Origin of the sequence: Pseudomonas sp. ITEM 17296 (assembly GCF_028895205.1) — a bacterium.
Classification (GTDB): Bacteria; Pseudomonadota; Gammaproteobacteria; order Pseudomonadales; family Pseudomonadaceae; genus Aquipseudomonas; species Aquipseudomonas kermanshahensis.
Genome location: NZ_WJRS01000022.1, coordinates 56,815 through 101,445 on the forward strand (window position 1 = coordinate 56,815; position 44,631 = coordinate 101,445).

The following is a 44,631-nucleotide window of genomic DNA, read 5'->3' on the forward strand; positions in this document are numbered from 1 at the left end:
GCCCACGCACCTGGCAAGCACCCGCCCTACCCGAATTGCTAGAAACGCTGACCACCCTTGCCAAGCCACTGATCGCCGCCATCGATGGCGTGGCGCTGGGCGGCGGGCTGGAACTGGCCCTGGCCTGCAGCCATCGCGTTGCCAGCGCCACTGCCCGCCTGGGCCTGCCGGAGGTACGCCTGGGCCTGCTGCCCGGTGCCGGCGGTACCCAGCGCCTGCCACGGCTGATCGGCGTGGCGCCCGCGCTGGAGCTGATGCTCGGCGGCGAACCGATCGATGCCCGCCAAGGCCTGGCACTGGGGCTGGTAGACCGCCTGGTCGAGCCCGGCCAGGACCTGCTCGACCAAGCGTGCGCCTTTGCCCGCGAGCAGCTCGCCCACCCCGCCCCGCCAAGGGTTACACCCGCGCTCCCAGCCGAGGGCCTGTTCGCCACGCACGAGGCCCAGCTGGCTGCCCGCAAACCTGGCCAACGGGCGCCACTGCGGGTACTGGCGGCCGTGCGCGCGGCCTGCGAACTGCCGTTGGCCGAAGGCCTGGCCCGCGAGCACGCGCTGTTCCGCGAAGCGCTGCAAGACCCCCAGGCCACTGCACTGCGTCATCTGTTTTTTGCTGAGCGCGAGGCGCTGCGCATTCCCGGTATCGACGCGGCCACCGCGCTGCGCCACATCGCCCAGGTTGCCGTGATCGGCGCCGGCACCATGGGCGCCGGCATCGCCATGAATTTCATCAACGCCGGCCTCCCCGTGCGCTTGCTGGAGCTCAAGCCCGAGGCCCTGGACCGCGGCTTGGCGCAGATCCGCAAACACTACGAAAGCGCCATAAAGCGCGACAAGCTCACCGCCGAGCAACTCGAACAGCGCATGAGCCTGCTGCAAGGCACCCTCGATTACGCCGACCTGGCTGACGCTGACCTGGTGATCGAAGCGGTGTTCGAAGACCTGTCGATCAAACAGTCGGTGTTCCGCACCCTCGACCGGGTGTGCAAGCCCGGCGCGATCCTGGCCAGCAACACCTCGACCCTGGATGTCGACCGCATCGCCGCCTGCACCCGCCGCCCGCAGGACGTGGTCGGCCTGCACTTCTTCAGCCCGGCCCATGTCATGCGCCTGCTCGAAGTGGTGCGCGGCCGCGCCACGGCGCCAGACGTACTGGCCACCACGCTGAAAATCGCCAAGCGCATCGGCAAACTGCCGGTGGTGTCTGGCGTGTGCTTCGGCTTCATCGGCAACCGCATGCTCGAGCCTTATGCCCGCGAGGCCCACCGCCTGGTGCTCGAAGGCGCCTCGCCGGCCCAGGTGGACAAGGTGCTGACCGACCTCGGCCTGGCCATGGGCGTCTTTGCCATGTACGACCTGGCCGGCATCGACGTCGGTTACCTGGTGCGCCAGGCGCGGCGCAGCGAGATCGCCCACGACCCGAGCTACTTCCGCCTGGCCGACGAACTCTACACGCTGGGCCGCCACGGGCAGAAGAGCGGGCGCGGCTTCTACCGCTACGAGGGCCGCGAACGCATCGAAGACCCCGAGGTGGTGCAGCTCGCGGCGCAACTGGCCGCCAAGCTGGGCATCACCCGGCGCACCATCAGCGACGCGGAAATCCACGACCGCTGCCTGTTCATGCTGATCAACGAAGGCCTGCAATTGCTCGACGAAGGCATCGCCCTGCGCAGTGGTGACATCGACCTGGTGTGGGTCAACGGCTACGGCTTCCCGGGCTGGCGTGGTGGGCCGCTGCATTACGCTCGCGACCTCGGCCTGGATACCGTGCTGGCTGGCATCGAGCAATTGCGCGAGCGCCTGGGTGCCTACGGCCACCTGTGGTTGCAGCCAGCCCCCTTGCTGCGGCGCCTGGCGAGCAGCACCGGCAAGCTGCGCGCGCAACACCGTTGAGCTGCCCTCTTCTGGCCATCAAGGAACCCCGTTCATGAAAGACGCCGTCATTCTCTCCACCGCCCGCACCCCGATCGGCAAGGCCTTTCGCGGTGCCCTCAACAACCTGCGCTCGCCCAGCCTGGCCGCCCATGCCATCCAGGCGGCCGTTGCACGGGCCGGCATCGCTGCCGACGAAATCGAAGACCTGGTGATGGGCACCGCCATGCCCGCTGGCACCGCCGGCTGGAACCTGGGCCGCATGAGCGCGCTGGCGGCCGGGCTGCCCGTGTCGGTCAGCGGCCAGACCCTCGACCGCCAGTGCGCCTCAGGGCTGATGGCGATCGCCACCGCCGCCAAGCAGATCATCGTCGATGGCATGCACGTCACCGTTGGCGCCGGCCACGAAAACATCAGCGCGGTACAAGTGCGCAACCTCGAATGGGCGCTGGGCGAGCAGGACGACGCGGTTATCCAGCAGGTGCCGCACGCCTACATGCCGATGCTGCACACCGCCGAGCACGTCGCCCGGCGCTACGGCATCAGCCGTGACGCGCAAGATGCCTATGCGCTGCAATCGCAGCTGCGCACTGCCGCCGCCCAGCAGGCTGGGTTGTTCGAGGCCGAGATCGTGCCGGTGACTGCGCAGCAAAGGGTCAAGGACAAGCACACCGGCGAGATCAGCTACCGCCAGGTAACCCTGGCGCAGGACGAGGGCAACCGCCCGCAGACCCGCCTGGACGACCTGGCGCGCTTGCAGCCGGTGCTCGACGGTGGCTGCATCACCGCCGGCAACGCCAGCCAGCTGTCCGATGGCGCCAGCGCCTGCGTGCTGATGGACGCGCGCCTGGCCGAGCAGCGCAACCTCAGGCCGCTGGGCCTGTACCGGGGCATCGCCGTGGCCGGCCTGGCGCCGGAAGAGATGGGCATCGGCCCGGTGTACGCGGTGCCGCGCCTGCTCAGGCAGCATGGGCTGAACGTCGACGATATCGGCCTGTGGGAGCTGAACGAAGCCTTCGCCTGCCAGGTGTTGTATTGCCGCGACACCTTGGGCATCGACCCTGAGCGCCTGAACGTCAACGGTGGCGCCATCGCCATTGGCCACCCCTATGGCATGAGCGGCGCGCGGATGGTCGGGCATGCGCTGCTCGAAGGTAAACGGCGCCGGGTGCGCTATGTGGTGGTGACCATGTGCGTGGGCGGTGGCATGGGGGCGGCGGGCCTGTTTGAAGTGCTGTGAACACAACCGGACCGCAAGGGCTCCCACACCGCCCCTGCCCACTCACTGAATGATGAGGAACGCTCCATGCTAGCAACCCCTTTTTCCCTGGCCGGCAAGACCGTTTTGGTAACCGGCGCCTCCAGCGGCCTGGGTGCCCACTTCGCACGCTTGGCCCAGGCCGCTGGCGCCCGTGTGGTGCTGGCGGCGCGGCGGGTCGAGCGCTTGCAGGCGCTGGTCGAGCAACTTGAAACCCAAGGCGGCGAAGCGTTGGCCGTGGCGCTCGACGTCACTCAACGCGACAGTGTCGAACAGGCCTTCGACCAGGCCGAGACCCGCTTCGGTGTGGTCGATGTGGTCATCAACAACGCCGGCATCGGCGACCCTGGGCGCTTTCTCGAACTGAGCGGGCAGGACTGGCAGCGCATGCTCTCGACCAACCTCGATGGCGTGTTCCATGTCGCCCAATGTGCTGGCCAGCGCCTGGTCAAGGCCGGCCGCGCGGGGAGCATCGTCAACATCGCCTCGATCCTGGGCCTGCGCGTAGGGGCCGGGCTGAGCCACTACTGCACGGCCAAGGCCGGTGTGGTGCAGTTGACCAAGGCCATGGCACTGGAGCTGGCCCGCTACCGGATCCGCATCAATGCCATCGCCCCCGGTTACTTCAAGACCGAGATGAACGAGGCCTACTTCGACAGCGAGGCCGGCCAGGGTTACATCAAAGACCACGTGCCGATGCGCCGCCTGGGCCAATTGAGCGAGCTCGACGGCCCCTTGCTGTTGCTGGCCAGTGACGCCGGTGCGTTCATGACCGGCAGCGTCCTCGCCGTGGATGGCGGGCACTTGGTCAACCCGTTGTAACAAGGAGCCTGCATGCCCACCGCCGCTTACCGGCCCCGCGTGGTCGCGCTGGTCACCCACTTGCGCTGCCCTGGAGCACCCAGCCCCATGGCCCGGCTGATCGAGCAGGTCAGCGCCGACTACCGGCAGCAGGCCCATGTCGAGGTGATTGAAACCACCCTCGGCAAGCTGCTGCCGCTGGCGCGCGAGCTGGAGAGGCGCCAGCAGGCCGACGTCATCCTGTGTTCCGGGGCCGCCGCCGACTACTTGCGCCAGCACTTGTCGACCTCGGTGCAGGCCCTGCACCTGGGCGAGCACGACCTGATCCGCGCCCTCGCCCTGGCCCACACGCGCACCCGGCGCGTCGGCGTGCTCAGCTTTGGCCAGCCCCACCCCGGGCTGGCGGCGATGCAAGCGTTGCTCAACCTCAAGGTGCACGAGCACACCTACACCCGCCTGGAACAGGCCCGGGCGCAGGTCGCGCAGCTGGTCGCAGACGGTGTCCAGGTCATCATCGGGTCGCCGACGGTGTGCCAGCTGGCCGACGCGGCCGGTGCCCAGGGCGTGCTGGCCCTGGACAGCGACAGCCTGCGCCATGCGTTCGACAACCTGCGCGTACAGCCCCGGCGCAGCCGCAAGCCGCCTGCCGCGCAGCCGTTCATGACGCGCTATCGTTTCGATCAGTTGCTGGGCGATGCCCCGGCGTTCCGCGCGACCGTGCAACTGGCGCAGCGCTACGCCGCGACCGACGCGACGGTACTGATCACCGGTGAAAGCGGCACGGGCAAGGAGTTGCTCGCACAAAGCCTGCACCACGCCAGCGCCCGCCAGCAGGGGCCGTTCGTGGCGATCAACTGCGCGGCCCTGCCGGAGTCGCTGCTCGAGAGCGAGCTGTTTGGCTTTGAAGACGGCGCGTTCACCGGCTCGCGCAAGGGGGGCAAACCCGGCCTGATCGAGCTGGCGCACGGTGGCACATTGTTCCTCGACGAAGTCGGCGACATGCCCGCGCCGCTGCAAACCCGTTTACTGCGTGTGTTGCAGGAGCGCGAGGTGCTGCGCCTGGGTGGCTGCGCGCCGACACCGGTGGACATACGCGTGATTGCCGCCACCCATTGCGACTTGCCAGCGCGCATCGCCAACGGGCAGTTTCGCGCCGACCTGTTCTACCGCCTGAACATCCTGCGCCTTGCCGTGCCGCCCCTGCGCGATCGGCTCCAAGACATCCTGCCCCTGTTCGAGGCGCTGCTCGCACGGCACGGCGCAACACCGCTCGCCACACCGCAGCTGCAACCGCTGCTGCCCCTGCTGCTGCGCCACCGCTGGCCGGGGAACATTCGCGAGCTCGACAACATCGCCGAGCGCGCCGCGCTGTGCGCCCAAGCCTTGGTGGGCGCCGATGGCATCGACCTGGCCACGCTCTTCCCGGAATTTTTCGAGCATGTGCAGCCCCCCGCACAGCCGCTGCCCGCTAGCGACAACCTGCGCAGCCTGGGCAAGGCCGCCGAGGCGGCGCACGCCCGGCGCATGCTCGACACCTGCGACGGCAACATGGACCAGGCTGCGCGTTGCCTGGGTGTCAGCCGCAGCACCCTGTGGCGGCGTTTGCGCGCATCCTGCGGATGACTTATCGCGAGGCGCCCGATACCCTTGGCCTCTGGTGGCCTGACGGTTTCGGGCCCAATCCTTTTTGCGCAGACGAGCATGTCATGAAAACCGCCGCAGGTTTGCTGCTGTCGGCCATCGAGCTGGACCGTGCCAGTGCCATCCCCCTGTACCGCCAGCTGTACCTGCAGATTCGCAAGCAGATACTCAATGGCAGGATCCAAGGTGGCGTGCGCCTGCCCTCGACCCGCACCTTGAGCAACGAGTTGGGGTTGTCGCGGATCACCATTCTCAATGCGTTCGATCAGCTGATTGCCGAGGGCTTCCTGGCCTCGCGCACCGGCGCCGGCACCTATGTCGGCACGGAATGGGAAAGCCGCGGCAGCGAGCCCGAGCAGCCCCAGCCGCCGCCGCGCCTGTCCGACCTGAGCCAGTCGATGCTGTCGCTGCGCAGCGATCATTTTCGCGGCGTCTCGTACACCGACTGGGACCCGGCCACCCCGACCTCGTTCCTGCCCAGCCACAGCACCTACGAAGCCTTCCCCCAGGCGATATGGCGGCGGCTGATGAACCAGCACCTGCTGAAGCCCACCAAGGCGATGCTGGGCTACGGTGAGCTGCAAGGTTTGCAGGCCTTGCGCAGCGCCATTGCCGAGTATGTGTTCGATGCCCGTGGCATCGACTGCGATGCCGGGCAGGTGGTGATCGTGTCTGGCGCGCAGCAAGCGTTCAACTTGCTGGGCATGTTGCTGCTCAACCCCCAAGACAGTGTATGGATGGAAGACCCGGGGCACATCGCCGCGCGCATTGCCTTGCAGGCGCAAGGGGCGCGGGTGACCGCGTTGCGTGTCGATGAACACGGGATCGACGTGGAGCAAGGCCTGCGCGAATGCCCTGAGGCCCGGTTGGTGTTCTGCACCCCCTCGCGCCAGCACCCATTAGGCGTCACCTTGAGTTACGCGCGGCGCCAGGCCTTGATCGACTGGGCCGCGCAACAACAAAGCTGGATCATCGAAGACGATTGCGACAGCGAGTTCCGCTACAGTGGCCGCCTGCTGCCCGCCCTGTATGCCCTGGACCAGATGGCCCGGGTGATCTATGTCGGCACCTTCAGCAAAGTGCTGTTTCCGTCACTCCGGCTGGGCTACGTGATCCTGCCACCGGCGCTGGTCGAACCCTTCTGCACCCTGCGTGCGGTCATGGACCGCAGCCCGCCCACGCTGCTGCAGGCCACCACCGCTGATTTCATGGCGCAAGGCCATTTCATTGGCCACATCCGCCGCATGCGCGCGTTGTACAAGGCACGCCAGCAGGCCTTGATCGCACAGCTCGAACAGCACATGGGCGGCTTCTTCACCCTCACCCCGGCCGATGCGGGCATGCACCTGATCGCCTGGCTGCCCCCTGAGCTCAACGATGCCGACATCGCCCGGCAACTGGCTGAGCACGGCATCCACACCTACCCCTTGAGCGACTACAGCATCCAGCATGCGCAACCGCCTGCGCTGCTGATCGGCTTTGCCGGCACGCCGGAAAACCAGGCCGCAGCACGCGTCCAGGCACTGGCCCAGGCCTTGCGCACACTGGAGTACCTGCCCGCAAACACCTGAGGCCAGGCAAGTGGTCCTATCGATTGGCGGATAATGGATCTATCGAACGTTCCTCACTGGCGCGATAAAGGTTGCGCCGGTAGACCCCGGCGTCTGAACCAGGAACGACGCTAATGAACAATAAGATCCAGGAACGTTTCAACGCCTTGCTGAGCCACAACGTGGTGGAACAGGCGCCAGCCCCCGTGCTGACGCAGGCACTGGCCCAGCGCTTGCTCGAACGCCTCGGGCAACTGCGCCTTTTTGCCCACGCCTACCCGCTGCTGACCAACCTCACCCACGGCCGGGTCACCCCCGCCGACCTGCTCGACTTCGCCTATCGCCATGAGTTGCAAGGCCTGAGCCTGCACGTGCTCGACGGCGAGCAGAACAGCCTGAGCCAGATGACACCCGCCCAGCTTCAGGCATTTGCCGACAAGGCCAAGGCGCTGGGGCTGGACGTGCATGTGGAAATCAGCAGCACGCTGAAGAAAGACGTCGACCAGGTGATCGCCATCGCCAAGGCCCTGGGGGTGCGCAACATCCGCGTCTACTCGCGTTACGAGGGCCCACTGTCGCGGGTCATGGACATCATCGAGAGCGACCTGCACTACCTGGCGCAGCAGGCCGACGCCCACGACCTGTACTTTGACTTCGAGCAACACGAAGAGCTCAAGAGCGACGAGATCGCCCAGTTGCTCAAGCGCCTCGACCACCCTCGCCTGCATGCCCTGTTCGACTTTGGCAACATGATCAATGCCTGCGAACAACCCCTGCAGGCCCTGCGCAACCTGGCGCCGCACATCCGCCAAAGCCACCTCAAGGGTGTGCGCATCGTGGCCGAACACAACGGCTTCGGCCATTACGGCGTGCTGCAAGGCAGCGCCGATGACGACCTGCCCAGTGCCCGCATGCTGTTCGAGCTACTGATGCTGGGCGACACCGCCCCGCAGGTGATCGCCTTCATCCTCGAGCAGGAAAACCACTACGTGGCCCCGGCCTTCCGCCAACAGCAAGAAGCGGCCGACCCCTTCATCGCGTATCGGGAAATGAGCGACACCCCCCTGCCGGCCGGCTTCACCCTGGAGCGCATGCTGGCTGACGAACACCGTTGGGCGAACAACCAGGTGGCCTACGTGCGCGGCCTGTTGAACGAGTTTCGCACCCTGGCCGAGCTGACCTTGGCCAACGCTTGAACCTGGCGACCCGACTACCTGCGGAGAACAACGATGACAGCCCAGAACAAAGCCAAATGGCTCCGATTCCTGATCCTCGTCCTTGGCGGCGGTACCGTCTACAAGCTGGCGAACCTCAAGGATGCCTTCTACGTCCCCATGCAGGAATTCATGGGCCTGAGCCACACTGAAATCGGCCTGCTACTTAGCGCCAACGCAATCATCGCCACCGCACTGTTCGTGGTCGGCGGCATGCTCGCCGACCGCTTCGAGACGCGCAGGCTGATCCCCCTGGGCCTGATCGGCACCGGCTGCCTGGGTGTGTACCTGGCCACCTTCCCGCCGTTCAGCAGCTTGCTGATCGTGTTCAGCCTGCTGGCCGTGTGTGCCGACTGCCTGTTCTGGCCATCGCTGCTCAAGGCCATCCGCAACCTGGGTAACGACCAGGAACAAGGGCGCCTGTTCGGCCTGCTCGAAGGCGGGCGCGGCGTGGTCGATACGCTGGTCGCGTTTGCCGCACTGGGGGTGTTCGTGGCCATGGGCTCGGGCGAAAGCGGCTTGAAGTCAGCGATCCTGTTCTACTCGGTCATCGACCTGCTGGCCGGCACCCTCACCTGGTTCCTGCTCAAGGGCGACAGCGCGCCGTCGCTGGCCAAGCCGAAAAATGGCCTGGCCAACCTGACGGAGGCGATCAAGGTGCCGGGTATCTGGCTGGTCAGCCTGAATGTGTTCATGGTCTACATCGTTTATTGCGGCCTGACCTACTTCATTCCCTACCTCAAGGAGATGTACGGCTTGCCCGTGGCGCTGGTGGGTGCCTATGGGATCATCAACCAGTACTTCCTGAAGATTCTGGGCGGGCCTGCCGGTGGGTTCATTGCCGACAAGCAGTTCAAAAGCACCAGCCGCTACCTGAAGTGGGCCTTTCTGGCACTGTTGCCGCTGATGGCGGTGATCATGCTGATTCCGAAAAGCCCGACCTTCATCTATGCCGGCATGGCCGCCACCCTGTCCTTTGCGTTGATCGTGTTCTCCATGCGCGGCGTGTTCTGGGCGCCGATGGGCGAAGTCGGTATTCCCCAGCACATCACCGGTTCCGCCTTCGGTATCGGCTGCCTGATCGGTTACGCGCCGGGCATGTTTGCCTACGTCATCTACGGTGCAATCCTCGACCACTTCCCCGGCCAGCAGGGGTACAACTGGGTCTTCACTTTGATGAGTATCCTGGCCGTTGCAGGGTTCATGGTGTCCAGCCTGCTGTACCGGGCCGTTAAAAAGAATGCCCTGGCTGCAGGCGGGATGAGTGCGGCGCAAGCGTGAAGCATGAACACCCTCGGCCAGCTTCGACGGTGGAGGCTGGCCTAGGTTTCCCCAGGGGTAAGGTTTGCATGTCGGTCTGGCGCCTGACGCCAGCACGGGGTACAACTGGACCTTTTAGGAGGCCACCATGCTCCGTGTGTTTGAACGACGGCTAGACCCCTTCCCACCCGACGAGGCCCCGCCGCCACCGGTGGGCCTGCTGCGTTTTCTGTGGGCCTGCACGCGCGGCGCGCGTGGCTATGTACTGGCGCTGGCGCTGCTCAGCGCCGGTGTGTCGATCTACGAAGCCTGGCTGTTTTCCTTTCTCGGCCAGGTCGTCGACCTGCTCTCGACCTGGCAAACGGGCGGCGCTGAAGCGGCTCAGGAAAGCCGCGTGCTTTGGGGCATTGGCATCGTACTGCTGACCAGCATCGGGCTGGTGGCGCTGCGCACGATGGTGCAGCACCAGGTACTGGCGATTAATTTGCCGCTGCGGTTGCGCTGGGACTTCCATCGACTGATGCTGCGGCAAAGCCTTTCTTTCTTTTCTGACGAGTTTTCCGGTCGCGTCACCACCAAGGTGATGCAGACCGCACTGGCCGTGCGCGAAGTGCTGTTCACCCTGATCGAAATCGCCCCCGGCATTGGCGTGTATTTCATCGCCATCATTGCGCTGGCGGGCGGTTTTGCCTTGAAGCTGATGCTGCCGTTCATTGCCTGGGTCGCGCTGTTTGGGCTGGCCTTGCTGTACTTCGTGCCGCGCCTGGGCAAAGTCGGCCAGGAACAGGCCCATGCGCGCTCATCAATGACCGGGCGCATCTCGGACGCCTACACCAACATCACCACCGTGAAGCTGTTTTCGCATTCCAAACGCGAAGCGCACTTTGCGCGGGCGGCGATGGAGGACTTCAAACAGACCGGTTTTCGCCAGATGCGCCTGGTCAGCCAGTTCGAAATCGTCAATCAGGCCTTGGTGGTCGGGTTGATCATCGGCGCTGGCGGCTATGCCCTGTGGTTGTGGCACCAAGGCGAAGTCGGCACCGGTGCGGTGGCAGCGATTACCGCCATGGCCTTGCGCATCAACGGCATGTCGCACTGGATCATGTGGCAGATGACCTCACTGTTCGAGAACATCGGCACCGTGCAGGACGGCATGGCCACCTTGACCCGTGGCCCCAAGGTGCAAGATGCGCCGAATGCCGGAGTGTTGGTGACGTCGGGCGGCGCGGTGAGCTTCGACAATGTCAGCTTCAACTACAACAGTGAGCGGCAGGTGCTCGATGGCCTGAGCCTGAACATTCGCGCCGGTGAGAAAGTCGGCCTGGTGGGGCGGTCCGGTGCGGGCAAGTCGACGCTGATCAACCTGCTGCTGCGCTTTTACGACGTGGACCACGGCGCCATTCGCATCGATGGGCAAAACATTGCCCAGGTGACCCAGGACAGCCTGCGCAGCGCCATCGGCATGGTCACGCAAGACACCTCCCTGCTGCACCGCTCGATTCGCGACAACATCGCCTACGGCCGCCCCGACGCGAGCGACGCGCAAATCCGCGAGGCCGCCGCCAATGCCCAGGCTGACGGGTTCATCAACCAGCTGAGCGACCGCCAAGGCCACAGCGGCTACGACACGCTGGTGGGTGAGCGCGGCATCAAGCTGTCCGGTGGCCAACGTCAGCGCATTGCCATCGCCCGGGTGATGCTCAAGAACGCCCCGATCCTGCTGCTCGACGAGGCGACCAGCGCACTGGACTCCGAGGTCGAAGTCGCTATCCAGGAAAGCCTCAATGAGATGATGCACGGCAAGACCGTCATCGCCATCGCCCATCGGCTGTCCACAATTGCTGCCATGGACCGGCTGATCGTGATGGATGAAGGGCGGATCATCGAACAAGGCACCCACGCCGAACTGCTGGCCCGCAACGGCACCTATGCACGGCTTTGGCAGCACCAGAGTGGCGGCTTCTTGGGTGAAGACCAAGGCGTAGCGGAGGCCATGGAGTGAGCCTGCGGGGTGGCAGCCGGTTGCGGCTGCCACCTGCCCTGCGCTGTTTGCATCGGGTCAGCATCGGTTATACTTCTTAATCATTTTTTACCCTTACCGTCGCTGACACACGAGATCGCATGAACACATCCCCTGCACTGCAACCGGGCGCCGACAGCAGCGAGGCCACTGCGCCGACCGACCTGAATGATCTGGTTGGCTACGCCTTGCGCCGCGTGCAGATGAAGGTGTTTCAGCACCTTGTCGAGTGCCTGACGCCCTACGACCTGCGGCCTGCACAGTTTTCTGCGTTGGCCATCATCGCGCAAAACCCAGGCCCTACGCAGGCCGAGCTGGCCAAGGCGTTGAACATCGAGCCGCCCCAAGTGGTGCCGCTGCTCAACAAGCTTGAAGAAGCGGGCCTGGCCCTGCGCGTGCGCAGCAAGGCAGACAAGCGCTCTTATGGCCTGTACCTGAGCAAAGCGGGTGAGAAGCTGCTGAAAACGCTGTATGGGGTAGCTGAAGAGAGTGACCGTGCCGCTACGGCCAATCTGGATGATGACGAGCGGCGGCAGTTGCTTGCCCTGCTGCGCAAGGTCTACTAGGCCCTGTACGCCTGCGCCTTAACGCATCCCCAATTCGGCATCATCCATCAGCGCCTTGGCCAAGGCGCTTAAATAATGTGAGGCCCAGATCAGCTGCGGGTTGTCGTCCATTACGCCGGCGATGGTCAGGTCTCGCACAACGCCCATCAGTTCTGAGGCTTGCTCACGGGCGTCTTGGCAAGGGATACCGGGCTCGATGCAGAACAGCGGCTGGGTCTTTTTTTCGCCTTGATAGAACTTGGTCTTGCCGACCGTGGTTGGGGCTTTTGCAATGTCCGTGGTCATTGTTCACTCTCTTCGAAGTTTTACAGCCGGGCCTCTTCGCAGTGCAAGCCCACTCCCCCGCCGGTCCAGCGCGTTTCAGTGTAGGAGCAGCCTTGTGCTGCGAAGAGGCCGGTGGCAGCGCTGAAGATTCCCGGTTTGGTCACCGGCCTCTTCGCAGCACAAGGCTGCTCCTACACTGGAATGCGTAAGCCGCGAGGATCAAACAACGCGTTAGCTGTGGCTTAGTGCTGGGTCCGTGGCTGATGCGCCGGCATCTGCACCTGGATCAACGCCGATTCAAGCAGCACACGCAGTGCCTCCAGCTCATGCATCGTCGCCATCATCAAGATCGACACGGGTGATTTGGGCTGTAGGAGAATGGCCTGATTTGCCACGGACTGTGCGCACAAGGCGTAGTCCGCTGCCTGGATGAGGGTGTCTTCTAGGGAATGGTGGTTGTGGGGTGGATCGGGGACAAGTTTTAACATGATGATTCTTCCATTAACGATGCTGCCACCTGCCTGCTGTCAAACAGTAGGGTGGCAGCTGTACGTGGGTTGACAGACCGGCGGAAAAATCGCAAAAGTTCCGGCGCACGCAAGCGTGCCCGCACGTACAGCCGCCATAGAGGCTGACCGCATGCAATTTTTAACCGTCACAGCCTGTCAAAGCTGTGTCGTTGATGTGCAACGACAGGCCGAGACTAGAGCGCTGCCTGAACAGCCGCAACGGAAAAAAGGCGGCAGGAGTATGTTTGGGAAATGCCCTACAAGGAAGGGGTTAAATCTGATTTCCTCTCTCCGAAGTTTCACAGCTGGGCCTCTTCGCAGCGGTCATGCGCGGTCTGGGTAGGAGCAGCCTTGTGCTGCGAAGAGGCCGGTAGCAGCCCTGAAGATTCCCGGTTTGGTCACGGGCCTCTTCGCAGCACAAGGCTGCTCCTACACCGAAATGCGTATGCCTCTTACAGGTCATCCACAAATGGCAACGGCAGTTCGGCTGCTTGCAGGCACTGCAACCGGTACTCAAAACGCAACCACAGGTGGTCAAAGAAGTACGCCGCCGTTTGGCGTTTGCGCCGGTGGAACGGTTGCTCCACTTGCATCAACGCCAAGCGTGCCGCCCGGGCCCAGGCATGGCCGAGCAACACCATCGCTAACGCTTGCAGGAAGTCACCCGCTGCCCGGTAGGCATACTCCCTGTCATCATGCCGCACAAGCCCACGCACCCAAGCGCGTAATCCTTCACTGGCGACGTGCAACTGCTGCGCCCAACGCCTGCCTTCGGCGTCACTTGCCAAGCCCGCATCTTCCAGCACGTGGTCGAGCAGCGCTTCCAGCGCCTCGCCACGGTCGCCCAACACCTTGCGCACGAGCAGGTCGTTGGCCTGAATCTCGTTGGTGCCCTCGTAAATCATGGCCACGCGGCTGTCGCGCACGGTCTGCTCGATGCCCGATTCGGTGACGTAGCCGTAGCCGCCAAACACCTGCAACGCGTCACTGGCCAGCTGAAACCCTTGTTCGGTGAAAAAGGCTTTGACCACGGGCGTGAGCAAGCCGATGCGGGCCTCCAGGGTGTGACGGGCCGCCCCTTGCGACTGCTCGGCAAGGTCGAGCAGATGGGCACTCCAATAGCCGATGGCGCGCATGCCTTCGGTCAGCGCCCGAGACTGCCACAACACCTGACGCACGGCCGGGTGGAAGGCCACCGGGTCCGCTGCGGCAGCTTGAGCACCTTCAGGGCGCACCACCGCACGCATTTGCACACGCGCCTGTGCATAGGCCATGGCACGCTGCCCGGCGCTTTCGGCGTGGGCCAAGCCCTGCAGCCCGACGTAGGTACGGGCACTGTTCATCATCACGAACAACGCAGCCAAGCCGCAATGGGGCTCGCCGATGAGCCAGCCTTGAGCCTGGTCGAAGCTGAGGCTGCAAGTGGCGCTGGCGTGAATGCCCATCTTGTGTTCGATGCCGGTGCAATGAACGCCGTTGGGCTGGCCGTGCTCAGTCAACTTGGGGACCAGGAACAACGACAGCCCGCGGCTGCCCGCAGGCGCATCGGGCAGCCGGGCCAGCACCAGGTGCACGATATTGTCAGTGAGGTCGTGCTCGCCCCCCGAAATGAACACTTTGTTGCCCGTCAGCCGATAAGCCCCCGCTTCAGCCACCCGCGCCTGCGTGCGTAGCAGCCCCACATCGCTGCCTGCCTGGGGTTCGGTCAGGCACATGGTGGGTAGGCATTCACCGTTGACGATCTTGCCCAGCCAGGCCTGGCGCAGCTCGGCAGAGCCAAACGTGCGCAGGCACTCGTAGGCGCCATGGGCGATGCCGCTGTACATGGCCCAGCCATGGTTACAGGCGTAGATCACTTCGTGCAGCGCAGCCCCGAGCAGCAGCGGCAGGCCCTGGCCGCCGTCCTCCACTGCGCAGGTCAACCCTGGCCAGCCGCCCTCCACGTAACGCTGGTAGGCCTGGCGGAAACCTTTCGGGGTGGTCACTTTGCCGGCGTGAAAGCTACAGCCTTCGCGGTCTCCACTCATGTTCAACGGCAGCAACTGGTGTTCTGCAAAGCGCGCGCCCTCCTCCAACAGTTGGTGAGCCAGCGCGCTGTCGACGCCGGCGAATCGCTCGGATTCAGCCCAGGCCGCAGGCGCTTGCAGCCAGTGATCGATCACGAAACGGATGTCTTGCAGCGGAGCACGATAGGTAGACACGTGAACCTCCTTTTCAGGTCTTGGCCAGTGGGTTTTCCAACAGCAAGGCCATGCCCTGGCCACCGCCGACGCAGGCCGATACCACGCCATAGCGCTGGCCACTGGCGCGCAATTGCCGCGCAACGCTGATCACCAGGCGCAGGCCGGTTGCGGCCAGCGGGTGGCCAATGGCGATAGCGCCGCCACAGGCATTCAGCCGCTCCGGCGCGATGCCCAGCGATTGCTGCACCGCTACAATCTGCGCGCCCTGGGCTTCGTTGATTTCAAAGCAGGCGATGGCGTCCAGCGCCAGGCCTGCACGCTCCAGCAGCAAACGGATGGCCGGCACCGGGCCCAGCCCCATCACCTCAGGCGCCACGCCCACCACACTGCTGGCCCGCAACCAGGCCATCGGCATGCGCCCAGCCAGCTGGTCTGCCGAACACATCAGCACCGCCGCTGCGCCATCCACCACCGCACAGCTATTGCCCGCGGTTTGCACCCCCTGCGGGTAAATTGTGGGGAGTTGCTGCAAACGCTCGAACGCGGTCGCGCGCGGGTGGCTGTCTTCGGAGACGGCTTCAACGCCACGCGGCAGGCGAATGCCGCGTGGCTGCAAGCCGGGCGCTTCGAACACTTCATTGCCAACACTGAGGCACTCGTCGGCAAACCACCCTCGCGCCCGCGCAGCCATGGCCCGCGCGAAGCTCTGGGCCGCCCAGGCGTCTACGGCAGCCCGGGGGATGTGACAGTGCCGGGCGATGTTCTCAGCGGTCTGGATCATGCTGATGCCAACAGCGGGGTCGAACAGGGCTTCCCAGAGAAAGTCTTTGAAGCCGACTTCGCCGCCCAAGCGAAAACCGCCACGGTGGGTGTAGGCCACGATCGGATTGCGCGACATCGACTCGGCCGCCACACACAACACCGTGCCCGCCTCCCCCGCCTGGATTTGCTCACCCGCCTGGCGCAGCAGTTCAAAACCGGTCGCACAGATGCGTTGCACCATCAGCGCCGGCACCGCCTGGTCGACGCCACAGTACAGCCCGATATGCCGGGGCAGCATGTAGGCGTCGAAGTCAGCCTGGGCCATGGAGCCAGCCAGTACGCTGTCGACGTCGCGCCCCTCCAGCCCAGCGCGCTGCAACACTGCGCGGCCGGCCTTGATGCCCAGGTCGGTCGGCGAGACCAACCCGAATGCGCCATTGAGATCGACCCACGGCGTGCGGATACCATCGAGCAACGCGGTCGCCGCAAACGCGCGGAATTGCCCCCGCGCCGTCATGGCGCGTCTACACGTAACGGCCCCTGCCCGGCGTACAGGCTGTCGATCAGGCCCTGGCGCAGTTGCAGAACTGCACGCTGGTTGATCGAGCCTTTGTCGGTGATCTCGCCGCGGTCGATGGACGGCGCTTCGTCGGCCAGGCCCGCGAACTGGATAAAGCTGGCGTTGCCCGTGGCGCCTCGGTTGAGGCTGGCCAACAGGCTCGACAGCCAGTCCCGCACGGCAGGCGATGCCAGCACCTGGGCATCACTGGCCTGGTCGCCAAGCCCGGCCAACTGCCGGCACTCTGGCAACCGCGGGAAGATCAGCAAGCCCAGGCACTCGCGGTCCGGGCCCAGTACCACGACGTCCAGCACATACGGGGCACCCTGCAGGATCACCTGGGTGCGCATGGGCCCGACGCTGACGAACACCCCGGAGGACAACTTGAAGTCCTCGGCAATACGCCCGTCGAACATCAGCCCAAGCTGCGGGTTGTCGGGGTCGCACAGGCGCACGGCATCACCGCTGCGGTAGAACCCTTCGTCGTCGAACGCCGCTTCGGTTTGCTGGGATGAGCGCCAGTACCCCGGCATCACATGCGGCCCGCGAAACCTCGCTTCGAGTTTGCCGTCCACCGGCACCAGCTTGACCTCGCAGCCCGGGGCCGGCAGGCCAATGTAGCCGGCGACCGACAGCGGCCCCGTGGTGAACGTGCACGACGGCGAGGTCTCGGTCATGCCCAGCCCCGCCATCATGCGGATGCGTTCGCCGCAGTGGGCCACGGCCACCGCGTCAAGCCGGTCCCAGATGGCCTGTGACAACCCGGCGCCGGCAAAAAAGAACAGCTTCATGCGTTGGAAAAAGCGTTCGCACAGGCTGCTGTCCTGCTCCAGGGCCTTGACCAGTTCTTCCCAGCCCTTGGGCACGGTCAGGTACGCCGTGGGGGAAATGTCCTTGAGGTTGTGCAGCGTCTGGGCAAAGCCTTGCGGCGTCGGCTTGCCATCGTCGATATACAGCGTGCCGCCGTTGTACAGCACGATGCCGACATTGTGGCTGCCGCCAAAGGTGTGGTTCCACGGCAGCCAGTCGACCAGCACCGGTGGCACTTCGGCGAATTCCGGAAAGGTCTGCAACAGCATCTGCTGGTTGGCGCAGAGCATGCCCTGGGTGGTGACTACAGCCTTGGGCAGCTTGGTGGAGCCGGACGTGAACAGGAACTTGGCCAGGCTTTGTGGGCGCAACGCGGCAAACGCTTGGTCGGCGCAAGGGTGTGCGGCGGTGGCCAGCACCTCGGCGAACGGCGTGCTCGCCCGGCCTGGCAGTTCGCCCTGGCCCAGCACCAGTGTCACCGAGGGCTCGAACACCGCATCGATGGCTCTGCCATAGGCAGCGTCGGCCGCGAACACCAGGCCCGGTTGCAGGGTCTGGACGATATGGCGCAGCTTGCCAAAATCCTGGGACAGCAGTGAATAGGCCGGCGATACCGGGCAATACGGGATGCCGGCATACAGTGCGGCCGAGGCCAGTTGCACATGCTCAAGGTCGTTGCCAGAGAGGATCACCAGCGGGCGTTCGGCGCTCAGGCCTTGATCCAGCAACCAGGTGGCGATGCATCGAACACGCTGCAACATGGCAGCGTAAGTAATGTGCTGCCACTCGCCATCGGCACCACGGCGGGCGACGAACGTTTGCTCGCCACGCTGTTCGGCCCAATGCAGCAAGCGCTCCATCAGCCGTGCCGGGTAAGCAGCAAGGGGTTCCACAGGGTCCAGGTAGAGGATGTCGCCTTGCTGGCGCACCTGTACCTGAGGCTGCCCGATCTTGACGGCGCGCATGGGCGCACGCTGGGCAACGGAGAGGGTTTCGCAAACCATGAAGGCTACCTCTGCCTTAGTGCGCCCGAGGGCCGAGAGGCCCCCTGGTGCATTCGCTATTGTTGTTGTGAGTGCGTGGGTTAGATCGGGTAGTGCCGGGCGCCTTGCTGCACGGTGACCCAGCGCAGCTGGGTAAAGGCGTCGATCGCCGCCGTGCTGCCGAAGCTGCCGTAACCACTGGCCTTGACCCCGCCAAAAGGCATCTGCGCCTCGTCATGCACGGTCGGGCCATTGATATGGCAAATGCCCGACTCCAGGCGCTGGGCAAGGGCCAGGGCGCGCTGGGTGTCACGGCTGAAAATCGCCGCGCTCAGGCCAAACTCAGAGTCGTTGGCCAGGGCCAGCAGCGCTTCGTCACCGCTGGCGCGTAGCACCACCGCGACGGGGCCGAACGACTCTTCGCGGTACAGCTTCATGTCGGCGTTGACCTGATCGAGCAGCACCGGCTGCATAACGCTGCCCGTGCGCTCACCGCCCGCCACCAGGGTCGCGCCCTTGCTGACGGCGTCATCAACCAGCGCCTGTATGCGCTCACCGGCCCCGGCATCGATCAATGAACCCAGCGGCGCATCGGTTTGTGCAGGGTCCGCTGCGCGCAAGCTGCGGACTTTTTCACCGAGCTTGGCGACAAACGCATCGGCCACGGCCTGGTCGACGATCAGCCGCTCGGTGGACATGCAGATCTGGCCCTGGTTGAAGTAGGCGCCAAACGCTGCGGCATCGACCGCGGCATCCAGGTCGGCATCGGCCAGCACCAGGAACGGCGCCTTGCCGCCCAGTTCGAGCACCGCGGGTTTCAAGTGACGCGCCGCCAATTGCCCAACGATGCGCCCTACATGGGTAGACCCGGTGAAGTTCACCCGGCGCACCGCCGGGTGCGCGATCAGCCGCTTGACCACCGCCGGCGCATCGTGCGGGGCGTTGCTGATCACGTTGACCACGCCATCCCCCAAACCGGCCGCCTGCAACACCTGGCCGATCAGGCCATGTACCGCTGGGCTGGCTTCGGAGGCCTTGAGGACTACGGTGTTACCGCACGCCAAGGGCATGGCGATGGCGCGTGTGGCCAGAATCACCGGTGCATTCCACGGTGCGATGCCCAGCACCACGCCGCAAGGTTGACGCAGGGCCATGGCAAAGCTGCCGGGCACGTCGGAGGGGATGACGCTGCCCTGGATCTGGGTAGTCATCGACGCCGCTTCGCGCAGGATGTTGGCCGCCAGCATCACGTTGAAGCCGTACCAATTGGCCTTCGCCCCCGTTTCCCCTGCCATGGCCAGGAATTCGTCACGCCGGGCGTCCAGCGCATCGGCCGCCTTCAGCAAGCGCGCGCGGCGCTCGCCTGGCCCCAGCGCAGCCCACGCGGGGAACGCCGCCTGGGCCGCTTCGACCGCCGCATCGGCGTCGGCCAGGGTGGCCGCAGCCACCACCGACACCACCTCGCCGCTGACCGGATGGCGACGCTCGAACGTGCCGCCGTCGCTGGCCGCACGGGCCTTACCGCCAATTAACAATGGCACCTCGAACATCGGGCATTCCTCTTTTCTGATTATTCGGGAATGAACGCCAAGATCACTCAGCGCTTGTAGGCTTGCAGGCCAGGCTTGATGCTCTTGTCGTCAAGGAACTGCTTCAAGCCTTGCGCACGCCCGTGCTCCGGGTCACGCAGTTGCGCCTGGTCGAGCTTGGCGTACAGGTAGTCTTCGTTCTGCTCCCAGGTCAACTCGCGGCAGCGCTTGAAGCCGTTTTTGGCGGCGCGCAGCACCACCGGGTTTTTGTCCAGCAGGTCCTGGGCCAGCAGTACCACTTCATCGCGCAGTTGCGCCAACGGCACGCTTTTGTTGACCAGGCCCATTTGCGCGGCTTTCTGCCCGTCGAAGGTCTTGCCGGTCATGATGTAGTACAGCGATTCACGGTGGCCCACGGTGTCGGCCATGGCTTTGCTGACCAGGTTGCCCGGTGGGATGCCCCAGTTGATTTCAGACAGGCCGAAGGTGGCCTCATCGGCGCAGATGGCCAAGTCGCAAGCGACCAGCGGGCTGAAACCGCCGCCGAAGCACCAGCCGTTGACCATGGCGATGGTTGGCTTGCTGTAGAAGCGCAGCAGCTTCCACTGCCATTCCGAGGCATCGCGGCGGATGCGCTCTTGAAGAATCTCCGGGCCGGCGTCCACCTCACGGAAGTACTCCTTGAGGTCCATGCCCGCGGTCCAGGCGCTGCCTTCGCCGGTCAATACCAGCACACGGGCGTCGGCGTCCTGCTCGACGGTTTCCAGCACATCGCGCATTTCACGGTTGAGCGTAGGGCTCATGGCATTGCGCTTTTCAGGACGGTTGAAGCTGACCCAGGCGATGCCTTGCTCGACGGTGACTTTCACGGTCTGCCAGCGGTTGTCGTATTGGCCCATCACACACCTCTTGTACTGATTGTTCGTTGTGGTTGGCCGAACATTAGCTCGGCCATTTAGTTAAGTCAATTAACCATTAATATAATTATCTATTTAACTTCGAAAGCGTCGTAGACGACGGCATTGCCCAGGCGCATGGCACTGCCGACGCCCACCGTGCGGTTGAGCCAGGCGTACTGAGGGGCCGAGGTTTCAAAGTGCATCGTGATGCGGAACTGGTACAGGCTGGGGTCGACATCCTCGCCGGCGGCGACTTTTTTCATCACCTCGGGCGGGCCGAAGCGATAGCCCTCGGTACGCAGGTAGATCAACGCGCCGTCGTCGGTCTGCAGCAGGTAACGGGTGTCGATGATGGCGACGCCCTCGGGGGTGACCACCTGCCAGTCCGCGCCGTTGTTGAGGATGGTGCCCTTGAGCCGGGGGCCCTCGAAACGCCCACCCGTGATGGGGATGATTCGCCGTTTGCCTTGTCCGCTGGTGGCGCCCAATTCCCAGATCGGTGCCACCAGGTCAACGCTGAAGCGCGCCAGCGGCTCGAGCTTGAGCGGCGGCGGTTCATAGCTCGCGGCCTGGGCCAGTGCGGCGCAGCTGCTCAAGCACAGGGCGATAAGCCCTTTACGCAGGCTCATGGCGCCACCCCTTGCGAAGCCGCAGCCTCGGTGTGCGGTGCACGCCGCCCCAGCAGCGCCATCGCCGCCACAGCCGCTACCACCAGGCCCGGCGAGGCCGCCAGCAACAAGCCCCCTACCCCGGCGCCAGCGGCGAGAATCTGCCCTGCCGCCAAGGGCCCGGCCATCGACCCCAGCCGGCCCACGGCCACCGACGCGCCCACCCCCGTGGCACGCACGTGTGTCGGGTACAGCGTGGGGGCCAGTGCATACAGCACCAACTGGCCGCCGATGGCGCAATAGCCGGCGGTAAAACCGGCCAACAGGATCAAACCGAAGGTGGTGGACAGGCCCAGGCCCGCCAGGGAGGCGAGCATGCCGGCGTAGGCGATCAACACCGCACGCCCAGCGTGCCCACGGTCCATCATGCGCCCGGTCAAAAATGACCCCGCTGCGCCGCCCAGGTTGAACAGGATTTGCACCGCGCCGGCCTGCGGCCGCGAATAGCCCTGGCCGATCAGCAACGAGGGCAGCCAGTTCAGCAGCATGTACAGCACGGTCAGGGTGAAGAAGCATGCCAGCCACAGCAACAGCGTGCGGCTCGCCCGGCCGGGGCCGAACAGTTGCGCTGCCAGCCCGTTCTGCGTGCCGCTGGCGGCGGCCTGGGCGCGAAACGCTTGGGACTCCGGCAGCCAGACCATCAGCACGAAGGCAATCGCAATGGGCGCAAAACCGCCCACGTAGAACACCGTGCGCCAGCCCTCGCCCAGGCCCGCCATGCCAATCACCGAAGCGATGGCGCCACCCAGCGGCACGCCGCAGTAAGTCAGGCTGACCGCCGTGCTGCGCAGGCGCTCGTGGGCGGCTTCACTGGCCATGGCGATAAGGATCGGCAGCGCCGCGCCCAGCCCCAGCCCGGTCATCAGCCGCGCCACCAGCAGCGATGGGTAGTCCCAGGCATGCGCGGTGGCCAACGAGAACCCCCCGAACAGCAACACGGCCAGGATCAGGATGCGTTTACGCCCCATGCGGTCCGCCAGCCAGCCGCCGACGAAGGCGCCCGGCAACAGGCCGAGCAAGCCGGCACTGAACACCCAACCCAGCATGGCGGGGGTCAAGGCGAATTCCTTGGCCATGTGGGGCGCGGCAATGCCGGTGGCTTGCAGGTCGAGCCCTTCGAGCAGCGCGACGAGAAAACACAGGCCGATCGTCAGTACCGGCCGGTGCGATTGTGCGATTGAACCACTCATGTGCAGCCCTCTTGTTGTTATGCGAATAGGAGTCAGAGCCTGAAGGTCGCACGTACCGACACCAGCGAGGCGTCGTCGCCCCCGGCATCGCGGATGGCAGCGCCTATGTCGTAGTACTTCAGGTCCAGGTCGAGCGTCAGGTTAGGCGTCGCCAACCAGCGGGTGTTGACGCGGTAGATGGTGCCCACGTGTCGGCCGGTGTCGCGGGTGTTGGCGAGGATGCTCATGCCAGGCATGTATACGCCGTCGTGGGTGTTCTGCTTCCACACCTCGAAGATACCGGGTTCGAAACGCAGGGTGCGCCAGGGTGAAAAACCAAAGGTCGGGCCAATGACGATGATGTTGCTCAAGGTGGTCAGGCTGGCCTCGCCGTACACGCCGTTGCGCGGGTACAACGGGTCGAAGGTACCGACTTTGCCATCGCCCAGGTCGCCGTCACCGCTGGCCGCATCCAGGCGCATGGCCAGGCGTGGGGCCCAGGGGTGGTTGAAGGTGTAGCCGGTGTCGCTGGACACCGCCCAGGCACGAATGGAGGCGTTGCCCAAGTGCCCGCTTTGGCCGGCCAAGTCCCAACTCCAGTCCAGGGCCTGGTAGCGGCCGAACAGGCGGGTGCCGAATGTGTAGCGTTGTTCATCACCGGTTTCACCCGCCAGGGCGCGGTCGTCGGTTTCCAGGCCAAAGGCGAACAAGTCGATGTTCCAGGCCTGGGTCAACGGCAGGGTGCCGTACAGGCCATAAAACTTGACTCCATTATTGCTGCCGTCATCCCAGCTGTCCTCGCCGGTCTTCACCGGCCGTACCGCAAAGGCATCGAGCTTACGCCCGTCCTTGAGGTTGAGGCTGGCGCGCAGGCCGTCGAAGGTCTGGCGGATGTTGGGGGAGTCGCGGTAGGTGACGAACACCTGGTTGCCGAACGCCATCTCCTGGCGGCCGACACGGGCCGTGTAGCGCCCGCCGTCAATGTCATGGTTCAGGTCAATAAAGGCCTGGCGCACTTCGTTGCGGCTTTCGTCGTTCGGTGAGTACAGGTCCTTGCCGAACGCGCGGGTGTTCTCGACTTGCACAAAGGCACGCAGCGCATCGTCGAACAGGTGCAGGTCGGCGTGGGCTTGCAGGCGCTGCATCAGGTAGGAATCGTCTTTGATCCCGCGCAGGCCGAAGAAGGGTTTGTCCAGTGAATCGGCGCGATAGCGCGCTTCCGCGCCCAGTTGCAGCCATGCGCTTTCGGACAGGCGATGGTAACGCAGGCCATCGAAAGGATCGCGGGCTTTACCTGGGTCATCCAGAAAGTGGTAATCCTCGACCCAGCGCGGCGCGCCAGGCCGCCCTGGGCGGCTGTCTTCCAGGGGGCTCGCCGCTTGTGAAAGCTGGGCGATTGATAACAGCGCCAGGGACAGACATGCCCCCGTCAGCGGCTTCGTCATCAGAATATCCTTTCTTGTTGTTGTGAAAATGGATAACTCTATTAACGATTATTTTGTTTAACGATGATGACGTCAATAGCCGTCAGCGCTTATCGCATACAACGGGGCGCGATCACTGTTCGCTGATCGAACAGTTTTTAAACCCGCTATTTAGGCGGTTTGCCTGAATGAGCCCGGAAAGAAGCGTTTCAGCCAGGGTCGTCGCCGGTCTTCATTCCTTGACAAGATAATTAAATAAAAAAATCATGTAGTGCACCCAACCCACAATAATAAAGAGAAACCCATGATCCCCTCCAAGCCCTTGCTCGCTTTCAGCCTGCTGCTGCTCGGCGCCAGCCAAGCGTTCGCCGCGCCAACCGTTAAACAACCCAACATTTTGCTCGTGGTCGCGGATGACCTGGGGTTTTCCGACCTGTCTGCGCTGGGCAGCGAGATCGCGACCCCGCACCTGGACAAGCTGCTGGCCGACGGGCGCCTGATGCTCGACTTCCATGCCTCACCCAGCTGCTCGCCCACCCGCGCCATGCTGATGTCCGGCAACGACCCGCACCTGTCCGGGGTCGGCATGATGGCCGAGTCGCGTGGGCGCCTGCCGGCGGGCAGCGAGGTGCAACCGGGGTATGAAGGGGTGCTGGGCGCCAATGTGGCCACGCTCGCCGAGTTGTTGCGCGATGCCGGTTATCGCACCTACATTGCCGGCAAGTGGCACCTGGGCATGACGCCCGCGCAGCAGCCGCAAAACCGCGGCTTCGACCAGGCGTACGTGTTGCTCGAAGGCGGCGCGGCGCACTTCAAGCAAACCAACATGGGCCTGCTGCCCAACTACAGCTGGAGCTTCCGCCACAACGGCGAGCCGGTGGAACTGCCCAACGACTTCTACTCGACCCGCTGGTTCACTGACCGCCTGATCGACGTCATCGACCAGGGCAAGGCAAGCCAAAAGCCCTTCTTCGCCTTCGCCGCCTACACCGCACCGCACTGGCCGCTGCAAGCGCCCGACGCGTACCTGGCGCAGTACCGTGGCCGCTATGACCAAGGCTACGAACAGATCGCGCGCGAGCGGCTGCAGCGCCAGCGCAAGGCCGGGCTGGTGCCTGCGGACTTCCCGATGGAGCCACAACTCGAAGGTGTGCCCAGCTGGGCGTCGCTGACCCCGGAGCAACGGCAACAGTCAGCACGCACCATGGAGGTGTATGCCGCGATGGTGGCGGCACTGGACGCCGAGGTGGGCCGCCTGGTGGACCACCTGCGTGAAACCGGCGAGCTGGACAACACCCTGGTGTTGTTCATGTCTGACAATGGCCCGGAAAACGCCAACCGCGTCGACCCGGAATGGATCAAACGCAATTTCGATAACCGCCTGGACAACTACGGCCGGCCTGATTCGTTCCTGATGATCGGCTCGGCATGGGCCCAGGTCAGCGCCCTGCCCAGCCGCCGCTACAAGATGACCACCTACCAGGGTGGCATCCGCGTACCGGCCTTCGTCCACTACCCTGCCACGATAAAACCCGGGCGCAGCGAAGAACTGGCCAGCGTGCGCGACATCATGCCGACCTTGCTGCAACTGGCCGGTGCTTCACTGCCTGGCATCAAGTACCGCGACCGTGACATCGTGCCACCGCAAGGCACCTCGGCCCTGGCTTACCTTGAAGGCCGGGACACGCAGATCCACCCCCGCGACGAGGCCATGGGCTGGGAAATCAACGGGAACGCCTCACTGCGCAAAGGCAACCTCAAACTGCTGTTCGACACCACCGACGCAGCACCGGCGTGGCGCTTGTTCGACTTGAGCAAGGACCCAGGCGAGCACCATGACCTGGGCGCACAACAGCCCCAGCAGGTGGCCGAACTGCTGCGCGACTGGAAAAGCTACGCCCAGCGCAACAACATCGTTATCACGACCGAGGGCCGGCCTGTTTCCCCCGCGCTGGTCAGCAAACCATGACACCCCGGCTGCTCGGGGGCGCGGCACTCGCCCTCGGCGTGCTTGCCGCCGCCTATGCGGCATGGCCCGCAGCCCCTGCACCGGCGCTGCTGTGCAGCGGTTACAGCGGTGTGCCCGCGCCCCGCGAGGGGCCGTGGCGCGACGGCATGGTGCGGCTGCCCGGTGGCACCTTCAGCTTCGGCTCAAGCCGCTTTTACAGTGAAGAAGGCCCGCCGCACCCGGCCAAGGTTTCGGCCTTCTGGATCGACGTGCACCCGGTCACCAATGCCCAGTTCGCCCGCTTCGTGCAGGCCACCGGTTACGTGACCCAGGCTGAACAGGGCATCGACGCGCAAGCGGCCCCCGACCTGCCCGGCACGCTGCGGGTGCCAGGGGCGATGGTGTTCAAACAGGGTGGCGAGGTATTACGGCCGGGCTGGCAGTTCGTTGCCGGGGCGAGCTGGCGCCACCCCCTGGGGCCCGATAGCCATTGGCGTGAGCGGGCAAACCACCCGGTCGTGCAAGTGACCCTGCGCGATGCCCAGGCTTACGCCCAATGGGCCGGCCGCACACTGCCCACCGAGGCCCAGCTGGAATACGCCATGCGCGGTGGCCTGCAGGATGCGGATTTCAGTTGGGGCGCTACCGAGCAGCCCACAGGCAAACCCATGGCCAATACCTGGCAGGGCCAGTTCCCCTATCACAATCAAGCGCTCGATGGCTTCACGGGCACATCCCCGGTGGGCTGCTTCGTGGCCAATGGCTTTGGCGTGTTCGACGCGGGGGGCAACGTCTGGGAGTTGACCCGCAGCGGCTATCGCCCTGGGCATGATCAGGCCCGCGATGCCACACTCGACCCACAAGGCCCGGCGCTGGACGACAGCTACGACCCTGCCCAACCCGGCACACCAGTGGCGGTGATCAAAGGCGGGTCACACCTGTGCTCGGCGGACGCGTGCATGCGCTATCGGCCTTCCGCACGGCAACCGCAGACGGTGTACCTGGCGACGTCTCATGTCGGGTTTCGGACGGTGCGGCAAGCAGAGGGCGAGTGAAGCTGCCTATAGCGTTGCAGCCTGCGCCAGCCGCTGGGTGGCAAGGCGGATTTCATCCACATCCAACGAGGCAAACCCCAGCCGCAAGGCGTTCTCGCGGTGGCCAAACGGTGAAAACTGGCCGCCGCCACGCACCACCAGGTCCAGCCCCAGCGCGTTGGCCGCCAACTGGTCGACGTCGAGGGTGTCGGCAAACTTCACCCAAAGCGCCAACCCGCCTTCCGGCTCCTGCACCGCTATCTGCTCGCCAAAGGCATCGCGCAGGCAACTCAACAGGGTTTCCCGTCGCCGCCGATACTCCGTGGACACCCGGCGCAGGTGCTTTTTCAGTTCGCCGTCATTGATCAGGTCGGCCAACATCCGTTGCATCACCGCATCGCCCTGCCCCAGGGTCAGCACCGCTGTGCGCTCAAGCACCTCGATCACATTCGGTGGCGCCACGATAAAGCTGCAACGGAAGGTACTGCCCAACGACTTGGACAACGAGCCGATGTAGATCACGTGGCGTTGCGAACGGTCGCTGGCCAGCGGCAGATAAGGGCGCCCGGCAAAGTGGTACTCATGGTCGTAGTCTTCTTCGATCACGCAAAAATCATGCAGCCGCGCCAACTCCAGCAGTTGCTGCCGGCGTGCCGCATGCAGGCTGACCGTGGTAGGGAACTGGTGATGAGGGGTGAGGTACATCATGCGCACGTCGTGCACCCGGCACAGCGCGTCGATCTGATCGACCCGGCAGCCTTCCTCGTCCAGGTCAACGGTGACCAACCGCGCGCCTAGCTGGCGGAAAATCTCCCACGCCGGCGGGTAGCTCAGGCGCTCGACCAGCACCACGTCACCCGGCTTGAGCAAAGCGCTTGCCGTGAGGTACAGCGACATCTGCACGCCTTGGGTCAGGCAAATATGCTCGGCCCCCACATTAAGGCTGCGGTTGTGGCGCAGCATGTCGGCCAATGCACTGCGCAGGTACTGGCTGCTGCTTTCGCAGCCATGGCGCACGGTGTTGGTGGTGAAACTGTTGCGCAAGGCCTTGCGGTAATACCGATGCAGCACGGCCTGGGGCAACAGGCGGTGGTCACAGGCGCCGTTATCGAAAAACAGCGCGCCAGGCCGATGTTGCAGCGCCGTCACCTGCTCGCTGTTGGTGAAGTAGGGAACGGCAGGCGCCTCGTGCAGCGCCAGGGCAAATGACGGCGGCGTGCTGTGGGCGGCCAGCGTGCCGGCAGCGAGCCGGGTGCTGACGAAGGTGCCCCGGCGTTGCACGCTCTCCAGCCAGCCTTTGGTAACCGCCTCTTCGTAAGCGAGGATCACCGTCTTGCGGTTGACATCAAGCAGTTGCGCCATTTCCCGCGTGCCGGGCAACAGCGTGCCGGGGCGCAGGCGGCCCTCGACGATCGCGGTCACCAGGCCCTCGACGATCTTTCTGTACGAAGCCTGCGGCTGAGCCCCGTCGAGCTTGAGCAACGGCCGCCATTTGCGAAGCTGGACCATGTGAATTATCCAGAACTGGAGGTTCTTATGGTCCTAGTCTAACGCAACAATCAGGCCTTTCTCGCCCCCAATTCAGCCCTGAGGTGTGTATGCAGCAACGCCATGTCATTGAACTGTCGCCCTCGGGCAAACGCTTCGAAGCCGCAGAAGGCTTGCTGCTCGACGCCATGCTCGCCAGCGGCCTGTCGGTGCCCTTCTCGTGCCGCCGCGGGGCCTGCGGGTCGTGCAAGGTCCAGGTGGTGTCGGGCCAGTACCGGGACAAGCAGCGCAGCGCAGACATGCCCGCGCCCTGCTACCCCCTGGCCGCCAACGAGATGCTGCTGTGCCAGAGCCATGCCTGCAGTGACATGCGCCTGGAAATCCCCGGCTGGTCGCTGGACACGCCAACGCTGGCCATCACTGCCCATGTGCTGAGCCAGCGCGCCCTGAGTGTCGACATCAGCGAACTGGTGCTGCAGCCCACCCAGCCTCTCGAAGTGCGCGCCGGCCAATACGTCAGGTTCTGCCTCGACAATGGCGACAGCCGCTGTTTCTCCATCGCCAACCTGCCAGCGCAGGACCAGGGGCGCTTGGTGTTTCATATGCGCAAGGTCAGCGGCGGGCTGTTTACCGAACGCGTGCTGCCCACGCTGCAGGTGGGCGATACATTGAAGTTGGAAGGGCCGGTGGGCGCCTGCACCTGGCAGCACGAAGAACAACGCCCGGTCGTGCTGTTCGCCACCGGCACGGGCTATGCCGGCATCAAGCCGTTGTTACTGACGGCGCTTGCGGGCCATGCCCCGGTTACGCTGTATTGGGGTGGTTCATCGCTGGCCGACTTCTATGACGGCGCGTTTCTCGACCAGGCCAGCCTTGCCCACCCACACTTTCGCTGGCACCGCGTGCTATCGGCCCAAGCCCGCGTGCAGCAGGTCGCGCTGACCCATGCCCACCGGTGGGCCGATACCCAGGTCTATGCCTGCGGCAACAGCGCGATGATCACCAAGGCCCGCGAACAGTGCCTGGCAGCGGGCGTGCAGGCTCACCGCTTTGTCGCCGAGGCTTTCGTTGCCAGCGGCGCATCGGCGCCGGCGGCTGCGTCGCTGAGCACCCTGGACCCGGTGCTGGAAAAAGTCGGCCCACGTTACTCGTTGGACGGCATGCTCGCAGCCCGCGAGCAATCGGTACGAGCCCTGGCAGCCATTGTCAGCCAACTGAAAGTCGGCATGACCACTGCCGAGGCGTTGCAGATGGCGGCCGAGACGTTGCAGGCGATGGGCGCGTCGCACACCTGGCACCCGACCTATATCCGCTTTGGCGACGACACCGTGCGCACACCCCGCCAAGGCATCGACCCACAGCGCCAACTGCGCGCCAGCGACATCGCCGTGGTCGACCTCGGTCCGGTGTGGGATGGCTACGAAGGCGACTACGGCGACACCTTCGTGTTTGGCGAGCACCCGCTGTATCACGCCTGCGTCAAGGCCCTGCACGACGTGTTCGAAGAAACGCGCCAAGCCTGGTGCGCGGGGCTGACCGGCCGTGAGCTGTACGACTTCGCCGAACGCAGCGCTCTCGCCAAAGGCTGGCAGCTGGAGCGCAACCTGGCCGGGCATCGCATTGCCGACTTCCCGCATGCCCTGTTCGGGCAGGACAAACTGGCCGAGTTGGACATCGTGCCGAGTGAGATGGTGTGGGTGCTGGAGATTCAGCTGTGCCACCCCACCGAGCCGGTAGGGGCGTTTTTCGAGGACATTCTGGTTGGCCAAAACAGCCCACTTATCAATGAACAAAGGTCATAAGTACATGCCGATTCAGCTTGCCCGATTAGCCTGCCCAACATCATGAAAACAAGGCAAACAACTGACTGCGAAAGTGAATACCAAGCCGGTCAAACGCCCGGTTACGGTAGGTTTTCACAGTGCTCTCCTTGATGCCCAGGTCGGCGGCAATGCCGGCGTGGGTCATGCCCTGAAGCAGGCGGATGCAGATGTTCAACTCTTGCGTGGTCAGGTCGGGGCAGCGCTGGAGCAGCTGCTGCCGAGGGTCCTTGACGGGGTTCAGGGCTTTCAGCGCCAGGTGCCCACGCAAGAGCTGCAACAACGCCGGGCTGAGCGCTTCGCACATCTGCAGTTCACGGTCGTTGAAATAGCCTTGGTCGTGGTGGCGGTAGAGGTTGAACTGCACCGGGCGCGCCTGCTCGTCCAGGTACACACTGGACAACCGTTCGATCATGCCGTTGCGCTGGTAGATCGCCTCGCGGTAGGGCCCGTGGCGGATGTCCTGGGCGACCAGGTGGCCGACTTGCCCAGGGGCCGCCTTCAAGGGTTCGAACAGCGGGTCGTAGCGATGGTAGTGCTCGATGTACGCCTGGCCGCACCGCAGCACCAGGTTGGTGTCCGGGTGGCGGGTGCCGGCTGCCAGTAGCTGCGGCCGCGCGCCGTCCATGCGCAGGACGGAAAAATGCTGGCAAGCCGCCCATTGGCCCAGGCAGTCCAGCAACGCACCGGGAAAACCGGGCGTCCCCAGCGTACGGGTCAAGTCGCTAAATGGGCGTATTTCCGCTGGCAAGGTCGATGCCTGTGGGGTGCTGAGACGAATCATGGCGGCACTCGGCTATTTATTGTTTTTGGATCGAGCGAACAAGGCCCGATAAATAGTTAACCTATTAACTATCAGTCTGCCGCCAATCATTGTCCTTGTCCACCTCACGGGTGACAGCCCTGCCAGACGCTCGTCCGTAAGCTGGCCCGACAACGACAATGAGCGCAAACACCCATGGACCTCCACCCCCTCGACCTGCGCGTCACGCGCTACGCAGCCGAAGCCAAGGACGTCGTTCTGATCGAACTGCGCGCCGCCGATGGCCGAGCGCTTCCGCCCTTCAGCGCGGGTGCACACCTGGAAATCTGCGTCGCCGGCGACCTGCCACGCCACTACTCACTGCTCAATGCACCCCATGAACGCGACCGCTACCTGATCGCTGTCGGCCTGGCGCCTGACAGCCGCGGCGGCTCGCGCTTCCTGCATCAGCAACTGCGCCTGGGCGACACCCTCGCCTGCAGCCTGCCCCGCAACCATTTCCCGCTGGACGAGCACCTGCAACGTTACTGCCTGGTAGCCGGCGGCATCGGCATCACCCCGATACTGGCGATGCTGCGCTGGTGCCAGGCGCACGACAAAGACTGGCGGTTGGTGTACTGCGCCCGCAACCGGCAACGCGCCGCGTTCTATGAAACGTTGCGCGAACTGGACCCTGCGCGGGTGCACCTGCACTTCAACGACGAAGCGGGCGGCCATCTGGATACCGCTGGGCTGCTCGACACCCTGCGCGACGACGAGCACCTGTACGCCTGCGGGCCGGCGCCAATGCTCGATGCCCTGCAAGCCGCTGCGGGGCCGCGCGCCGAACGCCTGCACATCGAACGCTTCAACGCCGCGCCGGCCAGCACCGAGGGGGACAGCGGCTTCACCGTGCACCTGAGCCGTAGCGACCGCAGCCTCTGGGTCGCGCCCCAGCAAACGATCCTCGAAGCCCTCGAGCACCATGGTATCGAGTTGCCCTTTTCGTGCCGCGCCGGCCTCTGCGGCAGTTGCGAAACCCGCGTCTGCGCAGGCGTGCCAGACCACCGCGACCTGATCCTCTCGGACGCCGACAAGGCCGAAGGCCGCAGCCTGATGATCTGCGTTTCTCGTGCCCTCGGCGACAGCCTGGTGCTGGACCTCTGAACCGCCCCACCCTTCTTGAAGGAGCAACCCCATGTCACTGCCAAGCAGCAACCTCATCGCGCATGCGCGCAAGGCCAGCGAACCGATGGCCAACCGTGAAACCCCGTTCATCTACAACGAGTGGTACGTTGCCGCCTTCGACGATGAAGTCGGCCGGCATTTGTTGGCCCGGCGCCTGCTCGGTCGCCGCGTGGTGATGTACCGCACAGAAGCGGGTGAACCGGTGGCCCTGGAAGACCGCTGCGCACACCGCTCGTTCCCACTCTCGCGCAGTCACCTGCAAGGCGACACCATCGTCTGTGGCTACCACGGTTTTCGCTACGACGCCGCCGGCGACCTGACCGAAGTGCCGTCCCAGAAAAACTGCCCGCGCGGCATTGGCGTACGCCGCTACCCGCTGGTGCGCCAGGGGCCGCTGCTGTGGATATGGCTGGGCGAGCAAGCCCTCGCCGACCCGGCGCTAATCCCCCATCAGGCGTGGATCGACGACCCGGCCTGGGCCTGCACCTCCGGGTATTTCCATCACCCGGGCAACTACGTCAGCCTGCATGAGAACCTCATGGACCTGACCCACCTGAGCTTCCTGCATGCCAACACTATCGGCACCCCGGACTACGCCAGTGCCCCGTACAAACTGGACCTCAAGGAAGGCCATTACACCCTGATCCGCGAAGTGGTACCGACCACCCTGTCACCGGTCTGGGGCAAGACCACAGGCCTGGAAGGCTGTGCCAGTGCAGCCCGCATTGCCACCTCGGAGTTTCTCTCCCCGGCCCTGCACCGGGTCAGCGTGACCTTCTACGACAGCGCGCAACCGGCCGAGCAACGCCAGCAGTTTCACATTCGTACCGCGCACATCCTGACCCCGGAAACCGCCAACAGCCTGCACTACTTCATTGTCCATGGCCGCGACTTTGCGCAACACGACGAAGCCTTGGGCGACTACATGCACGAGCAGCTGTTCGCCGCCTTCAACGAAGACGTCGAAGGGCTCGGGGCACTGGAAGCCGCGCTCGACGACCGTGACGACCACCACTACGAGATTTCCGTGGCCAGTGACGCGCCGGCCGTCGCCACCCGCATGTACCTGAAGAAACGTGCCGATGCCGAACGCCTGCACACCAGCCGCAAGGCCGGCTGAAGGCAGCGCAGGCCGCCGTCCATAACAACAATAAAAGGGACAACACATGTTCAAGCCTGAACGGGGTATCACCTGCCTGCGCCTGGCCCTGCTGGCAGCACTGGCTTTGCCAGTGCATGCCCGCGCCGACTTCGTCGCCGACAGCCAGGGCAGCCTGGAGCTGCGCAACTTCTACCAGAATCGCGATTTTCGCCAGAGCGGTGCCAAGGCCTCGCAAGTCGGCAACTGGTCGCAAGCCTTCATGCTCCGAATGCAGTCGGGGTTCACCGACGGGCCTGTCGGGTTCGGGCTGGATTATCTCGGCCTGCTGGGGGTCAAGCTCGACTCAGGGCGTGGCCGCAGCGGCGACGGCACGCTGCCTTTTGGCTCGCAATCAGGCCGGCCGGTGGACGACTTCAGCCACATGGGGGTTACCGGCAAGCTGCGCGTGGCCAAGACCCGACTCGACGTCGGCATCCTCACCCCGACTTTGCCCGTGGTCTTCCGTGATGACATGCGCCTGATGCCCCAGACGTTCGATGGCGCGCTGCTGCAGTCGCAGGACGTCGAACGGCTTACCCTCACCGCCGGGCAACTCTGGCGCTCGCGCACCCGCGAATCGTCAGGCAGCGACCGCATGTACCTGGCCGGGCGCAGCGCCGACTTCGACAGCGGCGCCTTCGATGTACTCGGCGCCAGCTATGACATGGGCCACGGTTTGATCGCCAGCGTCTTTCGCGGCGAACTGCACGACGTCTACCGGCAAGACTACTACGGCCTGGTGCACACGCTGCCACTGGGGCCAGGGATGTCGCTGCTCACCGACCTGCGCTACTTCGACAGCAACAGCGCCGGCACTGCCAAGGCCGGCAGCGTCGACAACCGCAACTTCAACATGATGAGCACCTTCAGTGTTGGCGCGCACAAGGTTGGCGTGGGCTACCAGCGCATGTACGGCAATGACGCCTTCCCCACCCTGAACGGCTACACCCCGCCGTACACCGCCAACCTGGTCACGATCGGCACCTTCACCAGTGCCGGCGAGGTCTCCTGGCAGGCCCGCTATGACTACAACTTCGTCGCCCTTGGGCTACCCGGGCTGAGCTTCATGACCCGCTACGTGCGGGGCGACGAGATCCGCACCGGCGCTGCCGACGGCCATGAGTGGGAACGCGACACCGACCTCACCTACGTGATTCAGGCCGGCTACTTCCAGGGCCTGAGCCTGCGTTGGCGCAACGCGGCCTATCGCTCCAGTTACGCCAGCGACATGGACGAGAACCGGCTGATCCTCAGCTACACCCTGAAACTCTGGTGAATCCCCCTACACCTGCCCTTCGAGGTACTTCCATGAGTCAGACCTTCGAGACTCTGCAACACACGCAGAGCACTGCCAGCACCCACCGCCAGGTCAGCTGGCGGATCATGCCGCTGCTGCTGATCAGCTACGTGTTCGCCCACCTGGACCGCATTAACATCGGCTTCGCCAAACTGCAGATGAGCAACGACCTGCAATTCTCCGACACCGTGTACGGCCTGGGGGCCGGGCTGTTCTTCGTCGCTTATGCGATGTTTGGCGTGCCGGCCAACCTGGTGCTCGACAAGCTCGGCCCGCGGCGCTGGATCGCCCTGATGATGGTGACCTGGGGGCTGCTCTCCAGTGCCATGCTGCTGATTGAAAGCGCCCAGGGTTTCTACGCCCTGCGTTTCGGCCTCGGGGTGGCCGAAGCCGGTTTCTTCCCGGGCATTCTGGTCTACCTGTACCGCTGGTTCCCGGCTGGGCGCAGGGCGTCGATCACGGCCCTGTTCACCCTGGCGGTGCCTATGGCCGGCGTAGTCGGCGGCCCGGTATCGGGCTGGATCCTCGAACACATGCAAGACACCGCCGGGCTGCGCGGCTGGCAGTGGATGTTCCTGATCGAAGGCCTGCCAGTCGTGGCGCTGGGCCTGGTGATACTGGCGCGGCTCGACGACCGCATCGAAGACGCACGCTGGCTCAGCGACGCGCAGAAGCAGGCGTTGCGGCAAACGCTGGCCGGCGAAGAAGCGCGCAAACAGATCAGTTCCTGGCGCGGCATCTTTGCCAATGGCCAGGTCTGGCTGCTGGTGGCGATCTATTTCGCGGTCATGCTGGCGGTCAACACCCTGGCCTTCTGGATGCCTGCGCTGATCCACGGCTCGGGGGTTGCCCACGACAGCCAGGTTGGCCTGCTCAGTGCCCTGCCCTATCTGGCGGGCTGCTTCTTCATGATTGCCGTGGGGCGTTCTTCCGACCACCACAAAGAGCGGCGCTGGCACTTGTGCGTGCCGATTCTGATGTGCGCGTTGGGCTTGACCCTGACCGGCCTGCAGCCGCAGTCACCGCTATGGGTCATGGCCGGCCTGGCCATTGCCGGCATGGGCGCCAGCAGCGCATTGCCGATGTTCTGGCAGTTGCCACCCGCCTATCTGGCCGGCCCGATACTGGCGCCGGGGCTGGCGCTGATCAGCTCGCTGGGCAGTGTCGCCGCTTTCGTGGCGCCTTAACTGATCGGCTGGATGCGCGATAACACGCAAAGTGCCAGCCTGGCGCTGTACCTGTTGTCGCTGGTGATCGCCTTGGGGGCGCTGCTGGTGCTGCGTACCTCGGCTGCGGTGGTCAACCCACGCTGAGGCGAGGTACGCAGGCAGGCGTGGCTAGGCCGCGCCAGCCTTCAGCAACTATCCCTCTCAGGGACGAACTGCAGTCACTTCGATCTCAACACGCCAGGCTGGGTGAGCCAAGCCTGCAATCTGGAACGCGGAACGTGCAGGCAGGACTGGCTGCTTGGCGTCTGGGCCGAAGAACTGGGTGTAGCCGGCCATGAAGCCGTCGAAGTCCATCTTGCCGCCGTTCTCCGGGCCGCCTACCAGGAATACCTGCATCTTCACCACATCCTTCAGGCCCAGACCGAGGTCTTTGAGCTGCTTCTGGATGTTCTCCAGCACATTGATGGTTTGTGCTTTGGTATCACCGAAGGATTCCAGCGAATCCTTGGCTGCCTCTGGGTGAATAGCCGACGGAACGGAGCCGCTCAGGTAAACGACGGTCTTGCCTGCGGGTACTTCGACAGCTGCCGAAATGGGGAAACTGCCTGCGCTGTGGCGCACGACATCCTGTGCATGAACGCTCCCGGCACCAGCAATTGTCAGGGCCAATGCAGCAACGGTCTTGAAAGCGACCTTCATGTGTTTCTCCTAGTTGATTACCACGGGTGATGTGCACGCCTCGACGAGGCATGCACGGTCATTCCATTGTCGTAGCGGGGTTTAGAATCGATACAGGCTAAACGGTGTTGGGTCCAGCACTGGGGCTTTGCCCAGCAGCAGGTCGGCCGTCAATTCGGAAGACACCGGGCTTTCTGTCATGCCCCAACCGGTCGCGGTGTTGATGACCAGGCCAGCGTACTCTTTGACGGTCGAGATGATCGGGTTTTCGTCCGGGGCGATCGCCATGGCGCCGCTCCACTGATCGATCAGTTTCGACTCGGCGAAGGCTGGGAATTCGACCTTGAGTTTTGCCAGCGAGGCATTGAGCTCTGGAAGGTCAGGGGCCGCCGTCATCAGCCTGTTTTTCTCGAACGGCGACACTTCATCCAGCTTCCAGCTGGTTGGCTGAAGGAACGAATCGATCAACTGCTTGTTGAGCGACACGTGAACCGGGAAGTCCGGGATGGCCAGCAGTGGCAGGTACTTGTAGCCATACATGAAGGACTCTTTGACCACCGGCGCAACCACGACGCGCGGCGAGGTGGCGTAGGTGCCGTCAGCCTGCTCGCGGAAGTAGATGTTCCCTGGCAACGCAACGTTACCGCCCGGTGCGCGAGGTGCCGCGCTGATGATCTGCTGGGACTGGTAGGCAGGCAAGGTCGGTACATCGACCCCCAGGTTCTGCATGAACAGCCTGGACCAGGCACCGCCGGCCACGACGACGCGAGAGGTCTTGATGGCGCCCTTCTCGGTCACCACGTCGGAGATGGCACCTGCTTGGGTTTCCAGCCCACGCGCGGCGCAGTGGGTGTAGATGCGCACGCCCATTTTCTTGGCGTACTCGGCCATAACGTACGAGGCACGCTCGGCGTCCAGGCTGCCCGAGTCTTCCTCGAAGCCTGCGATCTTCCAGCTGGACGAGGCACCGCGCAGGCGCTGCTCAAGTTCAGTGCCTTGAATGATGCGGGTCTTGAAGGGAATGTCGGAGCCAACCTCACGGGTTTTGAGGTCGATCCACTTTCTGACGCCTTCCAGGTCTTCTTCATCGAAAGGCACTTCGACACGGCCTTGGGTGCGGTAGCTGGTGTCAGCACCAACCTTGGCATTCATCTCGCGCCAGCGTTGCTTGGCAAGGTGGTGCAACTGGAAGGTCGCATCCGGCATCTTGTAGGTCATGACCTGGCCATAGAACCGGCAGGACTGCTCGCCGGCAATATCACCTTTCTCAACGATGACGACCGACAGGCCACGCTCGACCAGGTTGATCGCGGTGGTAAGACCGAGAATGCCCGCGCCGATGACGACCACGTCTGCTTGCTTGGGCAGCACACCCTCGGTGCCTTCGACAAAACCGAACCGCGGTTTGCCGGGGATCAACCGACCCTCGCGCGTCAGCATAGGGGTAAGAATCCCCGCACCTGCCGCAGCTGCCACAACGCCGCCGCCAATCAAAAACTTACGCCTGGTCATTCCCATGACACTTTCCTTTCCTAGCATTCAGTATCGGTTACATCAGCCCGAACAACGGGCGCATGCAAGGCCGACAGCCCACCTGGCCAACTATGCGGCCATTGTATGAGGCTGACGGTTCAAATTGAGGGCGGCTATTCTGGTGATGCTGCACTGCGGGAGGAATCGCTGGGGGCAAATACTTAGTTCACGTATTTCGTAACTTTCACACAAAGGACATAAATAGTTGATATGGCGACATGGCGACTGCGTAAGTGGCGCTGTCCAGACGTTGGCAATTAGCCGGCGACATCTTCTTTGAACTAATTGGTTAACCCTGCGCCCTAAGCCTGAGCAGCAAGACCATTGCCACTCACTAGAAAGGTTCGATCATTTATGAAACGTGAACAGATTGAAGGTGTTGCAGAGCAGGTAACCGGTAAAGCACAAAGCGCGGTGGGTCGGCTTATTGACGACCCCGCCCTGGAAGCTGAGGGTGATGGGCGCCAGGTCGCTGGCCAACTCACTAAAAGCTACGGTGACGCATTGAATAACGTTTCTACTTTTGTGAAAGAGAAGCCCATCGCAGCGCTGGCCATTGGTGCAGCCATCACGTTAGTTCTGAGCCGCCTGTTGCGGCGTTGAGCATGAGAGTTCACGGGCCTTTAATGCCAGTCAGTTAGGCGTTATTGCCGGTAATTGGGGCCGCTGCGATGGGCCGAGCAGCGGCCCCCTTGGCCCTAACTGGCTGGCATCAGGTTGTGTTCTGGCATAATTCGGTATAGCCCTGCACTGACACCCAAGGAAGAAAGAATGTCGGAACATTCTGGGATGCTGGAACACCTCCTTCAACAACAACGCCAGCTGACATCAAAAAAACTGTTCTTCGTTTTACTAGGGGTTTTCTCGCTCACGCAAATACCCCACGCCTTCGCAGAAAACGCCAATGGCAAAAATCTATACGTGCAACGATGTGCGGTATGCCACGGAGCAGATATCAGGGGAACCGGGGCGTTAGCCACTAAAAGCAACCCTCCCGCACCTGACCTTACAACGGCTGCCTTCAAGAAACGCCTGAACGACTACCCAGGCGTTATTGTGGCGTCAGTGATACTTAGGCCAAATGGAAACTTGATTCCAAAGACGCTACAGGAGAACGGTGTGAAAATCCCGCCGCACGCCTGGAGCGTTCAGGATTTTCGCGATCTGAATCAATACATGACGGGTATCATTTCAAGAGCACGTTGATCTCGAGACGACGAACTCAGCGGCTTAGAAACCGAACAGCTGTCGTGGGAATCTACTCTCGGATGGCAGGCCAAGCGATGCAAAGAGGCAGCCAGGCAAATCGGGCTTCGTGTCTATCACGTCCGCCACTTGGTGGAGCCAGTGTGAACCTGGCCCGATCTTGCGTAGCAGGTACCAGATTACAGCGATCAGCCCGTAGAGACGGCTGAGTGCGTTCTGATCCAGCGCCACGTTTTTAAAGTATGCCTCCGCAGGCAGTACAGGTAACGGGTTGGTGGCGACCTGGTTCCAAATGCGCGTATGGTGAGCGCTGCGGTTGCGTAGCGTGTTGATCTCCTGCAGCCAGTCCTTCAGGACTTTGGCATTGCTAATACCCAGTCGAGCTGCAATGCGGTTTTGATGGCTTCCCTTCAGGATCTCAAAGTATTTGGAGAGCGTCCCGAAGTCCCAGGCTTCGACGACAACCCAAAACGGCATGGCTTTGTGGTTCTGCCTGTGCCATTCGATGCAGTCTTCGCGGCTGCGGTTGACTTGCTCGGTTTGCCGAGTTTTCCACTCGCTCCAGGTGTTGCGCTGTCTCCCACGCCGATCCTGCCAGTTGGCAGTTTGCCTGGGATTGATGAAACGAGGGTCCAGGTAAGCCAGCGGATCGTGATAGCCAACCTCATGAGCAACTATCGAGCGCAAATGAATTTCGATGCGCTCGATGGCATCGAGCATCAACTGACGAAGCTTTTTGTCGAATAGATACAGACTGAATGCCGAATCGAAGCACGTGCCCGCCGTGAAGGTGTCTTGGCGAAGCGGCTTTTGGGTGATGTTGCAGAGGGTGACTTGGCCGCGCTGGTCCCGCACAAACTCTCGCGCAGGAAACCAGAACCCACTCAGCCGGTAGTACCCCACTTGAGCCAGCTTGCGCTCAGCCCGTAGGGGGCACGCAACTATCATTCCACGGCTGACCAAGAGCTTGGCCAGGTTGCTGTAGGACTGAAATGGCTTGGGCGGAGCGAGTTGTCGCAACTTCCATGTCCCAGAAATGAGAAGGCCCAACCATAGAGCCGGACTTGCCAGCACCAGAGGATTGGGCGCGATTGCTGCAAATACTCGGCCACACCGCCTGTTTTGTCAAGGCAGACCCGCCCATCAATCCAAGTGGTTGATGCACACCACCTTGGGCTGGGTCATGTCCTCATAGGCAAACCGCACCCCTTCGCGGCCCAGGCTGCCGTACTTGAAGCCCCCAAACGGCATGGCGTCGAAGCGGTAATCGGAGGAGTCGTTGATCATCACGCCACCGGCCTCGATCCGCCGCGCCAACTTCAGCGCCGTCGACAGGTCTCGGGTGAATACCCCTGCATGCAGGCTGTATTCCGGGGCATTGGCCAGGGCAACGGCCTGGTCGAGGGTGTCGAACGGCTCCAGGATTACTACGGGGGCGAACACTTCCTGCAGCCAAATACGGCTGTCGTGGCTGACCGTTTCCAGTACCGTAGGTGCGTACAGAGCACCTTGCCGGCGATGACCGCAAAGCAGCGTCGCCCCCTGCCCCAGCGCTTCTTCCACCAGTTGCTCGGTACGGCGGGCCGCCTGCTCGGTAACCATCGGGCCGACATCCGTGTCCGGGCTGGCGGGGTCACCCAGCTGCAAAGCCTTGGATTGCGCGACGAACTGCTCGCGGAAGGCTTCGTACACCGCGCGCTGCACCAGAATCCGTTGCGTGCCGATGCAGTTCTGCCCCGCCGCCCAGAAGGCCCCAGAGACACAGGACTCCACGGTCGGCCCCAGGTCGCAGTCTTCCAGCACCAGTACAGGCGCATTGCCGCCCAGGTCCATGGCGAGCTTTTTGAGCCCTGCGCTGCGGGCGATCGATTCGCCGGTGGCAAAACCGCCGGTAAACGAAATCATGCGCACCTCACGCAGCTCGACCAGCGCCTTGCCCAGTTCGACACCACCGGTTGCCGTGGTCACCACGTTGTCGCCAAGCCCGGCCTGCACCAGGCAATCGACCAGCTTCAACGCCGACAACGGCGCCAGCTCGGACGGTTTTAGGATCACCGCATTGCCCCCGGCAATCGCCGGGCCCAACTTGTGCGCCACCAGGTTCAGCGGGTCGTTGTAGGGCGTGATCGCGACAATCAGGCCCAGCGGTTCGCGGCTGAACCAGCCTTGGCGGGCTTCGGACCCTTCATAGGCTTCGAACGGCACCACCTCCCCGGCATTGCGCCGGGCTTCTTCGGCGGACAGCTTCAGCGTGTTCACACAGCGCTTCACTTCCTTCTGGGCCTGACGCAGGGTTTTACCGGCTTCGGCCACGATCAAGTTGGCGAACGCAGCCGCATCGGCTTCGACCAACCGCGCAGCTTCTTCAAGAATGCGCGCGCGACGGTGCCGTGGCATCGCTGCACTTTCAAGGCACCCCGCCCGTGCGCGTGCCAGCAAGGCGGGCACGGCCGTGGCGTCCAGATTGGGCACACGCCCCACCAGGCGGCCGTCGAAGGGGCTGAACACGTCGATGTGGCTCGGCGCTACAGCGTGAACACTGGCCATGCGAGATACGCTCATAAAGGCTCCGTTACTGACGCGGGGTGGTGTGCAGGGCGATGATGTCGGAGAGCAAGGCATAGGCGGTTTCGATACGCCCTGCGCCCGGCCCGGACACCGTGACCGCCCCCAGCAGCCCACTGTTGAACGACACCGCATTGACCGCGCCATTGATGCCGGCAAGCGGATGATCGAGCGGCAACAAACGCGCTTCGACACTCGCGGACACCGTGCCGTCAGCACCCTTGCTGGCAGCGCCGATCAGTTTCCAGCACTGGCCCGTGGCATGCGCCTTGACGATATCCGACGCGCTGATGCCGCTGATGCCCGAGCACATCACGTCGCTGACGCTCAAGCGCGCATCCAGCAACTCGTTGGCCAGGATCACCACCTTCAGGCGCACGTCAAAGCCTTCGACGTCCGCCGTCGGGTCGGCCTCTGCGTACCCCAGTTGCTGCGCCTGGGCCACCGCATCCGCGAACGACATGCCGTCTTTCATGCGGGTCAGCACGTAGTTGGAGGTGCCGTTCAGAATGCCTTCGAAGCCTTGAATTTGCGAACCTGCCAGGGCCTGCTTGGCCAGGCGGATCACCGGGGTGCCGCTCATGACCGCGCCTTCGTATTCGAACGCGACATTGTGGCGGCGCGCCAGCGCCTTCAGTTCGGCGCCGTGCAATGCAATCGGCCCCTTGTTGGTGGTCACCACATGGATGCCACTCTCGAGCGCCCAGCGGCAGAAGGTGGCCGCCGGCTCGCCATCGACCGGGTTGGTGAAGGTAGCCTCAGCGATGATGTCCGCGCCGGACTGCTTGATGACGGTCTCGTTGAACGCCTCGGCAGTGCCCCCTGCAATCAGGGCGAGCGCGCCCTTTTCGGCGGGCAAGGCTGCCAGTTCGGCAGCGTCCAGGCCATTGCGGTCGACCACCGAACCGAGGAACAGGTCGGTGACGCCGACGATCTTCAGGCTAAAGCCGAGGGTGGCCTGCCAGCTGTCATTATGCGTTGCGATCAACTGGGCCAGGCCTCTGTTGACACCGCCAAAACCGACCAGGGCAATGTTGTATTCAGTCACGAAGGCATTCCTTTTTGCTGTTGTTTGATGGGCCTAGCGTACGAGCCGGCTACGGGCAGTTGAATAGGCCAAAGTGCCGTATTTATTGGGCGTTCTGCCCACGGTGCGAAATGGCCGCCGCCGAGAAAACCCTCAGTGCTTTAGTGACCAGGTGCGCATCATTTATCAGCGAAAATAGCCAGCCAACGATCCGGCGGGCGAACAGGTCAATAACTGCCGTCACGTGACCAAATCACTTAGTAAAGCCCGAAGAAATGAAATAAGTGCTAACACTTTTATTGAGAACAACGCTCAACGACCTGCGATAAATAATTGAACAGCGCGCACCACCTCACCGCAATTAAACCGTGAGCCTGTAAGAACTTTCTTACACATCTTCCCGATCAGTGCTTACTGATTCGGACCAGCACCTTTAGTTAGAGCACTCAACACAACAAACATGAGGTTTAAAGAGTGCGAGGTCGAGCTGCAGTTATTCAGCGACGTGATGCCCCACTTTATGGCGTTGTACGCCAGCAGCAATGCCTTTCATCCACTCGAAATCGTCAACACCGCCAACGCAACCCGCCAGCTATGGCCCGCCCGGACCGGGCGGCAACCGGTAATGTGACCAGGAGGTCCACTTATGAAGAGCGTGCCCGAACAGGCCTACGCAAAAGGGCATATCGATGCCCAAGAGTCGCCTTCACTGAGCGAGCTATTCCCGCAAATCGATGCCCTGGGATTCGACACCCGCTCGAACACAGGCAACCCCATCCACGACATCGCCTCGCCGCTGCTCGGCCTGGTCATTCGCATGGAGGGTACCGAGCAGTATGACCATGTCGAACAGCTGTACGCTCATGTCAAGACCATGATCCATGGAATGGTCGAGGAAGTACGCCAACTTGAGCACTGCGATGAAGGTGACCGTGTAGTGTTCTCCTACTGCCTGTGCTGCGTGGTGGACGAAGCTGTGATGGCCACACCGTGGGGACGCGAGTCGCCCTGGAAGGCGCAGTCCTTGCTCAGCGCCATCCATCAAGAGACCTGGGGCGGCGAGAAATTCTTCAGCGTGCTCGAACGCCTGCTAGAGGCGCCGGAGAATCGCTATGACCTGTTCGTGTTCCTGTTCTGGTGCCTGGCATTGGGCTACCGAGGCAAGTATGCCAACCAGACCAACGGCGATCAGGAGCTGGATATCTGGATGAATCGCCTGCACGAGCGAATCATTGAGCTGCGCGGCAGCCGGCCTACCGCCGAACGTTTGACCGATCCTTTCACCAACGTGGCACCCCGGCACTATCGCATGAACCGTCAACTGCCCTGGTGGACACCGTGGGCGGTCATGGGCGTGTGCTGCACCGGCATCTATCTGTACTTCACCACCAAACTCAACGGCATTACCCAACAGGTGTTGGCATCACTGCAGACCATGCTCCAGCAATAACTTCAGCAAGGCTGTCTTGATATGACTCAACAGTCACCTTACCTATAGGTACGGCGAGTACGGTTATGCCCATAAAAACAAATAGCGGCGTATTTAGAGAAACTTCCTACAACTTTTTAGGACGTGATAACGGCGACCTGGAATGGATTCCCCGTTACGGTCTTTGGGTGCACTTACGCCGCGCATTCTATAACGCGCCCGGCCTCGTGAACCTGCCCGATGGAATAAACCGCAGGAGCCCGTATGAGCAACTTGAATGATGTGCGCTTCACCTTCAGCACACCCGCCGATGAGGCAATACCGTTTGATGTGGTGTCGTTCGAACTGACCGAAGCAGTCAGCGAGTTGTACCGCCTGGAAGTCGAACTGGTCAGCTTTGCCGACGACGCCGACTTCGCCCCCCTTCTC

General features: G+C 63.5%; 36 protein-coding genes and 1 pseudogene (1 of these 37 only partly in view). 20 read left to right on the forward strand and 17 right to left on the reverse strand.

Features of this window, described 5'->3' with window-relative positions; genetic code table 11:
* From GIB19_RS21260 to GIB19_RS21300, 9 genes are all read left to right on the forward strand, one after another.
* Window positions 1–1,889, forward strand: the 3' portion of a protein-coding gene (locus GIB19_RS21260) for a 3-hydroxyacyl-CoA dehydrogenase NAD-binding domain-containing protein (RefSeq protein ID WP_274887882.1). The gene continues 205 nt to the left of window position 1, outside the view; only the last 1,889 of its 2,094 coding nucleotides appear in the window; the start codon falls outside the window, past its left edge; its stop codon occupies window positions 1,887–1,889.
* Between the two features lie 34 nt (window positions 1,890–1,923).
* Window positions 1,924–3,108, forward strand: coding sequence for an acetyl-CoA C-acyltransferase (locus tag GIB19_RS21265; RefSeq protein WP_274887883.1), 1,185 nt, complete (start codon window positions 1,924–1,926; stop codon window positions 3,106–3,108).
* Window positions 3,109–3,174: 66 nt separating this feature from the next.
* Entirely contained in the window at window positions 3,175–3,948 is a 774-nt protein-coding gene (locus GIB19_RS21270) for an SDR family NAD(P)-dependent oxidoreductase (RefSeq protein ID WP_274887884.1), read from the forward strand.
* A gap of 12 nt (window positions 3,949–3,960) precedes the next feature.
* Window positions 3,961–5,550 carry a propionate catabolism operon regulatory protein PrpR gene (gene prpR, locus GIB19_RS21275; RefSeq protein WP_274887885.1) on the forward strand — a complete coding sequence of 530 codons (1,590 nt, stop codon included), beginning with the start codon at window positions 3,961–3,963 and terminating at the stop codon, window positions 5,548–5,550.
* A gap of 83 nt (window positions 5,551–5,633) precedes the next feature.
* Window positions 5,634–7,139: a MocR-like pyridoxine biosynthesis transcription factor PdxR gene (pdxR, locus tag GIB19_RS21280; RefSeq protein WP_274887886.1), complete on the forward strand. Its 1,506-nt coding sequence runs from the start codon at window positions 5,634–5,636 to the stop codon at window positions 7,137–7,139.
* A 113-nt stretch (window positions 7,140–7,252) separates the two neighbouring features.
* On the forward strand, window positions 7,253–8,314 hold the full coding sequence (locus GIB19_RS21285; RefSeq protein ID WP_274887887.1) for a sugar phosphate isomerase/epimerase family protein: 1,062 nt from the start codon (window positions 7,253–7,255) through the stop codon (window positions 8,312–8,314).
* A 33-nt stretch (window positions 8,315–8,347) separates the two neighbouring features.
* Window positions 8,348–9,613 carry an MFS transporter gene (locus GIB19_RS21290; RefSeq protein WP_274887888.1) on the forward strand — a complete coding sequence of 422 codons (1,266 nt, stop codon included), beginning with the start codon at window positions 8,348–8,350 and terminating at the stop codon, window positions 9,611–9,613.
* A gap of 127 nt (window positions 9,614–9,740) precedes the next feature.
* Window positions 9,741–11,594 (forward strand): ABC transporter ATP-binding protein, encoded by a 1,854-nt coding sequence (locus tag GIB19_RS21295; RefSeq protein ID WP_274887889.1) that lies wholly within the window; start codon window positions 9,741–9,743, stop codon window positions 11,592–11,594.
* 119 nt (window positions 11,595–11,713) lie between these two features.
* Complete coding sequence (locus GIB19_RS21300) at window positions 11,714–12,178, forward strand: MarR family winged helix-turn-helix transcriptional regulator (protein WP_050580787.1); 465 nt, start codon at window positions 11,714–11,716, stop codon at window positions 12,176–12,178.
* Window positions 12,179–12,196: 18 nt separating this feature from the next.
* Here GIB19_RS21300 and GIB19_RS21305 read toward each other — a convergent pair whose 3' ends face one another.
* The 10 genes from GIB19_RS21305 to GIB19_RS21350 all read right to left on the reverse strand — a co-directional run bounded on the left by GIB19_RS21305 (window position 12,197) and on the right by GIB19_RS21350 (window position 23,958).
* Entirely contained in the window at window positions 12,197–12,463 is a 267-nt protein-coding gene (locus tag GIB19_RS21305; RefSeq protein ID WP_027596372.1) for a DUF3077 domain-containing protein, read from the reverse strand.
* 221 nt (window positions 12,464–12,684) lie between these two features.
* Window positions 12,685–12,930, reverse strand: a complete 246-nt coding sequence (locus tag GIB19_RS21310) for a hypothetical protein (protein ID WP_099429651.1) — start codon at window positions 12,928–12,930, stop codon at window positions 12,685–12,687.
* A 473-nt stretch (window positions 12,931–13,403) separates the two neighbouring features.
* Window positions 13,404–15,152 carry an acyl-CoA dehydrogenase family protein gene (locus GIB19_RS21315; RefSeq protein ID WP_274887890.1) on the reverse strand — a complete coding sequence of 583 codons (1,749 nt, stop codon included), beginning with the start codon at window positions 15,150–15,152 and terminating at the stop codon, window positions 13,404–13,406.
* Between the two features lie 13 nt (window positions 15,153–15,165).
* Window positions 15,166–16,413: a thiolase family protein gene (locus GIB19_RS21320; RefSeq protein WP_274887891.1), complete on the reverse strand. Its 1,248-nt coding sequence runs from the start codon at window positions 16,411–16,413 to the stop codon at window positions 15,166–15,168.
* Window positions 16,410–18,269, reverse strand: coding sequence for a feruloyl-CoA synthase (locus GIB19_RS21325; protein ID WP_274887892.1), 1,860 nt, complete (start codon window positions 18,267–18,269; stop codon window positions 16,410–16,412). The genes GIB19_RS21320 and GIB19_RS21325 overlap by 4 nt, the downstream gene beginning before the upstream one ends.
* 80 nt (window positions 18,270–18,349) lie before the next feature.
* On the reverse strand, window positions 18,350–19,798 hold the full coding sequence (locus tag GIB19_RS21330; RefSeq protein WP_274887893.1) for an aldehyde dehydrogenase: 1,449 nt from the start codon (window positions 19,796–19,798) through the stop codon (window positions 18,350–18,352).
* Window positions 19,799–19,845: 47 nt separating this feature from the next.
* Window positions 19,846–20,676 (reverse strand): p-hydroxycinnamoyl CoA hydratase/lyase, encoded by an 831-nt coding sequence (locus GIB19_RS21335; RefSeq protein WP_033698578.1) that lies wholly within the window; start codon window positions 20,674–20,676, stop codon window positions 19,846–19,848.
* Window positions 20,677–20,765: 89 nt separating this feature from the next.
* Window positions 20,766–21,305 (reverse strand): DUF3237 domain-containing protein, encoded by a 540-nt coding sequence (locus GIB19_RS21340; protein WP_274887894.1) that lies wholly within the window; start codon window positions 21,303–21,305, stop codon window positions 20,766–20,768.
* Window positions 21,302–22,534 (reverse strand): 3-(3-hydroxy-phenyl)propionate transporter MhpT, encoded by a 1,233-nt coding sequence (gene mhpT, locus GIB19_RS21345; protein WP_027596362.1) that lies wholly within the window; start codon window positions 22,532–22,534, stop codon window positions 21,302–21,304. Before mhpT ends, GIB19_RS21340 begins: the two co-directional genes overlap by 4 nt.
* 32 nt (window positions 22,535–22,566) lie before the next feature.
* Complete coding sequence (locus GIB19_RS21350) at window positions 22,567–23,958, reverse strand: alginate export family protein (RefSeq protein ID WP_274887895.1); 1,392 nt, start codon at window positions 23,956–23,958, stop codon at window positions 22,567–22,569.
* A gap of 283 nt (window positions 23,959–24,241) precedes the next feature.
* Between GIB19_RS21350 and GIB19_RS21355 the strand changes: the two genes are divergently transcribed.
* Both GIB19_RS21355 and GIB19_RS21360 read left to right on the forward strand, forming a co-directional pair.
* Window positions 24,242–25,906 (forward strand): arylsulfatase, encoded by a 1,665-nt coding sequence (locus tag GIB19_RS21355; protein WP_027596360.1) that lies wholly within the window; start codon window positions 24,242–24,244, stop codon window positions 25,904–25,906.
* A complete protein-coding gene (locus GIB19_RS21360) occupies window positions 25,903–26,940 on the forward strand; it encodes a formylglycine-generating enzyme family protein (protein WP_274887896.1) in 1,038 nt (345 codons plus the stop codon). The genes GIB19_RS21355 and GIB19_RS21360 overlap by 4 nt, the downstream gene beginning before the upstream one ends.
* A 6-nt stretch (window positions 26,941–26,946) precedes the next feature.
* Here the strand turns inward: GIB19_RS21360 and pdxR (GIB19_RS21365) are convergent, their stop codons facing one another.
* A complete protein-coding gene (pdxR, locus tag GIB19_RS21365) occupies window positions 26,947–28,428 on the reverse strand; it encodes a MocR-like pyridoxine biosynthesis transcription factor PdxR (RefSeq protein ID WP_274887897.1) in 1,482 nt (493 codons plus the stop codon).
* A gap of 89 nt (window positions 28,429–28,517) precedes the next feature.
* Here pdxR (GIB19_RS21365) and GIB19_RS21370 point away from each other — a divergent pair, with 89 nt between their 5' ends.
* Window positions 28,518–30,209, forward strand: a complete 1,692-nt coding sequence (locus GIB19_RS21370) for an NAD(P)H dependent flavin oxidoreductase family protein (protein ID WP_274887898.1) — start codon at window positions 28,518–28,520, stop codon at window positions 30,207–30,209.
* 40 nt (window positions 30,210–30,249) lie between these two features.
* Here the strand turns inward: GIB19_RS21370 and GIB19_RS21375 are convergent, their stop codons facing one another.
* Window positions 30,250–31,011 carry a helix-turn-helix transcriptional regulator gene (locus tag GIB19_RS21375; RefSeq protein ID WP_099429662.1) on the reverse strand — a complete coding sequence of 254 codons (762 nt, stop codon included), beginning with the start codon at window positions 31,009–31,011 and terminating at the stop codon, window positions 30,250–30,252.
* A gap of 174 nt (window positions 31,012–31,185) precedes the next feature.
* Between GIB19_RS21375 and GIB19_RS21380 the strand changes: the two genes are divergently transcribed.
* The 4 genes and pseudogenes from GIB19_RS21380 (at window position 31,186) to GIB19_RS21395 (ending at window position 35,908) form a co-directional block, all read left to right on the forward strand.
* Window positions 31,186–32,136, forward strand: a complete 951-nt coding sequence (locus GIB19_RS21380; RefSeq protein ID WP_099429663.1) for a PDR/VanB family oxidoreductase — start codon at window positions 31,186–31,188, stop codon at window positions 32,134–32,136.
* A 31-nt stretch (window positions 32,137–32,167) separates the two neighbouring features.
* Window positions 32,168–33,277, forward strand: coding sequence for an aromatic ring-hydroxylating dioxygenase subunit alpha (locus GIB19_RS21385; protein WP_099429664.1), 1,110 nt, complete (start codon window positions 32,168–32,170; stop codon window positions 33,275–33,277).
* Between the two features lie 46 nt (window positions 33,278–33,323).
* Complete coding sequence (locus GIB19_RS21390; protein ID WP_274887899.1) at window positions 33,324–34,574, forward strand: OprD family porin; 1,251 nt, start codon at window positions 33,324–33,326, stop codon at window positions 34,572–34,574.
* A gap of 32 nt (window positions 34,575–34,606) precedes the next feature.
* Window positions 34,607–35,908: pseudogene (locus GIB19_RS21395) on the forward strand (MFS transporter).
* A gap of 57 nt (window positions 35,909–35,965) precedes the next feature.
* On the opposite strand, the gene GIB19_RS21400 reads toward GIB19_RS21395, so the two are convergent.
* Window positions 35,966–36,463, reverse strand: coding sequence for a RidA family protein (locus GIB19_RS21400; protein ID WP_033694339.1), 498 nt, complete (start codon window positions 36,461–36,463; stop codon window positions 35,966–35,968).
* An 81-nt stretch (window positions 36,464–36,544) separates the two neighbouring features.
* Window positions 36,545–37,936 carry an NAD(P)/FAD-dependent oxidoreductase gene (locus GIB19_RS21405; RefSeq protein WP_308445336.1) on the reverse strand — a complete coding sequence of 464 codons (1,392 nt, stop codon included), beginning with the start codon at window positions 37,934–37,936 and terminating at the stop codon, window positions 36,545–36,547.
* A 393-nt stretch (window positions 37,937–38,329) separates the two neighbouring features.
* Here GIB19_RS21405 and GIB19_RS21410 point away from each other — a divergent pair, with 393 nt between their 5' ends.
* Window positions 38,330–38,578, forward strand: a complete 249-nt coding sequence (locus GIB19_RS21410) for a CsbD family protein (RefSeq protein ID WP_027596354.1) — start codon at window positions 38,330–38,332, stop codon at window positions 38,576–38,578.
* Between the two features lie 186 nt (window positions 38,579–38,764).
* On the forward strand, window positions 38,765–39,181 hold the full coding sequence (locus tag GIB19_RS21415) for a c-type cytochrome (RefSeq protein WP_446731404.1): 417 nt from the start codon (window positions 38,765–38,767) through the stop codon (window positions 39,179–39,181).
* A gap of 24 nt (window positions 39,182–39,205) precedes the next feature.
* Here the strand turns inward: GIB19_RS21415 and GIB19_RS21420 are convergent, their stop codons facing one another.
* From GIB19_RS21420 to GIB19_RS21430, 3 genes are all read right to left on the reverse strand, one after another.
* Window positions 39,206–40,201, reverse strand: coding sequence for an Abi family protein (locus GIB19_RS21420; protein ID WP_225876648.1), 996 nt, complete (start codon window positions 40,199–40,201; stop codon window positions 39,206–39,208).
* A 123-nt stretch (window positions 40,202–40,324) separates the two neighbouring features.
* Window positions 40,325–41,743: an aldehyde dehydrogenase family protein gene (locus tag GIB19_RS21425; RefSeq protein WP_274887903.1), complete on the reverse strand. Its 1,419-nt coding sequence runs from the start codon at window positions 41,741–41,743 to the stop codon at window positions 40,325–40,327.
* A gap of 10 nt (window positions 41,744–41,753) precedes the next feature.
* On the reverse strand, window positions 41,754–42,794 hold the full coding sequence (locus GIB19_RS21430; RefSeq protein ID WP_274887904.1) for a homoserine dehydrogenase: 1,041 nt from the start codon (window positions 42,792–42,794) through the stop codon (window positions 41,754–41,756).
* A 439-nt stretch (window positions 42,795–43,233) separates the two neighbouring features.
* On the opposite strand from GIB19_RS21430, the gene GIB19_RS21435 reads away from it, so the two are divergent.
* Window positions 43,234–43,404 (forward strand): type VI secretion system baseplate subunit TssF, encoded by a 171-nt coding sequence (locus tag GIB19_RS21435; protein WP_157765559.1) that lies wholly within the window; start codon window positions 43,234–43,236, stop codon window positions 43,402–43,404.
* A gap of 15 nt (window positions 43,405–43,419) precedes the next feature.
* Entirely contained in the window at window positions 43,420–44,223 is an 804-nt protein-coding gene (gene icmH / locus GIB19_RS21440) for a type IVB secretion system protein IcmH/DotU (protein WP_099429671.1), read from the forward strand.
* Window positions 44,224–44,631 lie beyond the last annotated feature (408 nt).

Coding starts and splice junctions, on each gene's coding strand:
- GIB19_RS21265 (WP_274887883.1), top strand. CDS start 1,924: ATGAAAGACGCCGTCATTCTCTCCACCGCCCGCACCCCGATCGGCAAG.
- GIB19_RS21270 (WP_274887884.1), top strand. CDS start 3,175: ATGCTAGCAACCCCTTTTTCCCTGGCCGGCAAGACCGTTTTGGTAACC.
- prpR (WP_274887885.1), top strand. CDS start 3,961: ATGCCCACCGCCGCTTACCGGCCCCGCGTGGTCGCGCTGGTCACCCAC.
- pdxR (WP_274887886.1), top strand. CDS start 5,634: ATGAAAACCGCCGCAGGTTTGCTGCTGTCGGCCATCGAGCTGGACCGT.
- GIB19_RS21285 (WP_274887887.1), top strand. CDS start 7,253: ATGAACAATAAGATCCAGGAACGTTTCAACGCCTTGCTGAGCCACAAC.
- GIB19_RS21290 (WP_274887888.1), top strand. CDS start 8,348: ATGACAGCCCAGAACAAAGCCAAATGGCTCCGATTCCTGATCCTCGTC.
- GIB19_RS21295 (WP_274887889.1), top strand. CDS start 9,741: ATGCTCCGTGTGTTTGAACGACGGCTAGACCCCTTCCCACCCGACGAG.
- GIB19_RS21300 (WP_050580787.1), top strand. CDS start 11,714: ATGAACACATCCCCTGCACTGCAACCGGGCGCCGACAGCAGCGAGGCC.
- GIB19_RS21305 (WP_027596372.1), bottom strand. CDS start 12,463: ATGACCACGGACATTGCAAAAGCCCCAACCACGGTCGGCAAGACCAAG.
- GIB19_RS21310 (WP_099429651.1), bottom strand. CDS start 12,930: ATGTTAAAACTTGTCCCCGATCCACCCCACAACCACCATTCCCTAGAA.
- GIB19_RS21320 (WP_274887891.1), bottom strand. CDS start 16,413: ATGACGGCGCGGGGGCAATTCCGCGCGTTTGCGGCGACCGCGTTGCTC.
- GIB19_RS21325 (WP_274887892.1), bottom strand. CDS start 18,269: ATGGTTTGCGAAACCCTCTCCGTTGCCCAGCGTGCGCCCATGCGCGCC.
- GIB19_RS21330 (WP_274887893.1), bottom strand. CDS start 19,798: ATGTTCGAGGTGCCATTGTTAATTGGCGGTAAGGCCCGTGCGGCCAGC.
- GIB19_RS21335 (WP_033698578.1), bottom strand. CDS start 20,676: ATGGGCCAATACGACAACCGCTGGCAGACCGTGAAAGTCACCGTCGAG.
- GIB19_RS21340 (WP_274887894.1), bottom strand. CDS start 21,305: ATGAGCCTGCGTAAAGGGCTTATCGCCCTGTGCTTGAGCAGCTGCGCC.
- mhpT (WP_027596362.1), bottom strand. CDS start 22,534: ATGAGTGGTTCAATCGCACAATCGCACCGGCCGGTACTGACGATCGGC.
- GIB19_RS21350 (WP_274887895.1), bottom strand. CDS start 23,958: ATGACGAAGCCGCTGACGGGGGCATGTCTGTCCCTGGCGCTGTTATCA.
- GIB19_RS21355 (WP_027596360.1), top strand. CDS start 24,242: ATGATCCCCTCCAAGCCCTTGCTCGCTTTCAGCCTGCTGCTGCTCGGC.
- GIB19_RS21360 (WP_274887896.1), top strand. CDS start 25,903: ATGACACCCCGGCTGCTCGGGGGCGCGGCACTCGCCCTCGGCGTGCTT.
- pdxR (WP_274887897.1), bottom strand. CDS start 28,428: ATGGTCCAGCTTCGCAAATGGCGGCCGTTGCTCAAGCTCGACGGGGCT.
- GIB19_RS21370 (WP_274887898.1), top strand. CDS start 28,518: ATGCAGCAACGCCATGTCATTGAACTGTCGCCCTCGGGCAAACGCTTC.
- GIB19_RS21375 (WP_099429662.1), bottom strand. CDS start 31,011: ATGATTCGTCTCAGCACCCCACAGGCATCGACCTTGCCAGCGGAAATA.
- GIB19_RS21380 (WP_099429663.1), top strand. CDS start 31,186: ATGGACCTCCACCCCCTCGACCTGCGCGTCACGCGCTACGCAGCCGAA.
- GIB19_RS21385 (WP_099429664.1), top strand. CDS start 32,168: ATGTCACTGCCAAGCAGCAACCTCATCGCGCATGCGCGCAAGGCCAGC.
- GIB19_RS21390 (WP_274887899.1), top strand. CDS start 33,324: ATGTTCAAGCCTGAACGGGGTATCACCTGCCTGCGCCTGGCCCTGCTG.
- GIB19_RS21400 (WP_033694339.1), bottom strand. CDS start 36,463: ATGAAGGTCGCTTTCAAGACCGTTGCTGCATTGGCCCTGACAATTGCT.
- GIB19_RS21410 (WP_027596354.1), top strand. CDS start 38,330: ATGAAACGTGAACAGATTGAAGGTGTTGCAGAGCAGGTAACCGGTAAA.
- GIB19_RS21415 (WP_446731404.1), top strand. CDS start 38,765: ATGCTGGAACACCTCCTTCAACAACAACGCCAGCTGACATCAAAAAAA.
- GIB19_RS21425 (WP_274887903.1), bottom strand. CDS start 41,743: ATGAGCGTATCTCGCATGGCCAGTGTTCACGCTGTAGCGCCGAGCCAC.
- GIB19_RS21435 (WP_157765559.1), top strand. CDS start 43,234: ATGAGGTTTAAAGAGTGCGAGGTCGAGCTGCAGTTATTCAGCGACGTG.
- icmH (WP_099429671.1), top strand. CDS start 43,420: ATGAAGAGCGTGCCCGAACAGGCCTACGCAAAAGGGCATATCGATGCC.